The sequence below is a fragment of the Candidatus Accumulibacter sp. ACC005 genome (assembly GCF_907163215.1).
Classification (GTDB): domain Bacteria; phylum Pseudomonadota; class Gammaproteobacteria; order Burkholderiales; family Rhodocyclaceae; genus Accumulibacter; species Accumulibacter regalis.
In genome coordinates, this window is the sequence record NZ_CAJQUB010000018.1 from 57672 (window position 1) to 115342 (window position 57671).

24 protein-coding genes and 1 pseudogene (1 of these 25 only partly in view) are annotated in these 57671 nt (G+C 64.5%); 14 read left to right on the forward strand and 11 right to left on the reverse strand.

The window, feature by feature from the left end; translation table 11 throughout:
- Window positions 1-16674 carry the 5' end (the start) of a CARDB domain-containing protein gene (locus QZ613_RS20465; protein ID WP_291983797.1) on the reverse strand. The gene continues 19617 nt to the left of window position 1, outside the view, so 16674 of the gene's 36291 nt are visible here — the first part of the coding sequence; its start codon is at window positions 16672-16674; the stop codon falls past the left edge of the window.
- A 222-nt stretch (window positions 16675-16896) separates the two neighbouring features.
- Between QZ613_RS20465 and QZ613_RS20470 the strand changes: the two genes are divergently transcribed.
- The 3 genes from QZ613_RS20470 to QZ613_RS20480 all read left to right on the forward strand — a co-directional run bounded on the left by QZ613_RS20470 (window position 16897) and on the right by QZ613_RS20480 (window position 18970).
- Entirely contained in the window at window positions 16897-17388 is a 492-nt protein-coding gene (locus QZ613_RS20470; RefSeq protein ID WP_291983799.1) for a helix-turn-helix domain-containing protein, read from the forward strand.
- A gap of 245 nt (window positions 17389-17633) precedes the next feature.
- On the forward strand, window positions 17634-18161 hold the full coding sequence (locus QZ613_RS20475) for a hemerythrin family protein (RefSeq protein ID WP_291866132.1): 528 nt from the start codon (window positions 17634-17636) through the stop codon (window positions 18159-18161).
- A 203-nt stretch (window positions 18162-18364) separates the two neighbouring features.
- Window positions 18365-18970: a MarC family protein gene (locus QZ613_RS20480; protein WP_043564824.1), complete on the forward strand. Its 606-nt coding sequence runs from the start codon at window positions 18365-18367 to the stop codon at window positions 18968-18970.
- Between the two features lie 659 nt (window positions 18971-19629).
- Here QZ613_RS20480 and QZ613_RS20485 read toward each other — a convergent pair.
- The 4 genes from QZ613_RS20485 to QZ613_RS20500 form a co-directional block, all read right to left on the reverse strand.
- On the reverse strand, window positions 19630-22995 hold the full coding sequence (locus tag QZ613_RS20485; protein ID WP_291983801.1) for an insecticidal toxin protein: 3366 nt from the start codon (window positions 22993-22995) through the stop codon (window positions 19630-19632).
- Between the two features lie 259 nt (window positions 22996-23254).
- Window positions 23255-31420 carry a neuraminidase-like domain-containing protein gene (locus QZ613_RS20490; RefSeq protein ID WP_291983803.1) on the reverse strand — a complete coding sequence of 2722 codons (8166 nt, stop codon included), beginning with the start codon at window positions 31418-31420 and terminating at the stop codon, window positions 23255-23257.
- A gap of 235 nt (window positions 31421-31655) precedes the next feature.
- Complete coding sequence (locus QZ613_RS20495) at window positions 31656-32795, reverse strand: NUDIX domain-containing protein (protein WP_291921266.1); 1140 nt, start codon at window positions 32793-32795, stop codon at window positions 31656-31658.
- 13 nt (window positions 32796-32808) lie between these two features.
- Window positions 32809-40989 carry a SpvB/TcaC N-terminal domain-containing protein gene (locus QZ613_RS20500; protein WP_291983806.1) on the reverse strand — a complete coding sequence of 2727 codons (8181 nt, stop codon included), beginning with the start codon at window positions 40987-40989 and terminating at the stop codon, window positions 32809-32811.
- 353 nt (window positions 40990-41342) lie between these two features.
- Here QZ613_RS20500 and QZ613_RS20505 point away from each other — a divergent pair, with 353 nt between their 5' ends.
- On the forward strand, window positions 41343-42287 hold the full coding sequence (locus QZ613_RS20505) for a helix-turn-helix transcriptional regulator (RefSeq protein ID WP_291866116.1): 945 nt from the start codon (window positions 41343-41345) through the stop codon (window positions 42285-42287).
- Between the two features lie 407 nt (window positions 42288-42694).
- Here QZ613_RS20505 and QZ613_RS20510 read toward each other — a convergent pair whose 3' ends face one another.
- Entirely contained in the window at window positions 42695-43348 is a 654-nt protein-coding gene (locus tag QZ613_RS20510) for a hypothetical protein (RefSeq protein ID WP_291983808.1), read from the reverse strand.
- A gap of 260 nt (window positions 43349-43608) precedes the next feature.
- Between QZ613_RS20510 and ssb the strand changes: the two genes are divergently transcribed.
- The 5 genes from ssb to QZ613_RS20535 all read left to right on the forward strand — a co-directional run bounded on the left by ssb (window position 43609) and on the right by QZ613_RS20535 (window position 47277).
- The gene (ssb, locus tag QZ613_RS20515) at window positions 43609-44058 is read left to right on the forward strand and encodes a single-stranded DNA-binding protein (RefSeq protein ID WP_291983810.1); all 450 of its coding nucleotides are present in this window, start codon (window positions 43609-43611) and stop codon (window positions 44056-44058) included.
- Between the two features lie 83 nt (window positions 44059-44141).
- Complete coding sequence (locus tag QZ613_RS20520) at window positions 44142-44390, forward strand: hypothetical protein (protein WP_291983812.1); 249 nt, start codon at window positions 44142-44144, stop codon at window positions 44388-44390.
- 546 nt (window positions 44391-44936) lie between these two features.
- The gene (locus QZ613_RS20525) at window positions 44937-45770 is read left to right on the forward strand and encodes a PD-(D/E)XK nuclease-like domain-containing protein (RefSeq protein WP_291983814.1); all 834 of its coding nucleotides are present in this window, start codon (window positions 44937-44939) and stop codon (window positions 45768-45770) included.
- Between the two features lie 94 nt (window positions 45771-45864).
- Entirely contained in the window at window positions 45865-46926 is a 1062-nt protein-coding gene (locus tag QZ613_RS20530; protein ID WP_291983816.1) for a recombinase RecT, read from the forward strand.
- Between the two features lie 132 nt (window positions 46927-47058).
- On the forward strand, window positions 47059-47277 hold the full coding sequence (locus tag QZ613_RS20535) for a hypothetical protein (RefSeq protein ID WP_291983818.1): 219 nt from the start codon (window positions 47059-47061) through the stop codon (window positions 47275-47277).
- Window positions 47278-47991: 714 nt separating this feature from the next.
- Here the strand turns inward: QZ613_RS20535 and QZ613_RS20540 are convergent.
- The 3 genes from QZ613_RS20540 to QZ613_RS20550 form a co-directional block, all read right to left on the reverse strand.
- Entirely contained in the window at window positions 47992-49089 is a 1098-nt protein-coding gene (locus QZ613_RS20540; protein ID WP_043569006.1) for an ISAs1 family transposase, read from the reverse strand.
- A 470-nt stretch (window positions 49090-49559) separates the two neighbouring features.
- Window positions 49560-49916, reverse strand: a complete 357-nt coding sequence (locus QZ613_RS20545; RefSeq protein WP_291983820.1) for a hypothetical protein — start codon at window positions 49914-49916, stop codon at window positions 49560-49562.
- A complete protein-coding gene (locus QZ613_RS20550) occupies window positions 49913-50152 on the reverse strand; it encodes a hypothetical protein (RefSeq protein ID WP_043569004.1) in 240 nt (79 codons plus the stop codon). Before QZ613_RS20550 ends, QZ613_RS20545 begins: the two co-directional genes overlap by 4 nt.
- A gap of 507 nt (window positions 50153-50659) precedes the next feature.
- Here QZ613_RS20550 and QZ613_RS20555 point away from each other — a divergent pair.
- Window positions 50660-51757 (forward strand): ISAs1 family transposase, encoded by a 1098-nt coding sequence (locus tag QZ613_RS20555; RefSeq protein WP_043569002.1) that lies wholly within the window; start codon window positions 50660-50662, stop codon window positions 51755-51757.
- A 610-nt stretch (window positions 51758-52367) separates the two neighbouring features.
- Here the strand turns inward: QZ613_RS20555 and QZ613_RS20560 are convergent.
- Complete coding sequence (locus QZ613_RS20560) at window positions 52368-53018, reverse strand: IS110 family transposase (protein WP_291983888.1); 651 nt, start codon at window positions 53016-53018, stop codon at window positions 52368-52370.
- A 22-nt stretch (window positions 53019-53040) separates the two neighbouring features.
- Between QZ613_RS20560 and QZ613_RS20565 the strand changes: the two genes are divergently transcribed.
- The 4 genes from QZ613_RS20565 to QZ613_RS20580 are packed head-to-tail and all read left to right on the forward strand — an operon-like array spanning window position 53041 to window position 56401.
- Window positions 53041-53460 (forward strand): hypothetical protein, encoded by a 420-nt coding sequence (locus tag QZ613_RS20565; RefSeq protein ID WP_291982361.1) that lies wholly within the window; start codon window positions 53041-53043, stop codon window positions 53458-53460.
- Window positions 53457-53804, forward strand: a complete 348-nt coding sequence (gene tnpB, locus QZ613_RS20570; protein ID WP_291982363.1) for an IS66 family insertion sequence element accessory protein TnpB — start codon at window positions 53457-53459, stop codon at window positions 53802-53804. The genes QZ613_RS20565 and tnpB overlap by 4 nt, the downstream gene beginning before the upstream one ends.
- A gap of 39 nt (window positions 53805-53843) precedes the next feature.
- The gene (locus tag QZ613_RS20575) at window positions 53844-54722 is read left to right on the forward strand and encodes a DUF4338 domain-containing protein (protein ID WP_291982365.1); all 879 of its coding nucleotides are present in this window, start codon (window positions 53844-53846) and stop codon (window positions 54720-54722) included.
- Entirely contained in the window at window positions 54719-56401 is a 1683-nt protein-coding gene (locus tag QZ613_RS20580; protein ID WP_291982368.1) for an IS66 family transposase, read from the forward strand. The genes QZ613_RS20575 and QZ613_RS20580 overlap by 4 nt, the downstream gene beginning before the upstream one ends.
- Window positions 56402-56529: 128 nt before the next feature.
- Here the strand turns inward: QZ613_RS20580 and QZ613_RS20585 are convergent.
- A pseudogene (locus QZ613_RS20585) lies at window positions 56530-57170 on the reverse strand (IS110 family transposase); the annotation flags it as partial.
- Between the last annotated feature and the right edge of the window lie 501 nt (window positions 57171-57671).

Here is a 57671-nt window from a genome sequence, read left to right on the forward strand (position 1 = left end):
TGGCTGCGCGGCTGCCAGGGCGTTGTTCCGCTCGCCGCCGAACTCGCGCAGCCGGCCGAACTCGCCACCGCCCCAGGCGCGCGCCGGGTCGCTGATCACGAAGACGTACCAGGGGCCGTGCATCTGCTGTGGCGCGCTCACGACCAGGTTGGCAGCGTAGCTGCCGCCGGCGGCGAGGCCACCGGAATGCTCGACGTAGCCGAGATAGTGGTCCTCGTCGATGTCCAGGAAGCGGTCGCGGGAGAGGTAAATGAGGTCGTACCAGCGGCCCTGGTCGGCGGGCGTGTCGCCGCCGACATTGACGACCCGGTAGCCGACGTTGAAGTCCTGACCGGCGATGACCGTCTGCGCAGCGACCACCTCGGCGAGCTGCAGGTCGGGTGGCGTGGCCAGGGTGATCGACAGCGTTGTCGACGCGAGGTTGTTGCCTTCGTCAGCGAATTCGCGAATCGTTCCGCCCGGGTCGCCGAAGCGACCCAGCGGCAGCAGGTCATCGCGGATGCTGCTCGTTTCCGTCGAGTATGGGTTGGCGAAAATCGCCGTGTCGGTGTTGACCAGCAGGTAGAAGTCGCCGTTGATCGATTCCGGCAGCGTGGTGGTGATCGACGCGCGATAGGATTCGCCAGGACGCAGGGTCGGCGCCAGGCCGTTGCCCTGCAGCTGCACGGCGTAGGTCTGCAGGGCGAGGTCGCCGTAATCGAGCGAAGCATCGCGCGACAGGTAGACGCCGTCGACCCAGCTGCTGCGGCGCGTTTCGCGGCTGCCGCGATTGCTCACCGTCCAGCTGATCGTCAGCGCTTGTCCGGAGAGGATTTCGCCTTCTCCTTCGGCCCGCCCAATGACGATGTCGTCGATCTGCAGATCGGGCTCGCGATAGGCGATGGCGAGGGTGCCGCGGCCGACATTGTTGTCGTTGCGCCGGCCCTCGAAGACGCTGCCCGGCTTACCGTTCACTCCGGAATACCAGGCCATGCTGCCGGCGAGTGAGCCTCCCGCCGACAACTCCGCTCGCGCCCTGCGCATGCCCGGGTTGGCAAGGTCGCTTTCGGCGTCGGTGATCACGTAGAGGTAATACTGCCCGTCGGCACCGGCCGGCAGGCGCAGTCTTGCCGTCCCGGTATAGCTGGCGCCGGCGGCGAGACCGCCAACGTTGGCGTGCACGACGCTGCCCAGCGCGATCGCCCGTTCGGCGATGAACGACGGGTCGCGGCTGAGGTAGAGGGTGTCCGCCCAGCTGCGCGTTCCCGACCATACCGCCGCACCGGCGTTGGTGACGGTCCACGTCACGGTCGTTTCTTCGCCCGAGAGGTGGAGGGCATCGCTTGCGTCGTCCGCACTGTCAGGCAGCGCGCGCACGTCGCTGACGCGCAGGTCTGCGGCCGAGGCGTCGAGTTGCGAAGCGCTGGCGCGGGCGTTGTTGCTTTCGTCCGCCTCGGCGATGTGGCTGCCGCTGTCGGTACGCACGATCAGGAAGCGCCCATTTATCCACGGTGCCAGCTGCAGCGTCTGGCTGACGCTGTAGCGTTCGCCGAAGCCCAGGCTTCTCGTCTGGCCAATATCGGCGAGGTGCCAGACCTCGCTTGCCGCGTTCCAGTCGGCGTTGTCGGCCAGGTAGACCGAATCGGTCCAGCTGCCGCTGAAGGCGTCGCCGCGGTTGTCGACGCTGTAGCTGAAGCGATAGCTTTCGCCGACGGTCACCGCTGGCGGCGCGACGACCTCGCTGACGCGCAGATCCGGCGGCGCGCTTCCCAGCACGCTGATCGGTCGCGCGTGGTAGTTGTTGTTGTCGACCTGTGTCGGGTCGTCGGCGTTGATGTGGGTGGCCAGCGTGTCTTCGAGAATGACGTCGTAGGTGTCGCTCCACACGCTCAGGAAGTATTCGCCGGAAGGCAGTGCGTCGGGGATGGTGACGCGGACATCGCCAAGGTAGCTCTCGCCGACGCCGAGATGTCCGACGTGGCTGAACGAGCCAAGCAGGATGTCGCCCTTGTGGGCGCCGGGGCGGCGTTTGTCACGTGCCAGCCAGACGCTGTCGGTCCAGCTGTCGAGCGCCGCCGATTCGCCGCGCGTCGTCGCGCTGCCAAGGTTGCTGACCTGGTAGCGGACTTCGATGCCGGCGCCGTGCACCGCCTGGCTCGGGGCGACGACGTCGCTGGTGACCAGGTCGCCAAAGGGCACGGCGTCGACCGTGAAGCGTGTGGCGTAGGCGTTGTTGCTGTCGTTCGGATATTCGTCGATCCGGAAGTTGCCGTCGGCGACGACGATCAGATAGGCGTCGCCGCGCAGGCGGATCGGGATGTCGAGCAGTGCGGCTTCGCTGCTGTAGCTTTCGCCGGGCGCCAGCGCCCCGGCGTTGGCCACTTCGCCGAGCAGGCGGTCGTCGCCGCTGAGCGTGCCGTCGTCGGACAGATAGACCTTGTCGCTCCAGCGGCCGTTGGCCGGCGCCGCACCGAGGTTGCTGATCGTGAAGCGGATGGCGGTCGTCGTTCCGGCGCTGACATGTTCGGGAACGATGACGCTGGCGACGCGCAGGTCGGCGCGCGCGTTGCGCCCCACGGCGGTCGTTTCGGCGGCGAGCAGGGCGTTGTTCCGGCCTGCTGCGCCGTGTTCGTAGATCTGCTCGCCGCTTTCACCGAGCCTGGCGTTGGTGCGCACCTCGAGCCGGTAGAGACCTTCGATCCGCGTCGGCAGGCGCAGCTGCTCGCTGCGCGTATAGCGCGTTCCGGCGGCCAGCGTGCCGTCGTGGCTGAAGCTTCCGAGCGCGATCGCGCCGGCCATGCCGTCCACAGCGCCAGACTGGCCCGTGGCGCTGGCCGGCAGCAGCCAGACGCTGTCGATCCACACGCCATTGGCGTCGGCGTCGCCCTGGTTGACGACGTTCCATGAGACGTCGATCAGCGCGCCTTCCTGGGCGCTCGCCGGGCCGACGACGCTGTCGACGCGCAGGTCGGGCGAGCGCGACAGTTCGACCGCCAGCGCGGGCGAACGGCCGCTGTTGTTGTCGGTGAAGACGAATTCGAAGGGGCCGCCGGTACGCACGTTGAGGTAGTGTGTGCCGCTGATGCCTTCGGGAAGCCTGACCTCGACGCTGCGCGCGTAGCGCGCGCCGACGGCGAGCTGGCCGAAGTGACGGGCCTGGCCCAACTGCGCGACGAGATCGCGGCCGTCGGCGTTGCGGCTGAGCCAGACCTGATCCGACCATTCGGCGCTGTCGGTGCTTCCGATGCCGTTGTTCACCACCTCCCAGCTCAGCGTCAGCGACCGCCCGCTGGCCGCGAGGCCGGCGGTGGCGAGCGAAACGACCTGCAGGTCGGCGTAGGCGACCGGCATGACGTCGACCGGGTGCGCGAGCAGGGCGACATTGTTCGCCTCGACGTGGTTCTCGAAGACTTCGTCGTGCGCGTCGCTGACGACGAAGAGGCGGAAGCGGCCGCTGCTGCGCGCGGCGAGTTGAATGCTTTCGCTGCGCGTGTACGACTCGCCCGCGGCCAGCGCGCCGTCGTGGCGGTATTCGCCGATGAGCAGGTCGTCGGCGTTGCCCAGGACGTCGTCGCCGGAAAGCACGATGCGGTCGTTCCAGCTGCTCGTGCCGCCGGCGCCGGTGCCCCGGTTGCTGACCGTCCACGCCACGCTCAGGGTCGCCGGGTCGGCGATCAGCGTCTGCGGCGCGCTGACTTCGCTCACCGCCAGATCGGCGTACGGTGAAAGCTCGACACGCAGCGGCGCGTGCGTGCGGTTGTTGCTGCGCTCGCCGTCGCCGATGGCGTCGCCCGCGTCGCTGATGACGATCAGGTCGTGGGCGCCGGAAAAATCGAGCGGCACGACGACATCGACTGCCATGTCGTAGCTTGCGCCGGTCTCCAGCGGGCCGAGATGGACGATCTCGGCGAGTCTGTGGAGCGGGGCCGAGGCATCCGCCGCGGCGAGGAAGAGCTGGTCGGTCCAGCTGCCGAGGGCGACGCCGCCATCGTTGCGCACCCGCCATTCGACGTGCAGCGGCGTACCCGACGCGACCTGCGTCGCGGCGTCGAGAAGGCTGACCGCGAGATCGACGCGGGCGACGCGCAGCGTGTCGTCGGCGCGCGCCAGGTTGTTGTTCTCGCCGCCGCGCTCGTAGACGCTGTCGTCGCTGTCGGCCTTCACCAGCCAGCGCCATTGGCCATCGGGCAGCGACGCCGGCAGCGTGAAGCTGGCGCTGCGCGCGGCACGGCTGCCGGCAGCCAGGACGCCCGTGTTGAGGACGCTGGCCATTTCGCGCAGCGCGCCGCTGCTGTCTTCGACGAAGATGCGATCGCGCCAGGCGCCGCTGGTCGGCGCCGCACCGACGTTGCTCAGCGTGTAGCTGACGCTGGCCACGTCTCCCGGGCGCAGGGCGCTCGGTCCCAGGACGTCGCTGATTGTCAGATCGGGCGTCGGCGTCAGGCTGATGCGCACGGCGGCGGCGCTGGCGGCCGTGTTGTTGCTGCTCCGCCCGCCCTCGTTGACACTGCCGTCGGCGTTGCTTTCGACGATAACGAAGTAATCGCCTTCGAGGTCGCGCGGCAGGTTCAGCGTCGCCTGGCCGCGATAGCCCTGGCCTGCTGCGAGCGCGCCGCTGTGCACCAGCGAGCCGGCGACGATGTCGTCGCTGCTCACGCGGGCGTCGGTCGAGAGGACGATGCGGTCGTTCCACTGTCCGCCGTTGGTCGTCGCGTTGCCGAGGTTGACGACCTCCCAGGCGATCGACAGACCTTCGCCGCTGCGCGCGTCGGCCGGTGCGTCGACGACGCGCACGCTCAGGTCGGCGGACGGCGCGGGCTGGACGTGCAAGGCTGCCGAATCGCGGTTGTTGCTGCGGTTGCGTTCGGCCAGGCGAGCGTCGGCATCGCTGACGACGATGACGAAGTAGCCGCCACTGGCTACGCGCGGCAGCGTCACGGCGACCTCGCCGAGATAGCTCTCGCCGGGCGCCAGCGTGCCGGCATGGGCAACGGTCGCCACGACGATGTCGCTGGCGTCGATCTGGGTGTCGGACGAGAGCAGCACGCGATCGTGCCACAGCGCCAGGTCGCTGCTCGCGTTGCCGTCGTTGCGTACGCTCCAGCGGATGTCGGCGCTTCCGCCGCTGACGGCCAGGGCGGGCGCCGTGAGCTCGACCAGGCTCAGGTCGGCGGCCGGGAGGTGCAGCTGGAACGCCACGCTGGCGCTGTTGTCGGCGCGCGTATCGGGTTCCAGGATCTCCTCGCCGGCGTCGCTGCGCAGGGCGAGGAAAACTGGCCCCTGGGCGATGAAAGGCAAGGTCATCGTCGCGCTGGCCAGGTAGCTCTCGCCGCTGCCCAGGCCACCGCTGTGCCGGAGGCTGCCGACGACGATGTCGTCGCCATTGCCGATGACGCTGTCGCGGCTGATGACGAGCTGGTCGTTCCAGGCGCCATCGAGGTCGACTGTGCCGTGGTTGACCACCTGCCAGTCGACGCTGATCCGTTCGCCGGCGATTCCCGTTGCCGGCGCCGCGAAGGACTCGACCTGCAGGTCGGCGTAGGCGGTGCGCGCCGCGAGCAGCTGCACGCTGGCGCTGTTGTTGCCTTCGGCGTCGTCCAGCGGCGCTGCGGCATTGGTTTCGAAAAGCACACCGAGACCGCTGCGATCCTGGTCGACGCTGACGCGAACTTCGAGAGTGCCTGCCGCGCGCGATCCGTCGGGAAGACGGAAGCTGAAACTTCGCTGGCGATACTCGCCGGGGGCGATCGCACCGTTGGTCTGGCCGGCCGTGGCGGCGAGCGGATCGTAGACGATGCTGCTGTCGAGCAGTATCTGTGAGCTGTCGAGGTTGGTGACCACGATGCGCTCGGCGAATGCACTGGCGGTCGAGCTCTGGCCGGTGTTCCAGTCCTCCCAGCGGATGCTTGTCATGCCGCCGGCCTGAAGGTCGGGGTTGTCGGCGCGCAGGTTGCGGATTTCCAGATCGGAGCCGACGAGGTGGATCAGTTCGCCCTCTCCGACGCGCCGGACATCCTCGCCGCCGCCGCCCTGATTGGCCGTGGCGACGACACGCAGCGAGAAGCGTCCGGCGGCGCTGTTGCCGCTCGGCCAGATCAGGCTCGCGCTGCGCTGGCGGCTGGCATCGACTGCCAGTGGCGCAGCGCCGGACGGATCGTCGAGGACGACGCTGGCGACCAGTTCGCGGGTGGTCAGGTTGCGCAACTCCAGGCGTTCGCTCCAGCCCGGCTCGGCGGCCTGATTGCCGCGGTTGACGGTCTCCCAGCTCACCCTGACGGCGGCGCCGGGGTCGACAACGGTGCCGGGATCGAAGGCGAGATTCTCGATGTGAAGTTCGCTGGACGGCGCCCGGACGACATCGATGTCGATGGCCAGGGCGTTGTTGCGCTCGTTGCTGCCGCCAACGCCACCTTCTCGAATGACATTGTCGGCGTCGGCGATCACCGTTATCCGCAGGCGGCCGAGCGCGCTGGCATCCGCGGGCAAGGTGAGGCTGTGGTGGCGGCTGCGCGAGTCGCCGGCGGCGATTGCCCGGTTGGCGGCTTCGCTCGCCGCGTCGGGGACGTAGAGGTCGGCGACGATGACGCCGCTGTCGAGATTGCGAACGACGATGCGCTCGCGCCAGTCGCCCGTGGTGGCTTCGCTGCCACGGTTCTCGAGCAGCCACTCGAGGTCAATGGTCTGTCCGCTGCGCAGCTCGCCTGGCGGGTCCACCGTGATGCGGCTGACGCTGAGGTCGGCGGCCGGTCGGCTCCGGAAATCATCGTGAGTCTCGGCGGCGGTCTGCGGCACCAGGCCGAGGCGGAAGGAAACCGGCGCGCTAGCGGCCCCGCTAGGGCCATCGATCAGCAGCGTATAGCTGCCGGTGATCAGAAGCACGGGCGTTTCCTGGTCGACGCCGTGCAGGCTGTGTCGGTAGATGATCTGTCCCGACGCGCTGTCGATGTGGTCGAGGGCGACGTTGTCGACGCCCATCGCCGTGCGCTCGAAGACCGTTCGCCCGAGGGGGTCGAGAAGCTTCCATTGCGCGACGGCGCGAGCGACTCCAGAGGTCGACGTGGCGCTGGCGGAGTCGAGGACGTCAAGAAAATAGCGCTCGCCGGCACGCGCCGAAAAACGGAAGCCTTGCCTGCCCTCCGCTGGCGCAGTGCCGATCGTCGTTGGCGTGTCGCGTGCGAGCGGCAGGCTGTCGTCGAGGGCCAGCACGCGGAAGCGGCCACTTTCCGGCGCACTGCCGAAGTTGCGGATGAGCAGGGTGTAGTCGCCGGCGGCGAGCTGCCCGGAATGATAGATGGCGTGGTTGATGGTATTTGCATCGGTGTCGCTGGCCGGCTCGCTCATCCGCCGCGAGAAGAGCAGGACGCCGCGCGAATCCACGAGTTGCCACCACAGGCTGGCGCCACTGCCCAGGCTGTCGAAGGCGAGGACGCTGGGCTGATCGAGGTGCAGCGCGTAGGGCGTGCTGCCGTTGCCGGCGAGTGTGGCCACCAGGGTGGTGCCAAGAGTGGTGTCAAAAGCGGTGTCAAAAGCGGTGTCAAAAGCGGTGCCAAGGGTGGGCGCCGGCACGCCGCCGTCCTCGCCGGGTGCATTCGTTTCGCCGAGCACGAAGCGCAGTGGCCTGGCGGTCAGCCCGGGCGACGGGTTGCGCAGTTCGAGAATGTAGCTTCCCGCGGCGGGCAGCCTGATGGCCTGCGGCGTCGTCGCCGATGCGTCGGCGCTGTACAGGCGCCAGCCCGCCGCACTGCGAACTTCGACATGGGTCGCGAAGTCTGCGCTCAGCGGGGTCAGCCAGAGCGTCGCGGCGCTGCTGGTGGTGAAGCGGTAGGCCAGGGCGCGGCCGGCTTCGAGCGTCGCCGCGACGACGCTGTTCAGGGCCAGCTCCTGCTCCCGCTCCCGCCCGCGATCCTCTTCGCTCGAGAGAGTGAAGTCGTAGTGCCGGCCTGCTTCATGATCGCTGCTGTCATCGTCGCGGAGCAGGAAGTAGGTGCCGCTGCGGGGGAGGGGGTCGACGCTGCCAGCGCCTTGTCCACGTGCCAATTCCCGGCCGAACTCGTCGAGCAGCCACCAGCGATCGCTGTCGCCGGAATCCTGCGCGAGCGTCAACGGTTCGCCGGCGTCGGCGACAAAGCTGAAGATTGCCGCCTGGCCGGGAAGTCGCTCGCCGGTGTTCCGGACGCCCATGCTCAAGGGCTGCGCCTGCGCCAGATCGAGCAGCCGGAAAGCGAAGGTGTCGGCATCCTCGACATCGGCATCCGCCGTAAAGGCAAGCTGATAGCTTCCTGCCGGCAATTCGACGATCGGCAGCGGATCGTCGGGATTGGCCTCGCTGCTCAGCGTTCCCTGGGCGATCGACTGCCCGGCGCGGGAAATCCGCCAGCCGAAAGCTTGGCTATCGTTGTCGGCAAGGGCCGGGTCGAGCAGCACGCGTGTCGCCGTTGGCACGCTGAAGCGATAGGCAGCGCTGGCGGTGGCGGCGAAGGCTTCGCCGCCGACCCGTTCGCCAAGCGCGATCGCCTGCACGGTTTTCAGCGCGAAGCGGTAGTTCGCCTGGCCGCCAGCCGCCGACCGCGGATCGCTGTCCCAGACGAGGAAATAGCGACCGCTCCCGGCGAGCACGCCAGTCGTCGTCGCCTCGTCGAGATAGCCGGTTGCGACCTGGGCGCCGCTGCTCGCGAGCAGGCGCCACCTGCCGTAGAGGCCGCCGAGGTCGGAGGGCTGGTATTCGACCTGCGTCCCGGCGGCAAGATCGACGGCGTAGATCGCCGCTTCGCCGCCCTGCAGGCGGCCCGAGACGGCCGTGTTGACCGCCAGCACTGGCGCTGCGGCGAGGTCCAGCAGGCGCAGAGCGTAGGCCGTCGTGGCTCCCGCTGCCGCCGCCATCGCCTGCACTTCGATGCGGTAATCGCCGGCGGCAAGCTCGAACGGGTCGAGGGGAAAGCCTGGCGTGAGCCCGTTGAGTGTTCGCAGCAGCGTGTTTCCCTGGTAGAAGAGAACCCGCAGCGGCGAGTCGGCGCTGAGCAGGTCGAGGAACAGCTGCTTTCTCTCCGCCAGTCGGAAGCGATAGCCATACTGCGCGTCGCCCGTACCGTTTGCAGTCAACTCGCCGCTGATTCGGCTGCCGAGCGCGATGGGCGCGAGTTGCCGTTCGACCGTAACGTTCGAGTGGCCAGTGACGTCGGCCCGCCGGACGAGGTACCAGGAGCCATCCTGCGCCGGCAGCAAGCGCAGCACGGCGTCGTCGGACAGCGCCAGTGCCTGGGAGAAATCGGGGCGGTGAAGCGACCACTCGCTGCCGTTTTCGGCCTGCAGGCGATACTCGTCACCCGCCGTGAGATCGACCCGATAGATGCGCTCGCCCGAGGCGCCAAAGCGGCTGACGTCGCCAACCGCGCTTCCGCCAGCGACCTGGCTGGCGTTGGCGCTGCCATCGACGCGAAAGGCGAAGCTGCCGCCCGGGCCGTCGTCGCGCGACACCTCGAGCGTGTAGTCGCCGGCGGCGAGCGACAGGGCTTCGCTGCTGGCCTGCCACGCCTTCCAGTCGCCATGGTCACCGGTAAGGAAGCCGGCAGCGTCGCGCAGGACCCAGTGCGCCTGCCAGGCCTCTTCGGCGTCGGTCGTGCGACCCTCGATCAGCGCCAGTCCCGCCTGGTCGAGCGTGAAACGATAGGCCTTGCCGGCGGCGCCGGTCGCGGTCAGCGTGTCGCTGATCTCGACAGCCAGCGCCACCGGGCGGCTGGCGGGCAAGGTTTGCGCATCGCCCGTGTGCCGCGTGGCCACCAGCGTGTAGTCCGCCGCCTCGGCGAGGGAGCTGCCGCCGAAGACGACCAGCGTATAGAAACCGGACTCGTCGAGCGTCTGCTGCAAGGCGCCGTCGCTGACCCAGGCGTCGGCGACGTGGCGACCGAAAGGATCGAACACGACGATGCTGGCATCGTAGAGGCGCTGGCGGTCGAATTCGTTGGCGCCGCTCGCCGCGATGGTGACGGTCTCGCCGGCATGCGCCTGCAGGCGATAGACCTGCGTCTGCTGCCCGCCTGGAGCGACGGTGTCGTCGATTGGCTGCCCGGGAGCGAGGATCCGCTGGCCGATGCGCGTCATGTTCAGCAGGCGGAAATTGAAGTCTGTGGTGAAGTCCGGCGTGAAGTCGGACCCTGCGCTGCCGTCGCCTGGTCGCCCGCTTGCGCTGAGCTTGAGGGTGTAGTCGCCGGGGGCGAGGTCGAGCTGGTCGGAGTACAGGCTGCCCAGGTAGTCGCTGGCCAGATGTTCCCCGTCGGCGGCGAGGATTTCGTAGCCGACGTTCCAGACTTCCGACAAGGCTTCGACCAGGATGCGGCTGCGCCCGGTCAGGGAAAAGACGTAGTCTGCCGTGTAGTGGCGCAAAGGCCCCAGACTGGCTGCGCGGACTTCGTCCACTTGCAGCGTCGGCGGGGCCGAGGAGACGACGCTGAGCGGCGTGCTCAGCGTTCCGTTGCCGGCAAGCGCCGGCTGTCGCTTCAATTCGAGGGTGTATGAGCCGCGGTTGCCGGGCAGGTCGATCGACGTGCCGACGCCGTTTCCCTGCGCTACCGGCGTGAGCTGCGCGTCGAAGAGCAGCCAGCTGATTTCCTCCGTCTGCTCGCCGCTCGCGTCGCCGATGTTCAGGCGCGTGCCTGCTCCCGGAAAGCTGGTATCCAGCCGGTAGACCCTGGCCTGTTCGCCGACGGCAAAGCTGGCCAGCGTTTCGCCCATCGCCAGTGGTGGTGCAGCATCGAAATCGACCAGATGCACGCTGAAGGCGCCGCCGCCGTTTGCCTGGACGGCGAGCTCGTAGCTGCCGGCATCCAGCCACACCAGGTAGGGAGAGCGCGCTTCACGATCGTCGGTGCCGGCCTGTGCCGGTCCAAGGGCGAACCAGCCGTCGGCGGCGGGCGGGTCTTCGGCGTCGCGGATTCGCCATTCGACGCCCGCCTCGGAGCCCTGGTCGTGGATCTGGACGTGCCTTCCGACAGGTACTTGCAGCGTGTAGCGGCGGATTGTCTCGTCGCCGGCAAGCCGACCGGCAAGACGATCGCCAGGCCGAACGCCTGTCGGCGACAGGGCGAGGCTGAAGTCAATGCTGCCCGTGGCGCTGGCCGCAGGGCTCCCGGCAGCGCTTCCCGAGAGCGTGACGAGGAAGCGGCCGACCTCGAGGTCGCCAAGGTCGACGATCGCGTTGCGGCCGGCGAAGAGCACAGTGTCGCCGGCCTGTACGCGCCTGCCCGAGGAGTCGTAGATTGCCCATGCGACGGGCGCCGCGTTGGCGGTGGCGATGTGCAGCCGATGATCACCGGCGGTGAGGACGTCGTAGCGGTAGACTCTGGCCTCGCCAGCGTTCGCCAGTTGCCCGGCTGTTCCCATCGGCGAGAGCGCTTCGGCAAGCTCGCTGGCCAGCAGTTGCAGGTTGTAGCGGGCGTCGTCGGCTGTCGCCTCGATGATCAGCTCGTAGTCACCGGCGGCGAGCAGTTCGTTGTCCACGGCTTCGCTGGCGTCGCTCTCGGGCCACCAGTCAGCCGGGCCGGCATCCGTTCCGGCAGCCGCCAGGCACCAGCGGACGTCGCGCGAGCCGGCGTCGTGTATCCAGGCGCGCGTCGGCAGGCTTGCCGCAAGGGGCAGGCTGACCCGGTAGCCGATTCGCTCACCGGCGCGCGTCAGGTCTCCCGCCACGGTCTCACCCGGCTGTGCCCGCAGGAGTGTCGCCTGGCGGGCGCTGAGCAGGTAGTCGAGCGGCGTGACGGCGAGCGGGTCGTTTTCCAGGATCAGGAAGCGCTCGCTGTCGCTGGCCGTGCCGAGTTCCGCCGGGTCGAGCCGCGGCAGCGCGAATTCGCCGAGCACAATGCCATTGGCGTCGTAGGCGGTGAGCACGCCACTGGCGTTGCTGGCACTGGCAACCTCGACCGTCAATGGCCGGCCAGCGTTTGCCGGTGGCACGCGAAAGATCTGTGCGCCGCTGCCGGCGTCGAGCGTCGCGCGTACTTCCTGGTTTGGCGACAGCGTTTCGGCGCTGGCCAGGTCGATCAGCCGGAAGGCGTAGGCGCCGAGATCGGCGGCCGTATCGGCTTTCACGGCGAGAGTGTAGGCGCCGGCATCGAGGGCAAGAAAGGCGTTCCGGTCGCAGACCCCGGAAGCGAGCAGCGCGCCGTCGGCGGCGTGCAGCGTCCAGTGGTTTCGGGAGCCGGCGAGACCGTCGAAGAGGAGGCGGGTCGGCCAGTCGAGCGAGACGCGCCATTGCTCGGCAAGATTGGCGATGCGGGTGCTGCCGCTGGCTTCGCTGCCGACGCTCAGCGTCGCGACCTGCGGGTCGAGCAGCAAGGTTTGTGCGCCAGAGAGTGCCAGCGATTCGGCACGGCCGGCGTCGATCAGGCGGAAGCGGAAGTTTTCGGTGGCGCCGAAGGCCGGGACGAAGCGCAGGCGATAGGCGCCCGCCGCGTCGAGGCGGATAGGCGCGACGAGGGTGTTGCCGCCGAAGCCATGGCTGCGGTGAATGAGCCCGGTCGGTCCCGACAGTTGCCAGGTCAGATTCTCGCTGTCGGTCAGCGCATCGACGAGGAGCGTTGTCGGCGAGTCGATCGAGAACAGGTATTCGCGAACCAGGCCAGGCTGATCGATGGTCGCGGAGACTTCGCTGCCCAGCGGCAACTCCTGGCTGCGCACCAGCAGGCGGCGCAGGACGAACTCATAGTCATCCTGGCCATCCGGGCCATCGCCGTCGCTAGCGTTGCCGTTGTTCATTTCCTGACCGTCGACGACGAAGGTGTAGGCGCCGGCCGGGAGGGTGAACGAATCATGACTTTCCGCCATTCTGCCGCCGACCATCGTCCTGCCGCCGCGGTCAAGGACCCGCCAGTCGCCGTCGCGCGTTGGCGTGGCAGTGGGCGCGAAGACGAACTCGCTTTCCTCGTCGACGAGCAGCGACAGTGCCTGCGCCTCGCCGGTCGGGCCGAGGATCAGCGGGATAAAGCTTTCGCGGGCCAGGAGGGGCAGCGTGGCGGTGTCGAGCAGGCGAAAGCTGAAGCCACCGGTGGCCAGGGCGGGGCTGGAGACCACGAACTCGTAGTTGCCTGCGGGCAGCGCCAGGACACTGGCGTGCGTGCTGGCGAAACTGTTCAACGGCTCTTCGCCAGCAGCATTCACGAGCGGCGTTTCCACGCGAGAATCCACGAGCGGCGTTTCCACGCCGCGGGGCCCACTCAGTCGCCACAGGAAATCACCGGCGGCGGCGCCGTCCGTCTGGCCGGTGTCAATCAGCAGCGAGCTCGGTGCCGTCAGCGTGAAGCCGTAGCTGACCGCTTCTCCCGGTCGTTCGATGCTGCCCAGCGTGCGTTCGTTGAGCGTCAGCGGCGCGGCTCGCGCCGTGGTCAGGGCAAAGGAAAAGGCGATCGGCCGTGGCGCCGAGTCGGGCGGCTGCTGCCCGAAGGTGGGGAAAACCGCCAGCAGATACTCTCCGCTGGTCGGCAATGGGGTCTGTGTGGTGCCGGCGCCGAGGGTGGCGAGCGGGCGGCCGTAGGGGTCCCATAGTTGCCAGGCGACGCGCTGGTTCACGTCGCTCGACAGCGGGGGTTTGGCGACGACAGTGCTCTGGCCGGCAGCGGCGGTGAAGCGATAAAGGCGCGTTTCTCCCGCGGCGATCGTTTCGTTGATGTGGGCGCCGGAGGGCAGGTCGATGGCGGAATCGGCATTCAGCACACGGAAGCGGTATTCCGCTCCCGGCGGGCCGGAGGTGTCCAGGGTCAGCAGATAGTCGCCAGGCGACAGGCGAAGAATCTGCCCCGGGTCGTCGCGCAAGGAAGTCCAGCCGCGTACCGTGCCGAGCGGCCCGGCAAGCATCCAGCGCGGGGACGAAGGACCCGGCGAGTCGATCGGGCTGGACGCACTTGACGCACTCGACGCACTCGACGGACCACTCAGGGCATCAAAGACAAGGGTGCTTGCCTGAGCAAGGGTAAAGCGATATTCGGCGACGCTGCCGACGCCGGCGGTGCTGACGCTGAGCGGGCGGTTGAAGGCCAGGGCAGCGCTGACTTTCGTCTGTCGAGCAAGGGTGAAACCGACGTTCGATGCGCCGTTGGCGCCGTAGTAGCCGTCGTTGAGCAGCGTGTAGCTGCCCGTCGAGGCAATGTCGATGCTCCTCGTGATGGTCTCGCCCGAGGCAGCCGCGACCTGCCGTCCGAAGGGGTCGAACAAACGCCAGACGCCGCCTGCGGAATCCACGGCCTGCAGAACGAGCGTGCTGCCGGCCGTCGCCGCGACACGGTAGCCGATGCTCGATGCCGCTGACGGGCGCATCGTGACCACTCGCTGCCCGAGTTCCAGTTCCGGGAAGGCGGCGCTGTCGAGCAGCCGGAAAGCGTAGGCGCCGTCGGCAAAGACGCTGCCCGTTGCGGCAGCACCCTTGACGGTCAGGGCGTAGTCTCCCGCCGGCAGATCGAGGAGCGGGTTGGCGTTGGCGTCGTCGCTGCGGTACAGCGGGCGGCTGTCGACTTCGTTGCCGCGCGGACCCTGCAGGGACCAGACGGCGCTGCTCGCGCCACCCTGCGTGTCGAACACCAGCTGGCTATCGGCGGCGAGCGTGAAGCGATAGGTCCGGCTGGCGTCGGCGGTAGGCAGGAGTCCGGCGAGCATCGTTCCGAGGGCAAGTTCCTCGCCGGCGGGCGAAGCGGCCGGGGCCAGGTGGCCGACGCGTTGGAGCCGGAAGTGATAGTCACGCGGCGTTGGCGCATCGGCGCGTCGTTCAAGCAGCAGGGTGTAGGCGCCGGCGCTGCTCAGCAGTCGGGCGTCGGAAGCGTTTCCGGCAGCGGCCAGGGCGGCGGGCGCGGCGACGTCGCGGCCGAAGCGATCAATCAGTCGCCAGGCAACTTCCTCGCTGCTGCTGCCATTGATGGCCTCGAGCGCGACCTGGTCGCCTGCGCTGGCCAGGAAGCGATACGCCTGCGTTCGGTTCGCCGCGCGCAGGACGCCGTCGGTGGCGGCTTCCAGCGACAGCGTCGGCGCGGTGGCCAGATCCAGGAGGCGGAACGAGAAGTCGCCGGTGGCGGCGCCAGTGCCGCGCACGGTCAATCGATGCGTGCCGGCGGGCAGCGTCAGGATGCCGAGATGACTGGCTTGGCTGGTCGGGCTGGCCTGGCTGGCCTGGCTGGGGCCCTCGCCGTGGTCGACATTGTCGAAACGCCGCTCGGAGACCTCGCTGCCGCGCGGTCCCGCCAGCGACCAGACGATATCCGGCCGCTGACTGAGCGCCTCGAACGCCACCTGCGTTGGGCTGGCGAGATCGAAAGTGTAGACCGTCGACTGGCCGGCACTGGCGACGCTTCCGGCGACGGCGTCGCCCAGAGTCAGCGTTCGCGCCAGGTCGGGGACCGCGTTCAGCGAAAATTCGTAAGCAAGAACGGCTTCCGCCGCGTTGCTGTCGGCGCCATCGACGAGCAGCCAGTAGTCGCCGCTCGTGGCCACGGTAAATGGCCGCGCCAGGGCGACAGGATTCGTTGCGCCGCTGAAGTCTCCGCTGGCGACGCGCACGCCCCAGGGATCGATCAGCCGCCAGTCAAGCGAACCGCCGGAGAGCGAGCGCGGCTCGAGGAAGAGCTTGTCGCCGGCGCCCAGCGCCACCCTGTAGAGCTGCGACGCAGTCGCCCGGTCGAGCTCGCCGGTGCTTGTGGCGCCCGTGACGAGATTCCGGGCCGACTCGGCAGCGAGCAGCCGGAACGCGAAACTGCCGCTGGCGGCGCCGTCGAGGTCGACCGACAGCGTATAGCTTCCCGGCGGCAGGAGCAGCTTTTCGACGCCGTCGAAGAGCGTGCCTTGCGCGGCGGCGCGGCGCGCGACGTGCTGACCCGCCGGCCCGCTCAGCGACCAGGCGAAGGCGGCGTTGCCCAGGCGGTCGAAAACGACCGGCGTCGTGGCCGCCAGATCAAAGGTGAAGTGGGCGATTTTTCCCGGCTGGTCGATCGTGGCGATCTGCGTTTCGCCGAGGCGCAGCGGCGAGTGGCTGTCGACGACCTGTTGCAGGGTGAATCCGTAGGCCAGCGCCGCCTGATTGGCGATGTCGCCTTCGAGCAAGAGGAGGTACTCGCCGCTGCGCTCGACGGTGAACCGCTGGCGATCCTGTCGGGCATCGAAGCTGTTGCCTTCCTGGCGGCCAAAAGGGTCGAGCAGTCGCGCGGAAAGCGCGCCGGAAGCGGGCGCTGCCGCCTTGAAGAAGTAGCTGTCGCCGGCGCTGGCGCGGAAGCGGTAGAGCGCGCTCTGGTTACCGACCTCGAGGACGCCGCTGACCGGCGTGTCGGGCGCCATTGCGCTTGCCGAAGCGGCGTCGATCACGCGCAGGGCGTAGGCGCCGAGCGCATCCTGCGTGCCATCGATGCTCAGCCGATAGCTGCCCGGCGCCAGGTCGTACGCCGGTGGGGCGGTGTTTGGCGATTCGGTGGCGCTGAACGACCTGCGCGCGACCAGGCCGCCGGGGCCGTCCAGTCGCCAGGTCAGGTCGCTGCGATTGCTCAGGCTGTCGAGGACGACACGGATTGGCTCGTCTACGCTGAACTGGTAGTGATCCTGCTCGCCGGGGGCGTCGATGCTGCCGGCAAGGGTCAAGACGCCGGCGCCGCTGTCGCCGTCGAGAAGAACACGCGCTTCGAGGGCCTCGAAATGGAGCCTGGTTTCCGGAATCCTGCCCGCAGACTTGCGCATGTTCGTTCCCCCCTCGCATTGCAACCCTCAATGCCAACGGACAAGAAACCGACGTTTCTCAGCGATCGCCAGCGGTCACCGGGTGGCCACCCGTACCCGCAGGTCTGCCTGAAGCGGAGCTTTTCTGCTATGCTGTGCAACCCAATTTTTAGCAAGATGTTGCGAGATGTCAATAGTTTCTTGCGTTGCCTGCTTCCCCTCTGTTCTTTTTGCGAGCCATCAATGACTGGAACTCCGGCCCCTGCTGGCGCCACGGCGATGGCAACGGCAAGCGAGCGCAGCGTCGATCAACGGTCGTTGGCCGACGTCGAATCGGGTGCGCTCGCCGCGCGCTTGAAAGCGATCATCGGTGACGAGTCGGTGTCTTCGTTTGCGCGCCGCTGCGGCATGGCCGAGTCGGTACTGAGGACTTACCTCCGCGACGGACGAATGCCCCCGCTGGACAAGGCCCTGGCCATTGCCGCGGCGGCGGGCGTCAGCGTCGACTGGCTGGCCACCGGGTGCGGCGCGCATGCGCTCGCGCAGGCCCGCGCTGCCTACGCGCCGAGCGCGGAAGATGTCGTCGCGGCCGATGCGCCAGTGGTCGACGCCGCTGTCCTCGAAGGCGTTGTCAAAGCGGTCCTGCAGGGGCAGGGCAGGCAGGCTTCGCCCGAACACCTTGCCGGCGTGATCGTCGATCTCTATCAACGCGCGCTGAAGCGTGACGTGGGCTGACCAGGCCGGCTGCGAAATCGCTTCGTGCTGAGTCGAGACACGGCGCAAGCGACGCGCTTTGCCGCCGCTTCCCGGTCGGCCTGCGCTTGCTTTTTGCGCCGCTTTCGCCGAAGTGAGACTTTTGAATCCTTTTGCCCGTACCGGGTCGTATAGGATCGGCAACAAATCCCCCTGCCCGGGCGCGGCGCTCGACCTCAACGGCAAAAACAAGGAGCTACTTCGCTGAATCATAAGAGAAGAGACACATGGGTCTGAGTTCACGTGCCCTGTTCGACGGCCGCCTGTCTGGCGTTCACGGCTTGACCAATTTTTCGCTCAAGCAGCGGGTCGCCTGGGATGGCCGTCTCAATATCGGCGAGGCGCAAATCGACGCCCAGCACGAGGCTATCTTTGCCCTGGTGGTAAGAGCTTCGGACGCCTGGCGCAAGCACGGCGACGTCGAGCAGCTGACGCTGATGACGGGAGAGCTTCATCAGGCGCTCGAGGAACATTTCAGCTACGAGGAGGGGGTGCTGGCGGGGCTTGGCTACGACGATCTCGCCGAGCACCGTGCCGAGCACCAGGTGATGCGCGACGAGTTGCAGCTCATCCGCGCCCGGGTGGAGCAGATGGATCCGGCAGGCGATAACGCCGAACCGGGATTTCTTCTTCTGAACTACATCCTCAGCGCGACCGTTGGCCACATCCTGCACAGTGACATGGACTATTGCGCCCTGGCCCGTGCGACTGCGTCACATCGCGGTTCGGCCGCCGCCGCTTCAGTGTTTTCTTGAGCCTGTCGTGGCGCGGCCAATGGCGGGCGGGTGCGGGCGATGACCAGCCGGCGGCGAAGGAATGTCCAGAGCTGGTATCCTGCGCAGCAGCGCGGCGCCTTCACTTCCGTCTTTCCCCTGGCCTGTCGATTGCCGTGGCTTTTTTCCGAAGCCAGAGGTCTTGCGCTCCCGCGCTCAAGCGTGCGCCATGAAGCCGTGAATCGATGAACTACACCTTCGCCTCGGCGACCATCCTGCTCATCCTGATCACCGATCCGGTCGGCAATATCCCGATTTTCGCCAATGCGCTGCGCTCGGTTCCACCCGAGCGTCGCGCCTGGGTGATTCTGCGCGAGGTGCTGATTGCCTTTGTCCTGCTGCTGACGTTCATGTTCGTCGGCGACGGTTTTCTGCGCCTGATGAACCTCAGCGAGCTGTCGCTGCAGATTGGCGGTGGCGTGATCCTGTTCCTGATCGCGCTGCGCATGATTTTCCCGCAGCCGGGAGTCGCCGACGCGCCTGACGCGCTGGGCGAGCCGCTGATCGTGCCGCTGGCCGTTCCGGCCATCGCCGGGCCTTCGGCACTGGCGACGGTGCTGCTGCTGGTTTCGCAGGCGCCCGAGCGGCGCCTGGAGTGGATCGGCGCCCTGTGCATCACGATGGCCGTGTCGGCCGTTGTCCTCGTGCTCGCCGAGCGCATCCAGCGCGTTGCCGGCGAGCGCTTCGTGGTCGCCCTGGAACGGCTGATGGGGCTGGTGCTGGTCGCCGTGGCGATCGAAATGATGTTGCGGGGAATCAGGACCTTCGTCGTGCAGCTCGCCAGCGGCTGAGCTCGGGGCCGGCGCATCATTCCCAGTCAATTAGCAACCAAAACATAAGTTGAGGATATTAAGGAGAACACCTGGGTCTGACGTCGGACGACTGCAATAACAGTACCCGCATTGAACCAAAGTTCGGCGCCGGCCTTCAGCCGAATGCGACGAAGGCAGGTGCTCCGTGATCGCTTTGACGACTCGTTGGAACGTTTGTCTTGTACAGCGGAGTTGTGTCATCGGGGACGGAGGGTCGATGTGACCCAGCAAGACAGGCGCCATATGACGAGGCTGACGCCACAGGCGAGATGGCTGCCCTTGCCGGGCCAAGGCAGGAGTCGACAAACACGCATCCGGGAGGAATAGATGCGCCGTCCCCGCCCGTTGTTTCCCGACGGGCTCTCCGACGAAAGCGTGGCAGGGCTGGGTGCGTGACTTTACCCGCTGCCGTCGCCTGTGGAAGCAGGCAGTGCGTGCAGCTTCGCGGTTACCAGCCGCGGCAGGAATCTGTACAAACCCCCCCCCAAGCGCCTTGGAAAACGCCACCCTCCGAGCAGCACGAGCGCTTTCGTCCCACACGCTGCCGGCGGCGCCCGGTCTACCGGCAACAGCGTGCGATTCGGCCATCGCTTGCGCCTCGAGAAGTTCGGGCTGCGGAGTCCGGGTCAGTTCCGGACCTAAGACCATCGCACGGCAACCCATAGATCAAGCAGGGCCTTGTCGCTGAACGCGAGCATGAGTTCGCCCGTTGCGCTACCCGGCAGCTCGTTGTCGGCCACAGCCCCCGATACCAGCAGATCACCGGCCGCACCCTGGAGCGGAAACGCCACATTCGTGTCCGCAGCGTCCACCAGGCGTGCCTTGAGCGGCGCGTTTGGCGCGTCGCCACTTCGACGTGCCCAAATGTGCATTGCCTTCATGGGGCCCAAGCGGGCTTTGCTCCAAAGCGGAAAGTGTTGTTTCTGCAGTTCAAAGCTGATCTGGAATTGGTGATTGGCTCCGGCCGGTGCCCCGAGGAACTTTGCCCACACCGCAGGGAACTCCTCGCGCAGCGAGAATAGTCGCAGCGAGCCGAAGGCCGTGCCGGCATCAATACGCGTCTTCAGCGCCGCCATCGCGGCATCACGCAACGGCATGCCGCCTTCGCGCGCCGTCAGGCGCAAATGCAGAATGACATCGGCAATTGCGGCGTAATCGAAGGCCTGCGGATCGCTCTTGCGCGGGTCGGCCGGCAGTCTCAATTGCCACGTGCTGATGGCGCCGCTGTACTCGAAGGGCAGGTAGCGCTCGTCGCGCAGGTTGGTTTCGAATAATCCGCTATCGTTCTGTGCCGAGCTGGTGACGATGGATTGCACGCTACCGAAGTGATCGCTGAAGCGGGCGTCGTCGTTATCGGCTCGCTCGTAGCCATCGCCCAACAAGGACGAGATGCGGGTGGAACTGCGCAGCAGCGTCAGCGTGCAGGCCACACTGGCGTAGGGGCCGCTTACGCAGGGAATGCTCAGCGAGACCGACTTCAGGCGCCGGAAGTAGTGACCCGGCCCGTCAAGATCGAACAGTGACTCGGGCAACTGGAAGGTGCACGAGCCCGTGCTGCGCAGATCGACCAGCGCGCGTGGGTCAGCTTGCAGCAGGCTCACATGCTTGGTCAGCTCGTACTCGCGCTGGTTCTGCTCGTGATAGGCCATCTCCATGCGCTTGATGTCCAGTAGCAGGCGCTCGCCGGCCAGGAGGCCCTCCCTGCCAGCCTGGTAGTCAAACTTCAAGTAACTCAGGCCGGGTTGTCCCAGCTCGTGCTGAAGCGCTCTCTCGGCCTTGCGCGCGACGTCGAAGGCAAACTGGAAGGCGCGTGCGTGCAATCCCGTGAGCTCACGCTTCATCCAGGCATACAAGGTCTTGTTGGTCTTCTTGCCATCGCTGAGCACACCCTCGCCATTGAGGAAACGTTCGATTTCAGCTGCATGCTCCTTCTGCTGGCGGTGGTTGCGCAGCTCCATGTTGGCAACGGCCTCGCGGATCTGTGCAGCGCGGATCTGCTTGAAGACCTGATTGATCTCGCCGACGGCGAGGTTGCTCTGGAATGCCCATTCGCGTTCGCGTCGTGCGAAAGCGTCGATACGGCCGGCCCTTCTCGCTTCGAAGTTGAGCCGATCAGCAACCGCACGGGCCGCGGCAGCTGTCGCTCCAACTGCGTCTCCCACCTCCTTGCCACCATATTGAACGGTGGCGCCCATGCCCATGGGTTGTACGTGCACGTTGAATTCCGGTACGAAGTGAGCCACTGAGCTAATGACGTTCAAAATGTTTGCAATATCGCTTGACAGCTGCGCACCTTCCAGAAGAAGGGACTCTCTTACCTCATGAGAGCTTAGGATTTTTCCGCCATTAAGCGCCTGTGCGACCTGTGCAAACGCATCGCTCGCGATGTCTACCTTGATCGGGCGCGCTGATAGTGCCGGCTCAGTTGCAGCCAGCCGCATCTTCTCCAAGCTGTCTAGATCCAACTCCTCCAGTACCGGCAACGACTTCGTGATGTCCTCCGCCTTTGCACCCAGCTGCTGCGCGTAGTAGCTGTAGCGCTGCACGGCCAACGCCAGTGATTGCAGGAGGCCCTCCTTCGCCTTGACCGCTTCCTGCCACTGTCCATAGCGCACCTGCTCGACCATCTCCATCAGCACCTTCTCGTGCCGAGCGCGCAACAGGGCAAGAGCCTCGCCTTCTTCCTTTTCCATCGCCGAGAGCTGACCGGCGCCTATTGCCGTGACCTGCTGCGCCAGTTCCGTTGCCTTCTGCAGCAGCAAGGCGCAACGCACGAGCGGCAGCGGCTGGTTCAAACCGTTGACGATGGCCCCCACGTCCAGTCCAGACGCTGCAGCACGGGCCAGCAAGGCGGGGTCCACCGGGGGTTCGAACAATGGAAGCTGACGGAACACCCCTTGCAGATTGAGGCTGTTGCGGATCTTGAACAGCCGGTCTGCGACCGTGTCCCAGTAGCCCAGTAGCTTGTCGTTGCGCGGCACGCAGAAGTACAACGACTGTCCCATGCTGCGCAGCGAGGCCAGTGCCTGGCCGCTGGTGGCCGGCGGCGCAGCCATCGTCGGAAGCAGGTCGAATGGCAATTCCGGCTCCAGATCGCGCAGGACCGAACCGAACAGCTGGAGATCGCCGCGCAGGTTGTTGTAGGTCTGCGGCTTCACCCTGCCTTTGCGCGGCACGGCTTGCGGACGGGGGCCCAGGATGTTGGCGGCCAACACATACAGCATCATCGCCTCGTCGATGGCCTCGCCCTTGTCCTGGCGGAACAGTGAGTCACCCCAAGCGATCAGGTTGTCCAGGTAGGCCATCACCGTCTTGACCATGTAGGCCTGCTGGCGCTGCCGCGCCACCGCATGGGGTCGGAACGGCGCGTTCATCCAGTCCTCGATGCTGCGTCGCGTGGCGTCCGCAATGGTCACATCACCATTCGCCCCCTTGGCGAGGTTGACCAGCAGCTGTTCGACCGAGTGGGTTTCCAGGCTCAGGAACGGCAATACCTTCCAGAAGCGCTCGGGGGCAGGGCCGTCGCTGCTGTCGGTGGGGTCGAACAGCAGGTGAAGCCAGCGCTGTGCCTCGGCGAAGCGCCCGTTCTTGCTGAGGTGCAAGGCCAGGGTCAGCGGCACATGGAAGAAGAGTTCCCAGTTGTAGACCGAGTAGGCGCTGTGCGGGCTGAAGTCCAGATCCTTCGCCGGGTGCGGTGTCTTGACTTTCCCTGATGGCTGGTACAGGGTCTTGAAGAAGTCATCGAACAGCGCCGGGCGCGGCGCGCCGTCGATGAGCTTTGCATCGGTGTCGGCCGTGAGCTCCGTGAGTTGTCCGCTGGGCGTGCGTAGCCGCGCCAGTTTCTGCAGGGTCACGACGGTATTGGGCGCCAGCGCGGGCTTGACGATCGTTCCGTCGCTCAGCTTCAACAGGTGGCGGCCGGCAAAGCGCAATACGGCATTGCTCGGCTGCACCGTCAAGGTGTTCTCGGGCAGCAGGTAGGCGAGCTTGCCGGCCAGTTCCACGCGCACGACGAACTCGGTGTCCAGGGCCTGCAACCCTGACGTTCCCTGGCGCAGCAGGCGTTGCATCATGGCCTGCACGTAGGGGTGCTGGTGCAGAAAGAAGCTGTACGAGAGCTCGCGACTGCGGCGGAAGTAATGGCGCGTCTCGCGTGTTTCGACGACGCGGGATTTCACGTGCGCAAACTCCGACTGGGCCTGGCCGTGGAATACGCCGTACTGGAGGACGCTGTAAGGGTTCATGACTGTGCTCTCCGTAGATTCAACGCATGCCGGGAATTGCAAACGATCCGGGGCCGGAGCCCCCTCGCATCCCCTGATGCGACAAGGTGTCGCGAAGTTGGGTATTCAGCCCGCTCTTACCCAGCATCACCACTTGTGTCTTGTCCAGCGTCGGTTGCGACTGCGCAAGTTCGGTCTCGCTCGCAACCATGATCTCGCCTTGGTTGGTGCCGGTCTCGCTGGCTGGGTGCATTGGGACAATCTCGCTGAACGCAGGCAAGTTCCCTCCGTCGACACCGCGATCCACGAGTGTCAGGCCCAGTTGCCCCGTGTTGCCCAGCAACGTGTCCTGATCGAACGTGAGCAGCACCTTCGGGTTCACCAACCAGTCCAAGCCCGGTGCCGGGTCACCCTGGGTCTTGGGCATCACGAAGGTCTCTTCCTCGACCGGTGGTATCGGTAACGGCCACTTCTTCCGGAATTGCGGAATGATCTTCAGCTTGTCGTAGGGGTCAAGTTCGACGATGCCCTTGTCGTCGGTCACGGTGGTGCGCGTAACCCAGGTCTCCACGTCCTCCAACAGGGTCTCGCGAACGTCCGGCTGGACGAAGAAGGTGTGCCTGTTGTCCTGATAGAAGAAGGGTTGGATCAGTGCGGCGAGTTCAGTCAAGCCACTATCCAGCGCAGCCTTGGCGGCTACCGGGTCGGAGGCCAACTTTACCGCATCCAAGGATATGCCCAGCGCGGCCAAGGCGTTGTTGCAGGTGAGCACGGTGTTGGCCGGCACCTTTTGCAGGATTGGCTCGGTGGGAGTATCCGCTGCCTTCGTGGTGTCGGTGCTCTTCTGCTTCGTGTATTGCACGTTGAGCGCGCCCGCCGCGCCCGCGTGGCGGGTGGCTTGTACGATGTTGGCGCTGACGATGACGTGCGGTGGGGGGCTGCCGAGGGCGCCCGGCTCCGGCGCCGCGTTGCGCCCGGCCAGGTAGAAGGCGTCGTCGAAACCACTCAGGTGAACGAAAACACCGCCTTCCACTCCATCGTTGAACTCCTTGCTGACGTGTATGAAGGCGTCGCGCGGCTGAAACGTCGCTGGCTTCTTCTTCGAGGTCACGGGCGCCGAGCCCCCCGACTCGGCAGTGGTCCAGGCGCCGGACTGGTACTGCGCCCAATGCAGTTGTAACTCGACCACCTTGTTCGCGCTCAGACCGCCAAGGCCAGTCATCAAGTCGCCGAGGTTGGCTTCGGCGATGGTGGCATCGGCGGTCGTGGCGTCCATCGAAGCTCCCGGGTCGGCCTTATCCAGGAAGGTCACCCAGAACAGGAACAGCCGTTCGCGCCAGACCACCGGCGCCAGGTGGTCGCCCTGGATGGTCACGGCCACCGGCTCCCAGGTTGTCCAGCTGCCGTTACGGCAGCGGCGATAGAAGTACTCGTGTGGCTGGCCGTAGGTGCGGCCAAAGACATGTAACACACGCTGTGACGCATCGGCGTGGTCTTCCAGGTGCATGGCCACCATGTCCAGCCGTGCGATCTTGTCGAGCTGGCGCAGGTAAGCCAAAAAGGCGTCCTCGACGAGGTCGCTGGCCACATCGCCTTGTAGCAAAGCACCTTCGAGCGCCTCGAACAGGGGCGTCTTGTCATCGCGGAACTCGGGCTCGAGCACGTTCTCCGGAAACAGCCAGAGCTTGCGATTGCCGGCCCAGACCGGATTGCGCCGCATCCATTCCCAACGCTTGGCATCGAGCACCGCGGGGGGCACCTGCGGCTCCAGGTTGAGGAAGCAGCGCTGAACGAACAGCTGCACCGACGCGATGGCCAGGCGCACGCGCGATGTCTGCACCACGGGCTCCATGCCAGCGTCGACGAGGAAGTGTTCGTACAACTGCTCCAGGCGTTCGTAGCCCAGCTTGTGCAGCGCATGTGCCACCAGAGCATCGCGCTGGCGTTGGCGCAGGCGGTCGAAGATGGGTTGTGCGACTCGGGGCCAGTTCAGTTCGCCGGCGCTGGCCTTGATCGCGTCTTTCACGCCGCGGGCGATCTCCGCACGACGTGACTCCGCTACCCCTGGCTTGAGCAAGTCCTGGCACGACGCCAAGGTGGCAACGGCAACGCCGAAGCGGTCAACCAGGCGTAGCGCATCGCACAGGCGCCGCACCGCGGGGTCCGCGGCGAACGCAGGTGCAGCCCACAAGGACTCGGCTGTCGCCCGCACGGTGGCCTCACTGCGGCCGGTCAACCGGGCCAGGCGTGGGTAGACCTCGCTGGTCAGCTTGTCGGCACTGCCCAGCGAATTGGCCTCGAACACGGCAATCAGGTCATTCCCGGGCAGACCCAGATCGCGCTTGAGTCGGCTGAACTCCAGCAGGCGCCGCAGGCCGGCAAAACGTTGTACGGCCGCCGTGGTTTCAGCAGCGCCGTCGCTCACCTCGCGGGTGGGCCAGGTGCTGAAGTTCAGCTGACCGAAATCTGCGGCGTGTGTGCTGACGTGGCGCAGTTCCACCTCGTCGAGGCCAAGGGTTCGCATCAGCATCAGCGTCTTGTCGAGCAGTGCTGACGCGTGCGCCGCGCTCCGAAGATCGTCCGCAGCACGCAAGGTCAGCCGCGACAGCGTGCCTTTGGGAAGATTCTCGCCCTGCACCAGCAGCCGCGCCTGGCCACCGCCCAGCGCTGCCAGGCGCCATTCGAAGCGGTAGGGAACTCCCGCTTTGAGTTCGATGAACTGTTGCAGCACCGCACCGTCGGCTGCCGCGGTGCCGGCGAGCAAGACGGCATCGGTGCGGTGCGGAAAGCGCAACTCGGCCGTGGCGTTTGCCTTGTCCAATTCGACGTAGAAGCGCCAGGCACCGCTGGCCGGAACCTCCAGGCTGCCCTCGATGATCAGCGCCGTGGTTCCGGCAGCTGCGGCCGGCACGGCGGCCGTATCCGCCTGCTTGGTAGGCTGGCTGCCGAGCGCCTGGCCGTTGGCCGCGAAGTAGCGCACCGTCAGCCCCTGCCTGGCCAGGGCGGCCAGGGGGTCGAGCAGTGGGCTCGCGGTGTTTAACACCGCCTTGTCGGTCAGCAGGCTTGCGACCGCCGCAGTGTCGGCGCCGGTGCGCGCCACCATCGTCTGCACGATGAATTGCCGCACGAGGCGCTGCTGTAGATAGGGCAGGAACGCCTGCACCAGTCGCGCGCGGCGGGCCATGAGTTGGACGTCGGCAGCTTTGGCGTCGTTGGCCGGCAAGGGCGCGAAGAGCGTCTCGAAGTCCGCGTCGTCAAGGAATCCGGACGCCGGCACGGCGCCAGGAGCAGACTTGCGCAGGTGCCGGTTGTAGAAATCGAGCGCCTGTTGCTGTACCTGTTCCAGCAGTCTCTTCAACAGGGGCGACTGCACGTGCGCAGTACCTGCCGCCGGCAGTGGATACCGGTTCAGCAGGGATGCTTTTTGGGCGTCAAGCAAAACACCTCGGAATCGCAGGTACTGCACGTTGCGCACGCCATCGTGCCTCGTCTCGACGATGCCCTCGGCACCAGCCAGCGAACTGGTCACGAGGGGGTTTTCGCCAGCGCCCGGCGTATCGGTGGCCAGGTACGTGACGTTGCCATTGAGCATCGCCACGAAGGTGTTGGCCACCTCAGGTGCCAACACCAGGCCGAGTTTGGACAGCAGCACTTCTCCGCTGATGTCCCCAGGGTCGGCCGGCACGGCGTGTTCCGCCCGGATGGCTTGCACACCATCAGCCAGCCCTTTCAGCAACACCAGCAATTCGCCATCGTCATCGCGAAGGAGTTTGCTACTGTCCAGGCGGTGACGTATCAGGGCGTCGATGTCTCGCGCCTCAAGCCCGGCTACCCGCAGCAGGTCGACCAGCTCCACAAACGCCAGCGTCTGCGAGAACGGGTTGTCCTCGGCCAGCGTCGCCAGCGGGTCGGCATGCAATGCCTTGAACGGGTCGAGCCCACTCAGCTTGCGCAGGAGCAGCAGGTCGGCCATGCCTAGCTTCAGTGCCTTGGCCAGCAGTGCGTGCCGGTACAGTAGCGAGACGTTGGGCAGCGTCAGCATTGCCTGTGGCGGTGCGCCCGCGGCGCCGCCGGCGCGAAGCTGCATACCGGCATCGTGCAGCACCTGTTCGATGTCGGTCGCCGTCAGGCCCATGGCCCCTTGCAGCGTGACCATGTGGTCGACCAGCGGCACGTTCAACGCGCTCAGGTATTCCCCCAGCGCGTTCTCGAACGCCGCCGGGGCTCTCGCTGCGCCGCGGCCGAGGAAGAGATGCGCATACGGTGGCTTGCTGCCGGTGGTGGAGATATCCGACCAGAGGGTCAACAGCTTCAAGCGCCCGTCGACGCCAAGCTTCAGCCGCTCCTCCAGCGCCTTCAAATGCGCCAGATGCACCAGTGCACTGGCCAAGGGCTTCTTCTGGAGATTCGCATCCAGGGCGTCGAAGGGAGCGTTCCTGGGTGCCAGCATCTGCAAGGCACGATCGGTCTCTTCAATCGACCATCCCAGGCGCCGCCACAACCGCACGAACAGGTTGATGCGTACCAGTTCGATCGGCGCGACGCTGCTCCCGTCGGCATGCTGCAGGGTGGTCAGGTCGAAGTTGCAACCGGCGTCGGGGTCGGCCAATACCAACACCCTGCTGAAGTCAATGGCCAGGACCTTGGCCTTCAATGCCGCGAGGTTGCTGCGCGCCTCGGCAGCAAAATCGCTCAGCCGCTGCTCGAAAGACGCGATGTCGTCGAGTTTTTGCTGTTGCGCCGCGGTTGGCGCGGCCGGTGTGGGTGTCAGCGCCTCACTGTCGACCTTGTAGCGATAGGCATCGCCGACGCTCAGGCGCGCCCGATACAGCAAGATGAGCTTGCTCAGTCCCGGATTGACAAACCCGCTCAATACCACCTGTGTAATCTCGCTGTAGCTCAGACCCAGCCTGCGCGCCAGGGTCTTGGCCGAGCGCAGCATGACCGGCGCATCGAGCACGAGCAGGTCCCCGGCGACCGGTGGAGCGGTCCAGGCCTTGGCGAAAATCAGCTTGGTCCGGCCTACACCACCGGAGCCCGCGGCCTTGATGGCGGTGAGTGTGTTGACTTCGCCTGCAGCGGCATTGGCGCTGACGTCAAAGTAGCCGCAGGACATGCCCGGCGCGAGGCCCAAAACATCGACGTCTGCCAGACTCGCCGACGTTTCGGGGCCATTAATCGGCGACTGGATGGCAGCGCGCAATGCAGGCCACCCATAGAGATCGTGCCAGGCGTCATTGAGCAACGGAGCAGCGCGCGTGAACAACGCCGCCTCAGCAGGCGAGATTCCCAGCGATTCGACGAAGATCTCGGCCCGGCCGACTCCGCCGTTGACCCACAGGTCATCCTGGCGGCGCAGCGTCTGCAGCACCTCGTGCAGCGGCGCATCCGCGTACGCGCAGAACTGGCGCACCATCTCCAGCGACCGGTCGAAGGGCAGCGCCAGCGGATAGGTCGCCTGGCGCAAGGCATCGTAGGCGGCAGCAATCACGTTCTGCGGTTCGGCCAGCAGATCGGTCGTGTTGGCGTCGCCCGTATCGCGCGCCGCCGCAGCGGCAAGTTGCCCATGCGCCGCGTGGTACTCAAGGATCTCGTTGACGAGGTCGATGTAGGGCAGTGCGGTATGGGTGTTCTCGCAAGTCAGCGCAAGGTGCGGCAGGTCGGGGCGACGCTGCACCAGCACGTCGTAGGGCTTCATCGCTTCCCCGCTGGCAAGAGTGTGCGGATAGTTGCCCCCATGGGTCAGCTTCCACAGGGACTGCGTGTTTGCCCAGGTCTGAGCGTCGATGTCGACGTACTGCAGAAGGTCCACCAAGTAGGCAGCCGGACTCAGTACCGATTGGCAGTCCTGGCACTCGCAGTAGTCCATGGAGCCGAACAGCGACTCGATCGTCGGCACGCGACGGATCAGGCTGGCGCGATCCACATCAGCGATGGGAAGCGGGTTCGGAATCACCGCCGTGCCCCCTCCACCGGCGGCACTCTGTGCAGCGCCGAATAGACTGTAGACCACGCTGCTGACCTGTACAGCCTGCTCGTAAACCTTGCGCGCAATGCCATCGGCGGGTTCGTCCTGGAAAATCTCGTGGTACTTCGCGTTGAAGGTCTTCTCGAAGTGTCCTTGCATCAAGCCGGTCACGTCATGGGCGGACCGGACGCCCATCTTCATCAGCGTGACCTGTGCTTCGTCGCTGGGCGAGATCGAGTAGGTGGCGTGCAGTACCTTGAGATTGTTCGCCGGTGCGGCGTGCAACTCGGCCTCCGTGAAGCCCTGCTGCTCGAGAAAGGTGGACACCGGCGTCTGCCCCAAGCGATAGCCGTTGGCCGCAGCGCGCTCCAGCAGTTTCACCGTTTCATCGTGCGCATCGGCAAGCGCAAAGCGGGCGTCGCTGGACAAGCGCGCCGTCAATACCTGCGTGGGATAAGCGCGGTGCACCTTGCGCGCCATGTCCGCGGCAAATGCGTTGGCCCTCGCCAGAACGTCGGCCCCTTCGTAGGCCAACGGGATCAGCGCCGCCAGTGTCTTCAGCCCGGCCTCGTCCGGGTTGGCGCGGTCTTGCTGTGCAATGCCGGCTTCGTCAAACAACTCGTCGGCCCAAGCCGCGGCCGTGTACAGCCCTCTTGAGGCCAGGGCCGCCAGGTCTTTCAGCTCCATCTTCATCAAGCGATTGGTCATTGCGGCACCGTTGCCGGCCAGGAAGGCCAGCTTGCCGTGCAGTTGCAGCGCCTCTACCTGGGCATCGGCGAATCCGGCCGCCGACGCTTTCTTCCACAAGCCGTCAGCGTCGCCGCTGTGCGCGAAGAACAGATCGGCAAACTTCTTCTGCTCGGCTTCGCTCAAGCCCGTGCTGGCCAGCAGCTCGGCATAGCTCGATTGCGATCCCGGTGCCGCATCGGCCAGGTTGGTCTTGGCGGCAAAGGCCGCGAAGAGCTTGGCCTGTGCGGCGATCGTGTCGTCATTCAGGTCGATGACACCCGACTCACGCGCCTTCTTGATGCCCGGCTCGACGAGTTCGAACTTGACCGCGGCCAGTAGTCTCTTGTCAGCGGGCAGGCCCACGCGCAGCAGACCGTACAGTGCTTCGGCAGACATGCCGACCTCACCCGCGGCAGCCAGCCGTTGCGCCCAGCAGTTCAAGGCCAGCAGCCGTGCGTCCCAGCCAGTGCTGCGCGCCAGCAGGGTGATGTCCTGGCGATCGGCGCTCTCCTGCGCGTCTGCCAGTTTCTCGATGGCCCCTATGTCGGCAGCCACGTCGGCGCTCATGCGCTGGTACTCGCTTGCAGGCTTCACACCATCGGCCGGCGCAATGAGCTCAAGCCGCTGGCGCTGTTCGGCACTGAGTGCAGCGAGTGGCTTGGTCAGCGCCACCTCGCTGTTGTCGGCCTGCAACAGGCGTACTTCGAGATTGGCCGAGGCGGCTTGCGCGGGATAGGCCAGCGCATAGCGCCCGTCGGCCGCAGACACCGCCTCCGTCAACTTCGCATCGTTGCCGCCAAAAGCGAGGCGATACAGGCGCAAGGAGACACCCGGAGCAGGCTGGCGGGAAGGCCAGCGCACGATACCTGCAATCTGTTGCTGCGCGGCCGGCGGTTCCGGTGCCTCGGGCAGGCGCAGTTCCAGCGTCTCCAGCGGCGTGGCCCGTCGGATCACCGGGGAGCTGGTCAGCGCCTGGCCGTCGCGACTCTCCACGCTTACCTTCAAATCGACCGCTGGAACACCCGGCAGCAACTCGTAGCGGATCGTGAATCGGCCGTCACTGTCGGTGCTGTCCTGGCCAAGGCGGATAGCGGCCGCGCCGTCATCGTGAAAGGCCCGGACGACAAGGCCCGCAAGCCCGCCCGTCGCACCACCCGCCGCGGCGGGCTTCACCACTCCGGCCACGATGCGCGTCGTATCTGATGGCTTTCCGCCGAACAAGCCCCATCCACCCAGCAACTCGTTCAAAGCTTTGGCGGTACCCTCGTCCACCTCTCCATTACCCTGCAGGTGATTCAGTTCCTGAAACTGTCTCAACACCTTCTGGGTAAGGTCACTGAATTTGCCCGCTGCACGCTCACGCCGAAGTGCAGCGACGGCCTTGTCGCGCGCTGCGGCATCGTTGGCCAGCAGAACTCCGCGAGACAGGCACTCGAGCAAGGCATCTTGCAGGTCCGCCACGGCCTCGCCGTCAGCGCCTGGTGCCAAAGGAAATCTGATGGGGTTCATCGACAATCCTCCTTACGTGAGTCGCGAGTCGCTGCCTACCCGAATTGCTGCGATGCGCTGGTGGTTCTGGCTTCAGAAGGTGATGCAAGGCTTCGACAGAATGCTTTCGTTCGTCCCAGCTCGCGGGGGTGACCAGCGAGACCTTCCTGCGCAACCCGAACGGGTGACTCGAAAGGCATTCGGGCTGGCCATTGTCGCCGTCGCCACAATGGCGCCGAGGTTGTTGAAACTCATCTCATGGACGCGTGCTGCGTGCTTGCCGCCAGCTCAGTTCTGCAGCCTGAAGCAGTTCGCGGGTTTCGACGTGACTGGCCTTTGCCACGGCTTCAGCCACAGCCAGCCAGAGGTGCTCGCGATCCCTGTGCTGGCGCAGCCCCTTTCCGACGGCACGCATCAGAAAGAAGCGCACCCTGACCACGGCGCTGTTGGCCACGTAGGACACGTCGCGAAGGTCATCGGAGATGCGAGCCCAGACGCCGGTTTCCTCATGCACCTCTCGAATGGCGGCCTCGCGGTCAGACTCGCCTTCTTCGATATGGCCCTTGGGCAGTACCCATTGCGATGGATCGTTGGTGGCTTCCACCAGCAGATACTCGGCGGTCTCGCCTCGCGTGCGGAACACCACGCCGCCGGCGTGGGTCGAGCCGCTCGCTGCAGGAACTGCCTTGTCTAAGGCGAGCTTGCTGTCCCTGGCCGTGAGTGTGATGACGAACCAATAGGCCTGATTGGTGGCCTTGTAGCGTTGCTCCATGTAGCGCCACAGCGCCAGTAGAAGGAGCACCAGCACGACAGGGATGCCGGCGAGCGGCCAGTGGTATTGCCAGGGCCAGGCGGCGAGCAGGAGCAGCAACACGACGGTGAAGCAGCGGAAGAACTTGGCATCGGCCTCGAAGCGCTGGACGACGGCCAGGCTCGCCGGGCTCGCGGCATTCAGCCACGCCTTGCTCCACTGGAAGGTATTGATGGCATCCTCGGCGTGCAGGGCGCCGAGGGCCTGCTGCTTGATCTTGCCGGCGCGGTCAACGGCGAGGTTGCGCTCGCGCTTGAACACCAGCCAGATCAGGGTGCGGGCGAGCCAGGGCAGCAGGCGGCCACGGCGGGCGAGCATGGTGATCTGGTTGTTCAGCGTATAGCGCCGCGCCCAGTCGTAGCACTCGTCCAGCCAGGAACCGAGCAGGAAGACCAGGTGGCCGAAGAGGTAGCTCGCGAACAGGAAGGCAGCCCAGGCTTCCGCATCGGCGAGCTTCGAATATCGTTCCCCCAGCACGACCGGGCCCGTCTCACCCATCAGCAGATAGGTGAGCAGCGCACCCGGCAACAGGATGGAGAAGAAGTCCATCAGGCCGATGAAGAATTTTTCTGGGTCGAAGTTCATATCGCTTCTTCGGTCAGATCCAGTCCCCAGGCCGCGTGTTTACCACGACCGGGGCCACTTTACCCGGCACGAAATCCCCCTTCCAATCCCAGTAGCCATACTTCTCGTTGCGCTTTTCCACTTCGCCCCGCATCTCGAAGAACCCGAGACCCTTCGTCGTGCCTGCCATCGGGCCGCTGATGTATGTCTTTGTGTAATCGTTAAAGATCAGACCGTACTTGATTTCGATGAAGTACTCGCCCCCTGCGTCATCGAGCACGGCCCGTCCGATCCGCTCGTATCCCTGTTCGGCGATGTGCTGCTCACGGGCCATCTTCATTGCATCGAGCATGACCATGGCTCCGCCCGCGGCATTTAGCGTCGTGCCTGCGCCCTTAGGCAGACGCAAGCCGCGGGTACCCGGCGCAAGCTCCTCCGCCGTGAGGCCCGAGGCCGCCTTGAAGCCGGGCTTGTTTGGGACCCTACCGCCACCGAGCTTCATGTCGGCGGTGGACTCGAAGACAGCGGAACCTTTCTGTCCCTTGAGTGCTTCATAGTTCGCTGGTGGTATTGGCTCCTTGGCAATCGCAAGGTCTGTAGTACGCGCACCAGCAGGCTCTCCGCCTGGGTTTTTCCCGACAGAAATGACCCGTCCCTTGTTGAACCCGACCTCCGGGACAAGCTTCTGACTAGCAGTTCCAAAGTGTGGGACGTCCTTGGAACCAGCCGCTGCAGCCGACGAGCGGGCAGTTACATTTTCCTTTAGAGCCTGACCAGCCACCACCCCCTGTTTGGTGGCGTACTTCAGTCGGAGCTTCTTCGCGGTCTTCGAATTACCCGCTAACCTGTCTAGCTGGTTTCCAGTTGGAGGTGGAAGCTCTTTGCCACCTGTCGTGGCTCTGACGTCCCCTGTTTCGAGCTTCTTCCCTGCCTCGAATGCCGCCTCTCTTGCCTCGAACTGCGCAACGTCCTTAGGCGAGTTTGCCGGTGGCTTCTCGCCCTCAAGGCCGCTGGGATCGAACAAGACCGTCGGTCGACAAGTTGCATAGACGAACAGATTCGGACCGTCTTTCAGGCCGGATGGGTCGCTGCAAGACCATCTTCCGAGCCATGGAATGTAGTACCGCGCGCCGTTGTGGATAAACGCGCTCTCCTCATCCCGCTCCCTGCCCGTATATCGATACCGCTTGACCGTCTCGGTCTGGCTGCGCACCGCCTGATAGGTCGAGCTGCCGTAGGGAGAATACTCCTCGTAGGAAATGATCTGCGCTTGCTCATCCAGCTCCAGGCTGGCCGAGCCGAGATGGTTGCCGAACTGGTAGCGGATCAGTCGGCGCGGTGCTTGGTCATTTCCCACCGAGTCGAGCGTACGCGTCTCCACCAAGGCGATGCGCTGCTTGTCGTCCATCACGTGCAGCGTCTCGCGCTCCAGCGTGGCGGTGTCGGGGCCGATGGCACCGCCGTGCTTGCGGAAGATCTCGAAGCCGCCGAGATAGATGCGTTCTTCGCTAAGGCCCTGCGCTTTTTCGCAGACCTTGCGGATGCGTTGGCCTGCTGCGTCATAGACGTAGAAGGTACGCTCGCCGTGGTGGTCATCGCCGTCAAAATCTTCGGCGTTCACGCGCTGGCGCCGTGTCAGGCGCATTTGATCCTTGTAGTCCCATTGCATCTCTGCCAGTTGTGGCATACGCAGCATGTTGCCGTGCGTGTCGTGGGCGTAGACCTCGTCCGGCTGGGTTCCGACGGTAGTGCCGCTCAGGCGGTTGCTGAACTTGCCGGGCTCAGTCAGGCTGGCTTCGCCGTAGTTGTAGCGGCGTGTCCAGCCCGCATGCGCTGGGTCGCTGCCGCGATGCTGCATCTGCAGGAAGTTGCCGACCGCATCGTAGACGTAGCGCTCAATGTAGGTGCCCATCGCGGCAGCATCATTTGCCGCGAAGCGACCCGCCGGGTTGGCACTCAGGATGCCGGTGCGGCCGGCGTCGTTGTACGAATGGGGAATCGGTGCGCCGCCTTGCCCCTGGTGCTCGCGACCACTGGCCTGGATCAGCCGGTAGAGCGCGTCGTAGGTGTAGTCGTTGCTCGGCTCGACGCGCTGGTTGCGGAAGTAGACGGTCTGCTGCGCGTCGTCCTGGATGTGGGTGATGTTGCCGGCGGGGTCGTAGGTGTAGTGCAGGTTTTGCACCTGGCGGCCCGGCCAGCCGCCGACGGGGGGCTGCGGGTCGTCGCCGGGGAAGGCGGCCGCGTTGCGCCGGGTGAGAAGCTGGGTGAGCCGGAAGGTGAGCGGGTCGTAGCTGTAGCGGGTGCTGGCGCCGTTCTTGTAGTCGATGCGCTGGCGCTGGCCCTTGGCGTCATAGTCGATGTTGGTGACGCCGACCGGCGACGGCGCTACCGTATTGGGGTCAAGCAACGCTGCGGGTTCGGCGGCGCGCTCCAGCCACAGGTCCACCCGCTCCAGCAAGTTGGCCTCGTTGAAAACCGGCTGGATGACGTTGATCTTGTCGGGGTGCTGGGCCCGGGTCAGGTTGCTGTGCGGGGCGACGGACTGGGTGGGGCGGTTGAGCGCGTCGTAGCGGGTGCTGCCCTCGAAGAACTCGGCGTCGAGTTGCGGCTCCGCTGGCAGCAGCCAGTCGGGAATCGCTTTGTAGTTGCTGACCAAACGGCGCGTACTACGCAGCAGGTTGCCCTTGAAGTCGTAAGCTTCGGTGGGGCTGTCGTTGGTGTCGAGCCGGGCGTTGGTGGCGACGCCAGCGGAGTCGAAGTGGCGATAGATGCGGGTGCGCAGGTTCAGCGCTTCGGCGTTGACCAGGGCTTCGCCGTACTCGATCTTGTCGACCAGGATGTCACGGTTCAGCGTGCGCGGGTCGGAGGCCGCCTCACCGTTGGCGATGGTGCCGCGCACGGTCTGCTCTATTGGACGGCGCAGCGTGTCGTAGGTGGTGATGAAGTGGTGACCGCGGCTGTCCCAGGCGCGGATGGGCTTGCCGGCCACGTCGTTCAACATCCAGCGCGCGCCGGCTTCCATGCTGATCTGGTGGATGCGGTTGCCGAGCATGTCGTAGGCGTAGCGCATGACGATGCGCTGCTCGAGTTCACCTGCCCGCACGTGGCCAGTCGGTAGCCTTCGCTCGTCGAGAACGGCGCGCTGGTTGCCTTCGATGTCCAGCTCGACGCGGGTGGCGAAGCTCTCTTCGCTGCCGTCGAGGTCGTGGCCCGCGCAGACGACGCGGTTGCGCGCGACGGTCAGGAAGGGGCGACCGAGCGCGTCGAAGTGCGCGGTGGTTGGCGTATCGGCATGCGCTTCGGCGCGCAGGGCGGCGTTCCGCTCGTCCTGTCCGAGGGCAGGACCGATGCGCTGGGCATGCCATGGGCTCCAGGTTGCCGGCTGCCTTCTGAAGTACTCGGCAACGGTGCCGCCGATGTCGGGGTCGGTACGCGGGTCGCCAGTCTGCGGCGGCCTTGGATCGCCCGGCTGGGCGAGGCGCGGCGCGCAGGTGTCGTTGACGTCGTAGGTGGTCTGCTGCCAGGGGTCGAAGACGACCTTCTCGTACGTGTGGTTCGGGTGCAGCGTGGCGATGACGCGCTCGGCAGGGTCGTAGAACAGCACCGGGCTGACGCCACGGGTGGCGTTGAACTCGACGCCATGTGTGGCGCTGAAGAAGGGCTCGTACTGCCGCACCGGCTTGCCCTTGTTGTTGAAGACGGTCCAGCCGCTGCCGACCCAGCGTGGGTTCGCAACCGGGCCGCCTTCTACCAGAGGCCCGGGCTCGGCCTGGATCTTCTTCTGGATCTCGCGGCCGAAGCCGTCGGAGTAGCTGAAACTGAGCTGGATCTTCAGGCCCTGCGGTGGCAGCGGGGCTCTCGCATGCGTTTCCCGGGCGAGCGTGGCGGCGCAGGGGGGTTGCCACTCCGTCGGGTCGTTCGGGTTGGCCTGCTGCGTGCGGCGAAAACGGTCGAGGTCGTAGACGATGCGCGTGGTGGCGTCCCGCAGCAGCGCCGGGGCACCGGTATGAGGGTCGGCCGCAGCGAAGAAGGCGTCGAGCTGCGCTTGCGTGAGGTCGCTGACGAAGCCGCCGAGCGTGTCGCCCTCCGCCAGCGCGGGGAGTGGCTTGCCCATGACTGCCGTGCCGACCACCATGCCCAACGTGTCGAAGGCGACTTCGGTCTGGTTGCGGTTCGGGTCGCTGACCAGGCGCGGCTGCAGGACGCGGTAGTCGTTGCTGTCCACGGTGACGCGGTTGCCCAGTGCGTCGCGGGTTTCGACCATCAGCAGGTCGTTGGCGTCAAAGTCGACGAAGGCGTTCTGGCCAAAGGGATCGCGGTAGCGGCGCGGCAGAAAGAAGTGCTGCCGCGCCTGTACGAGTTCAACAGCGGCGCTTTCTGCCGAGTTCGTGCTGAAGAAGGTCTGTCCCGAGGAAATCCACCAATGGTCGTCGGGATCACTCGCTGGAAAGCGGCCGTCGGCCTTGAGTGTCTGGCTTTGCAGGTAGCCGCCCCGGTTGCCGGCCTGGCCAGCAAGCACGTCCGTCAGGTTGGGGAGTAATACTTCGGGTGGCTGGCCTGCGTGCGGGCGCTGGAAGACCTGTGCGAGCAATCCGGGGGTGAAAGCGAGCCTGTAGCCTTCGCCAGCAAGCGCGAGCGACTCCATTTCACCGAGCGGCAACAGGCCGCTCAGATTGTCGCGGCGGTAGAGCGTGCGCAACCATTCGATGGGACGACGGCGATGATTGCCGGCGGCGGTGGCCTCGTACGCGACTTGCGGGGCAGTGAACGTGTGCCGCAGGCGTTCGGGAGCAGCCGGGTCGGGCTCGACCAGATCCGACGCCTGGAACCGGCCAGCCGGGCCGGTAGCCGCGTAGCCGGTCAACTCGAAGGTGAGCGCCTCGCAGGGCAGCGGGTTGAAGTGCGTGTCGGGCGTGTCGACGGCGTTGGTGACACGGTTCTCGGTGTAGGTGAGCAGTGGCGTGGTTTGCCTGACTTGATCGGCGGCCTGTAGCCCCGTGAGGCCGGGGTTTGGCACCTGCCGGACCGTCCCCCGATTGTCGACGACACGAATCTGAGTACGGCGCCCGTAGCCGATGGCGGCTTGCTTGAGCATGTTGCCGTAGTCATCGACCTCCAGCGTCAGCGCGTGCTGGATGCGAGGATCCGCCGGGTTACGCTCGTAGTGATAGCTGATCGCCTCGCGCGCATGAGTGAAGAAGACGGCGTGGCGGTTGGCGCCTCGGGGCTGCAAGGCCCGGATGGTGTAATTCTGTTCGGTGACGGTGTAGGGGGCGCGAGCGCGTTCGATCTGTTCAGGCGTGGCGCTCGATCCGGCGTCATCGGCGTAGACCTCCTGGCGCAGCATCGAGCCCTTCAGCGCGCGGCAGGCTTCGCGCTCTTCGTCCAGGCTCAGGCTCGCGGGAAGCGCCGTGTCCGGCAGCAGCAGGGCTCGCGCTTCAGCGTCGGTCAGGCCGGGTTCGCGGAAGTACTCGCCCTGGTCGGTAGCGTTGAGCAGGCCGGCGAAGTAGTCGGAAACGTGATCGCGGCCGAGATAGACACCCGTGTGAAACCAGGTCTTGGTATGGACCGGAGGGACGTGCGATTGAGCATCGATGTTGTCTGCCGGCGCATTGCCGTCGGCCAGGGCCGAGAACTGTTCCGTATCCCACTGCTCGACCATTCCGAAGCCGCGGAATTCGCGTTCCTCGCCGTCGAAATAGCCGTGGTGGTAGGCGTAGCGGGTGACGAAGTGGTTGCGGCTGATGTGGTCGTAGGTTTCGACGCGCTCGACGACGTGCACCGGAAACGGCAGCCGGGTAATCCAGGGTGTGCCGTCGCGCTTGTCCAGCAGGTAGAACCTGGTCGACGGTGCGTAATCGACGCGGGTCTCTGCGCCGAGGTTGTTGATGGTCCTGACCAGCAGGTGCGGCTTGTTGCCGCCCATCAGGTTGACGTAGCGCATCGGTCGCCTTGCATCACCCGGCAAGGGCGAGGACCAGACCAGGCAGGCGGTGCCGTTGCCCAGCAGGTCGGTCGGCACGATGCTCACCAGATCGTCGATGCGCGGGAAGACATTCAAGACCTGTGGTTGACTCCAGCCATTGCCCGACTGGTTGAAGTACAGGCGCACGCCGTCGCGGTGCAGGTAGATGATGTCGGTGGTGCCACTGCCGTCGATGTCGGCCAGGCGGATGCGCCTGTGGTCGAACTGGTCGGGGTTGTCGAACCAGGGCGCGCTGTCCATCATCACCTTGGCGCCGAAGCGGCCGTAGCCGAGGTTGGGCCAGTAGCAGGCCTCGCCATTGCGGATGCGCGCGATGTCGGTCAAGCCGTCGCCGCTCATGTCGGCGAGGTAGATGGACTGGGTGCCATCTGCGAAAACGATGCGGGGACCCTTCTCCTCGTCGAGCGCCTGCGCGACGCGGCGGGCGGGGCCGAAACCTTTTTCGGCCAGCGAGGCATGCCAGACGAAGGCATCGTCCTCGGTGATCAGCACGTCCGCATGGCCGTCGCCGTCCAGATCGACGAACTTGAGGTTCGGGTCGCGCAGGTCTCGATTGAGGCGCGAAGTGAAGGGGCGGAAGTTCTGCCAGCCCTCGGCTTCGTCGTGCTCGTACAGGCCGGGCATGGGGCCGTCCATGACCACCGCGTCGGGCTGGCCGTCGCCTGCGAGGTCCATGAACGCGGCGCCGCCGCTCAGGGCGACGTTGGGCTTGAGGGCGACGGTTTCGAGTGCGGCGAAATTCGCTTTCACCCGCTCGCGGCCGTTAGGCAGCTTGTCCGGGATCGGGCTGAGGTTGCGCTTGTAGTACCAGGCGCCTGCCTGCTCGGAGAGGATGCCGGGGACGCCTTCGCCGTGCAGGTCGGTCCAGCGGTAGGTGCTGCCGTCCAGGCCGATGGGGAGGTTCTCAAGGCCCGCCGCATCGACCTCTTCGACCGTGTCCTGCACGGTGGGCTCGGTGTACTGGAATTCGACGGGTGGTAGGCTGCGCTTGTCGTAGCCGCCGTTGCTGCGGCGATAGCCGGCCTGGGTGACCGCTTGCAGGAAGGTGTAGACCGGATTGCGCACGTCCGCGGGGGCGACTTCATCAGAGTATGTGAAGTCCGTCGAGCGCACCAGGCAGTCGCGTTCCACGCCTGCTTCGCCAGGAAAGTGGTGAAACATCAAGACGCGCTGGCAAAGACGCGTGGTGCGGACTTCGAATCCCGCGCGATAGGAGGAGCACGGGTCTGGCCGATAGTTCCACGTCCCGACATCGTTGGGCTTGGGGGCGGCCGCATCGTGCTCGCCGTAATCGAACACGACCTCGAACATCCACTCCGCGTTATCGAGCTGTGCCTGCGTGAGCCAGCGCGGGCGCTGGCCCGAGTCGTTGAGCAGTGTCGTGCGGTTGCCGTAGTGGATACGCTTGAGGTAGCGGTTGGCCTTGCGGCGGGCATCGTCCCGTAGGCCACGGTTACGCTCGTGAGCATTGTCGAGATGGACGCCTTGCCCGTCTTCCTCGCTGTAGCGGTAGAGGACCGCGTTACCCTTGTCGTCCCGTGTCTCACGGATCAGCCAGGTGAAGATGCGGCTTGCATCAAGAGGGTCGGCGATGCGCGAATTGGCGTCGAACCCATAGAGGGTGAGGATGTTGTCCCTGGAGATCGAGCGCCAATGCACGTCGCTTGGCGAGCCGATCCTGCTCCAGCGCTCGATGCGAGCAAAGAGTCCCTCGATACGCGGACGGTAGCGGCGTACGCTGTAGCCGTCGATCTCGTCTTCGTGAATGAGCAGGTGACCGGACGGGTCGCGAACCCAGAATCCGGCGGGGTCGCGCTGGTGGCCCGTATGACCGGCGACCCAGGCTCCATCCACATCCCGCCGATAGACTGGTACCAAATCCTCGGCACCGGAGAGGATGAAAACATCCGACCCGTTTGCGTCAAGATACTGCGGCAGCCCCTTTTCGGTCTTGCGCGTGATTGACGGCAGCGACAGATTCCAGCCAAAACCAAACGGGCCATTGCCGGCGCCGGAATCGTAGGACAGCGAAAGCCGAGGTCCAAAACCCGAGCGCCCCGGACTTGTGGCGATCGGTACCGACATCGAACCGGTACCGGTAACCGGATTGGCCGCAAACTTCTCGCCGATGCCCTTGATGCCGCCACCGCCTTTGGGCAACTGAAGCGTCGGCGCGGACGATGTTTCGGCCGTGCTTCCCGTTGAGCGCTTTGCGTCTTCGAGCGTCATCCGTCCCCCCTCCAACTACCTACCGCGATTTTGGCTCGGCTACCACCCGTACGGATCAATACGGCATTTCCGAGGTGGTGCGTCCGGTGTTGTTTTCCCGAGCTTGAATGAGTCGATGCAGAAAAGGACGTGCGGATTCGCGGCAAGGTACTGCGCCAACGGAAAGCAGGCGGGCACGAGGCGAAGGGAGCCTGCGCTATCAACACGGCACGCAGCTTATCGCATCGCATACACTGAACACATCATCCAAATGGATGACGGCGGACAACCGCGACCGATTGCACAGGGCCTCGCGGTGCCCCCATCTATAGCGAAGTCACGTATGGCCAAGTTGTTGGCTGGAGGGGCGGGCAATGGACGATCGGCAGGGTATTGTTCGCTTGGCCAACAAGCTTTCGCCGGCCGCTACAGACCGGAAATCTTCACCGCGCACGCTTGATTCGTTGTCAGCTGGCGGTCACTCCAGGGATAGCCGTGACTGGGAGTGCCATCACGCCAAGGATCATCCACTCAGCGGTGGCGCTTCGCGAGCAAGAATCAGCTCGTGCAGGAAGACTCATCCAGACTGCGATTTTTCGGCGAGTGGGGGCAGTCAATGTCCCGAATGTGCATTTCAGGATGACTCGCCTCTGAAACCAGCGCAGGTCGACCGACTCGTCGAATCTCTACTCCAGGATGGTACGACCCGTGGGCTTGTCGAACAGGCCGTGCATGAAGTCTATTCTTGGCATGTCGCGGCCATTCTCCTGCAGGATGACGCACTCGTCGTCGGCTGCGATGATCGAGGGCAATCTTTTCTCAAGAATGCCTGCATTATGAAAGTGGCCAATGGCTATCTGCATTGCAGTGACCCGACATATCAACCGCGGTTCCTTGCCGCTCTTGAGAAAACAGCATGCACAGGCCGGGCTGCGAATCTTCTTCTCTACCCGATCGGGCATCCCGAGCAGCGCTTCAGTATGGCGCTTGTGAAAATTCAGGATCGGAAGGCGACAATTCAGAAGTGCGATAACTCCAGCTGTTCCAACATCCTGTGTGTGCTCTCACCGCTGGACCAGAGAAGGTTTGCCACAGGAAGGCAACTCATGGAATTGTTCGCGCTGTCTGCCGCGGAAGCACGTCTCACCCGCGCCCTCTGCCAAGGGAACTCGCTCGAAGAGTATGCAAGTGATCAGGGATTGAAGCTACCTACCGTGCGGACACAGTTACGATCGGTCCTGGCCAAGACTGGAACCGGGCGCCAAGCTACGCTTATCCGGCTTGTCGCCGGAATCCCCGTTATTCGTGAGAGCGGGTAAGGAGTTCTTTTCGAACCGTCCCGCGTATCGCTGGGCAGATGCTTGCCTTTCCCTGGGCGGGACGACGATGGGGTCATTCCCACTCAATTATCAACAAAAAACATAAGTAACTGATATTAATAACAAAAATAAGGACTGACGTCAGACGATACCAAGAATAATACCAGCACCAAAGGAAGGCTCGAACTGGTGTTCGTCTGTTTGACGATGCGGTTGCATCGTCAATCATCGGGCTGGTCGCACTCCCCAAGTAGCAACCGTTGCGAGTCTTCAACGGACTCCTTTAGTTGGGTTCGGTTCAGCCGACTAGTTGGTTTGGCGGTACTCGTTGAAGTTGTGTGGCGCCGCGCCACCATTCCGGCCGGCACCTTCGGCCTTCCGCAAGGCGGCCATGCGCGAGAGAGATTTTACTCGCCTTCGGGGAGCTTCACCCGAGTGTGGTCCGTCGGAGAATTCTCAGCCCCCGTTTCCGGACCGTTACTCTCAGCCACCGTCTCGCTCGCCGTTTCCTTCCGCCGTGCCGCCAGCACCGCACGCGTAGCGAGCTGCCGGATCTGTCCGGCCAGACGAAGGATTCGCCGCTTCCATTCATAGACCCCGCGCGCGTATTGGCTGTCGCTGATGACGCATGACAGCCAGAGCGCATCCAGGTGGGCCATCATCGCGTCGAACTCACGGATGATCGCCAGGTACTTGATCGAGCGCGGCGAGGTGATCTGCACATCGATGGTCTTGGCGCTGGTGTAGCCGATCGCGGTTTCGATGCCATTGCCCTCGGCAACTTCCTTCAGCCGCAGCGACTCCTTGCGAATCTCCTCCAGGGTCTGGTCGATCTGAGTATCGACCAAGGTATCGACTTCCTGCGCCTGCTCTTCGCTGCCGATGAATCGCAAGACCACGCTCAACGAGAACAGTGCGTTGGCGCACATCTCGTAGCCACGGTCGAAGATCTGCTGCGCGTGCAGCGAATTGAGCAAGGCCTTCTGCGTCAGGAAGGGCCGGCTGTTGTCCTGCCGGACCGATGGAATGTGCGTCGAATCGTTCCTCTGTCGCTGTGCCATCTGTCGTCTCCCGGAGTGTCGATCAAGCCCAGCGTATCGCTTGCACTGCGAGCGCGACCTTCGAAAAGCGCCCAGAAGCGACGCATTTCAAACTCCTGCGACGACCGTAGCGGCAGAGAATTCAGCTATCTCTCGTTCCGTCTATGACGATCGAAGTGAAGGTAGCTGGCCTTCTTCATAAACAGCATTCTCTCCAACCCCCGGCGGGGTAGCCCCGTCAGGATACGGCGGCGTCCCTGCCTTTCTTGTCAGGAGGCCATATGCCCTCGTTGAACAGAGTCACCCTCATCGGCCATCTCGGCGCAGACCCCGAGGTTCGCTACACCCAGAACCGAGAAGCGATCGCCACGATCCGGATCGCGACGACGGAGATCAGCAAGGACAAGTCATCCGGTGAACGCAAGGAAACCACCGAATGGCACCGCGTGATCTTCTTCAACCGTACCGCCGAAGTCGTCGGCGAGTACCTCAGAAAGGGCTCCCCGATCTACGTTGAAGGTCGCATCCAGACCCGCAAGTGGCAGGACGGCGCAGGTCAGGATCGCTACGTCGTCGAGATCATCGGCAGCGAAATGCAGATGCTCGGCGCTCGTCCATCGGCGAAGGACGCCAAAGCATCGGGTTCCGTCCGGCGTCGTGCCGACACGGTTTCGTCTGACCAGGCAAGCAGTTCAGCCGTCGACGAAGTGCCGGCCATGGAGCCGTTCTGAGCAGGTCGTCACGTCTTTTCTCCACCGGGCGGTCGTTCTCCCGGACCGGGAGCCGACCGTCCTCCACCTCAGGAGGTTCGCTCATGGAACGTGTCATTCTCGTCCTCGCCATGCTGGCAGGGCTTCACTTACTTCTGTCGTTTCTCCGTTGCTCAGCACAAGGCCTCAAGAGCTTGTTGAACCGTAGACCTGAAGCGATGGCAGCGTCCGAGCCGGTGAAGGTCACCAGCACCCATTGGCAGCAATACGACCGACCGGCTTACCAGCGCCGGACCGGGATCGACATCGATCCCGCCAAGAGCGGTGAGGCTTCGTTTGAAGTGATCGCCTGAACGCTCATCCCCCTGCGGGGCATCGCCTCCGCATCAGGGGAGGGATGCCCTTTATTTCTTAATGGAGGCATCTCATGGCACTCGTTCTTCTTTCTTGCTGCATCACCGGCTGGATCATCAGCCGTCCGATTGTCCGCGCGCTGGGGCTCTGAACATGCCTTTCGACCCCACACACGATCAAGTCGTGCAATCCAATCCGCTTCTCGTTCGGCTTTTTTCGGCGCTCTCGATGGCGCGTGCTTGCGATCTCCACCAGAGACTCCAGGCAGGGCGCACCGACCCGGAAACGCGCCAGCTGCTCCGACGGGCTCTGGCCCTCTCGAAGCAAGAACAAGCAGCGAACTGAACCACGCCCCGGCTTGCCGGGGCTTTCCCGAGTACGTTTCCTGAGCGCCCTCCGGAAAGCAGGCTTTGATCGAGCGATTCTTCGCCCGAGCAAGTCGCGGTAGCTGGCCGCACGAAACAAACAGCATTTTCATCCACCCAGCCGGGGAGGCCCTCTCCGGAAGGGGTTGGTGACTCCGGCTTTTTTCTTCTGGAGGCACCATGGACGTCAGACATCCTGGCCTGCTGCGCATGCCGGCCAAGCAATACCACGCGGATCAATCGATCGGCCATTCGGGAATCATCAAGCTGCTCAAGAGCCCCGCGCATCTGCGCGAAGCCCTCGATCATCCGTCGCCGCCAACGCCGGCGATGGCGTTTGGGTCCGCGGTTCACACCCACGTCCTCGAACCGGATCGTTTTTCCGAAGAGTTTGCGGTGGTCGAGAAGTTTGATCGCCGCACCAAGGAAGGCAAGGAAGCCGCCGCCCGCTTCGAACAGGAGAATCAGGGCAAAACCCTGATCACTTCTGACGACCTGGCGACATTGACCCGAGTGCGCGCCGCCGTTCACGCGCACGAGGGGGCGGCTCGCCTGTTCACGCAGGGAGAAGCCGAGCTGTCGGCATTCTGGACTGACCCGCTCACCGGGATCCCCTGTCGCTGTCGTCCGGACTGGTTCAACGGGACGGCCGTTGTGGATCTCAAGAGCTGTGTCGATGCCAGCAGCCGCGGCTTTTCTCGCGCCATCGCCAACCTCGGCTACGACATCCAGGCGGCGTTCTACGTCGATGGAATGAAAGCCGTGACCGGCACGGAGCTTCCCTTTCTCTTCGTCGCCGTCGAGAAGGAGGCTCCCCATGCCGTGGCGCTTTACCGGGCTGACCCCGAAATCATCGAGGTCGGTCGCAAAAAGTACCGGGCAGCACTGCAGCTTCTGAAGTGGTGCCAGGATGCCGGAAGCTGGCCGGCTTACCAGCCCGGGGGTGAGATCGAATTGATCTCGCTACCGCGTTGGGCAGCCAACACCGACGCTTTCGAGTTCGACGCCGCCTGATCGGCGGCCATTCTTAGTTTATCAACCCCGGCGGGGAGACCAGTCCCCGCTCCGGGAGGCATGGTGTCTCCGCCATTTGTATTTGGAGGAAACCATGTCTCAAACCTTGCATAACATCCAGAGCGCCCGTCAGGGGAAACCGACCAGCGTGGTGTCGTTTCCAGCGATGCTGGAGCGATTCAAGGGCGAAATCGCCCGTGCGCTGCCCAAGCATCTGAGTCCGGACCGCATGGCGCGGATCGCACTGACTGCGTTTCGGATGAATCCGACGCTGTCTGAAGCGGATCCGCGCAGTGTCTTCGCGGCGGTGATCCAGTCCAGCCAGCTCGGTCTGGAAATCGGTCTGATGGGTGAAGCGTACCTCGTGCCAATGGGTAGCCAGTGCCAATTGATTCTCGGCTATCAGGGGCTTGTGAAACTTGCGCGCAACAGTGGCAGCGTGCAGGACATCTATGCGCACGAAGTGCGGATCAACGACAAGTTCGACATCGTCTTGGGCCTCAACCGTTCCTTGATACACGAGCCGTTGAAGAAGAATGGCTTCCCGGCGTCCGACGACGAGCGCGGAGCGATCGCCGGTTTCTACGCCGTGGCGGTGTTCAATGATGGCTCACGCACCTTCCACGCCTTGTCGAAGGAGCAGGTCGAGTGGGTACGTGACCACTCCCGCGGCTACCAGATGGCGAAGAAGAACCGAAAGGAGAGTCCCTGGGACACGCATTTCGTCCCGATGGGCCTCAAGACGGCCATTCGCCGCCTGTGCAATCTGCTGCCGAAATCGCCGGAGCTGGCCATGGCACTGGCCATGGACGAACTCAACGAACGCGGTAAAACCCAGAATATCGGGATGGCCGAGGCGATCGATGGCTCCTGGGCTCCAATCATCGACGACGAGTCGAGCGACGCGAAGGCCCAAGAGACGAGGGCGGGCGACCAGAAGTCCGGTCGTGAAAGTGGCAAACCGCCGCTCGATGTGCTCCTCACCAGCATCAGCCAGGCAGCATCCGTTGATGACCTCGACGAACGCTACGCCAAAGCTGAAGACGCTGCCGACGACGGCGATCTTGAGCAGTTGCTTCGCGCCTATCGCAGTCGTAAGGCGGCGTTGACCGACACGGCTTCACCGGTCAGTGCGATTGTCGGCGTAGCGAAATGAGCGCCCCGCGAAGAAGTGATCGCGGTGTCTCTATCCATGGCCGATGGCCCGAGGCCACGACAAACGGCGTTGGTCCGTACCGAGCGAGCAGAAACACTTGGCGAAGGCTACCCGTGGTCAGACGATGACCTCGTGATGCTCCACAGGCGCCTGCTGCACAAGTCGCTGCGCGCTCTGTTCGATTCGAGGGTCTGCGCCACCACACGGGTGGAGATTCTCGACTGGCTGCAGTCCTCGAAGGATTGCTCGAACGCCTTCTCGTACCACGCGTGCTGCGCGCTTTCTGGCCTCGATCCCGAAGTGATTCGGGATCGGGTGCTGGAACGCTACCGGCGACGCGATCCCCGATAAACCCCCGGCGGCAACGCCGGGCTTTCCGCAGAGGGTTGACGCAGCCCTTTGCGGAAAGCGGATCCTGGCGTTGGCGCCGGCGGGCCGGTGGAATTCTCCGTGTTGCTGCGAGGCTGTGCGTGCCGAAGGATTGCATTTCGGGACGGACATGGCTCAGGCGAGAGTTCTTGCCTGACACGATCTGACGACAGACCGAGCTGCGGGCGCGCGGTGGACACCAGTAGCCAGGACTCTGCAGCCGATGGTTGCCGCGGGTCGGCAAGAGCTGTTCGAAGGCTGCGACGTAAATTGTGATGCGAACGTCCGCTGTGCCGCGCAAAGAAGACGGGTGTGCGGTCGACTCCAATGACTCCTCTTCGGCCAAAGCAGCCGTTGACACCACATGACGCGGCCGGCAGGTATGGATGCTATACCGGCCGTTGGGAAGAAACTCACGCCGAGCAACCCTGCCACCCGAGCGGCTGGCCGGCGCCGCTGACAGAGACGGAAACGACCAACTGCTGGACGCAGAAGAAGCATCCGCGATAAGAGCCAGGAGAAGTGGAAAAGTGACAACGTTGCCGCTTTGCGATGGGTGCCCGACAACTGTGCGGCCCATCCCCGGTTAGCCAGTGTGGCCTCAAGTTTCAGCGCCTGATCGCCGCCACGTCCGCCACCTCGTGAGCGGGCCTTCTATAAGATTCATGCGCTTGCCAGGGCCTCGGCACTCGGTTGTCATAGTCGGATGAGGCCCATGATCTTCACCCGGAAGTCGTCATCCCAGGCGGCCGCCTTGCGCTTCAGGCGCAAGCTGGTTTTCTTCTGGTCGGTCGTATCCAGCCGAATCAGATTGAGAACGATCTTCTTCAAGAGGGAAAGGTTTTGTGGCGCGTTGTCTTTGCGTACGGTGCTGGCATCCTCGCCGAAGCTGACGTCGAGGACCCAGTGAAGTCGATTCTCCACGGCCCAGTGGCCGCGCACGGCGACGGCAAGCTGTTCGGCGGTCAACGCGCGGGAGCTGATGTAATAGCGCCGTTCGAAGTTCGATTCTTCGTCGCCGACCTTGCGCAAGGAGTCGACCAGACCGATCGTCTTGCACTTGGGCCAGTCGGCGAGATCAACAGTCCCTTTCGCGGGCAGGACAGAGGCGATTTGGCCGACGATCCGACCACGGGACTTATGAACTTGGCGGTGGCGGTCGACGGCTTGCGACTGGTATTGATCAATAAAATCAGTCTCGATCGCTTCCAGCAGCGCCGGTTGGTTGCCTTTGACAGCGAGCAGGTAGTCACCGCCCTGGTCGGTGATCTGCCGGGCGATGTTCCTCTGGCACCCCATGGCGTCAATGGTGATCAGCAAGTCCTTGATCTGCAGTGCCTGGAGCAGTTCCGGGATGGCGGTGATCTCATTACTCTTGGCAGCGACTTTTTCCTGGCCCAGAACGACGCCCAATTCCGTAGCGAAGGCACTGACCATGTGAATGGCGCTCTCACCGCCGCTGCCCGACCCGCGCACCGTCTTGCCATCAACCGCAATGCCGCCATTGAGGGTCCCGACCACTTCAGCGACCCAGCGGCGAAACGCCACCTCGAATTGCTTCGGGTCCAGCGCCCGGAAGATCCTCAGAAACGTCTTCTCGGACGCGACGCCGTTCTTGAGCGGCAAAAACTGACGCAGCCACGCCTCCTTCTTGTACGCCCAATAGGCGATGTCTTCGACGGTGTCACAATCAGAGAGCACGGCGGCCATGGCAATCACCAGAATCTCAACGAAGTCATGCAGCGTCCCATTGCTGGGTTTGCGCGGGTCGTCGACTTCCCTCAAGCAGCACATCAGGGTGGCTCCTTTCGTCACACTCATTTCGGTTGCCCAAAAGACGAGAGTAGACCTGATTCGAGAGGGGTTTACAAGCCTTTGTCATAAGCTCATGAAAGTTAACGATTTTTCTCTTCACCGATGCAGGGAAAAGCGTCATGCTATCCGAGTGCCGAGGCCCTGCATAGAGACCCAAGTGGCACACTGAATACCTGCCAGCAAATTGTAGTACGGAGGATTGATGTGGTCTCGCTCAATTAAAGACGTAAGTTTTTCGTACGATTGCTCTGATATTTCGAATTGGCCGGTTGTGCTTTGCCAGCCGTGATCGTCATTTCGTGTAACGGCCCCATTCCCCCAAAACCCGGTTTTCTCAGGTGCAAAGCCCCATGCACGAGAAACGCCGTCGGAATCCGTAACGACCAAGAACGTATGAGGTAAATGATCTGGGAGAATTGCCATGCGGACCTCAACAAAATAGCCCACTATCAATCCCTCTTGTCAATAACAATTATTACGCGAGGCGATTTGGTCGCACTTAAAAACTGCATATTTATCTTCCCGGGGGCAGATCTTCGAATTACGCTGGCGACGATCGCAGAAAGCTCGTTGTAATCAACTTCAGCGTAAATCCTAACATCAAGAACATTCACGCCTTCATCATAAACAATCATTTTTTTCTGAGAGCAATCAGCACTCGATGCGCAATAGCCGAAGCGGACAAGGTCTTCTTTTATGAATTCAGCGACTTTTTGGCCATTCATATGAGCATAGCCTCCACAGCCATAGCTGAGAGCACTTAGTCCTAGGGCAACACCAAAACACAGAGTACGCTCGTTTGTCACGCTGCATCCCTCGGATAAAAGTCATTGGCACTGCAGACGGCCAGACTGCTGAGTTCCTGCCCTACTTTTTGAGGGAGAAACTCAAACTGCTGGTGTTCCGTCACGATAGCGGCCCCACCGTCTGTAGCTACCGCCTGTGTGAACTTGTCAGCCGCGGTGCTCCATGCGCTGCCGAATCCATTGGATTGGTCGCTAAGAGCCTGGTTAAATTCCGAAACGGCGGTCGCTTCCATCATTTACCCCCTTTAATCACTAGGCAGACTGGCCCAATAACGAGAGCAAGAAACAAAAAGAAAAATAGCCCGACACCAACGAGAGCCAGCGATCCAAGAAGCGCAAGCGCCAGCAGGGCCTCTGCACTCGGATAGCATGATGTTTTGTCATACCGGCTAAGAAGAAATTCGTTAACTTTCATAGGCTTATGACGAGGGCTTGTAAACCCAGGGCCTCGGCACTCGGACAGCATATGCAAAAACATGCCGCAAGCGTCTGATTACAGAGTTATTCTTAGCAACTTCGCCCTCTTTCTTCCGGTGCATCACTTCCCAGAGTATTGGCACAGATTGTCGCAGCCCGATCTGTGGAGCATCGGAACGTCTATCAATTACGTGAAATACCAACATAAACAGGTGGTTGACGTATGCATTCCGAGTGCCGAAGCCCTGCTTGTAAACCCCTTCACAATCAGGTCTACTCTCGTCTTTTGGGCAACCGAAATGAGTGTCACGAAAGGGGCAAACTTGATGAGCTACTTGAGGGAAGTCGACGACCCGCGCAAACCCAGCAATGGGACGCTGCATGACTTTGTGGAGATGCTGGTGATTGCTGTGGCGGCGGCATTGTCGGATTGCGACACGGTCGAGGACATCGCGTACTGGGCGCGAGCAAAGGAGGCGTGGTTGCGCAAGTTTCTCTTGCTGACGAACGGCGTGCCCTCCGAGGAAACCTTTCTTCGCGTCTTTCGAGTTCTGGACCCAAAGCAATTTGAAAGGGCTTTCCGGCGCTGGGTGGGCGGCATTGTCGGCGCCTTGAGCGGCAACATTGCCGTCGATGGCAAGACGGTGCGCGGCTCGGGCAGTGGTAACGAGACCGCGATCCACATGGTCAGCGCCTTCGCCACGGACCTGGGCATCGTTCTCGGCCAGGAAAAGGTGAGCGGCAAGAGTAACGAGATCACCGCCATCCCGGAATTGCTCGAAGCCCTTTACCTCAAGGGCTTCCTGGTCAGCATCGACGCCATGGGCTGCCAGAAAAAGATCGCTGCTCGGATCACGGATCAGGGAGGCGACTACCTGCTGGCGGTCAAAGGCAATCAACCGACGCTGCTGGAGGCCATCGAGACGGCGTTCATCGACCAGCACCAATCCGAAGGTGTCGATCGTCAACACGCGGTCCAAAAGGGTCATGGTCGGATCGTTGGGCAGATCGCCTCGGTCCTGCCTGCGCAAGGCATCGTGCATCTCGCCGATTGGCCCGCGTGCAAGACCATCGGCCGTATCGACTCTCTGCGAAAGGTCGCCGACAAAGAGTCGGAACTGGAGCGGCGCTATTACATCTGCTCGCGTGTCTTGTCCGCCGAACAACTGGCGGCCGCGGCGCGTGCTCACTGGGGCGTGGAAAACCGGCTTCACTGGATCCTCGACGTCAGTTTCGGGGAGGACGGCAGCACCATCCGCAAAGACAACGCGCCCCAGAATCTCTCGCTCCTGAAGAAGATCGTGCTCAACATCATTCGCCTGGACACGACCAACAAGACCAAGGCCAGCTTGCGTTTGAAGCGCAAGGCAGCCGCCTGGGATGATGATCTCCGGATGAACATGCTCGGGCTGTCAAGAAGATGACATCCGAGTGCGGAAGCCCTGATGCGCTTGCCTAGCAGCGTCACTGCGTCAGAACGGGATCTGTCATTATGTTGGAACTGAGCTCGGATGGAGGATGTGCCCCGGGTGCGTGATGGGTGCAGGCGAACCGGCATCGGTTGGCGGGATCGGTACCAAAGGCTATACCGGCGCCGAGGGCCTCCGCCGCCTGGTCAGCGACACCTCTGCCATTCCGTGACGGATGTGCGGATGCCGTCGTGACGAGAAAGGGCAAGCGAAAACCTCCCCTCCACTTTACTCTACCGGATGACAAATCTGTTCGTTTCGCGCGAGGTCGGTGGGCACGGTAGTTGACGGTGATCAATATCCTTAGCTCTTTCGTCGATTAGGATTCGGCGGTCGCATGCGAAGTGCGTAGGTACAGGTTTGCTTATCGGATGCTCCCAATGGTGTGAGGCGGGAGCAGGCTTCCGGTTAAAGGCCGTACGGCTTTGCGCAGAGCAACGACAAGGATCCATAGGTGGCGAAAGAACCCTTGCTGAGTATTCGGGCCATTTTAATGTGAAAGAAGCCCGTTGGAAGACGCACGAAGCCCTGACCGCCTGGGGTCATGCGAATGGGTTGTCGTGAATCAGGCGGCTGCGGGGATGAAGCCGAAGCGAGTCAGAGCCTTGATCCAGCGAGAAGCGTTGCGCTGCACGGAAAGCTGCTCATAGTTGGTGGCGGAATCCCGGTAGTGTTCGCCACGTTTGAGCATGAAGAAGATGGTGCGCAACATTTTGTGAGCCAGCGCGACGATGGCGCGTTTGTAGCCGCGGCGAATGATCAGCGACTGGAACTTGGACTGGAACGCTGATTTGGTCCGACTGGCCGCGTGAGCGAACTCACAGAGAAGTCGGCGAACGTAGAGATTGCCCTTGCGCACGCGCCCCGACTTGCGTTTTCCCGCCGACTCGTTGTTGCCCGGACAAACGCCGACCCAGGAAGCGAGCCGGTCTGGGGAACCAAAGGCACTCATGTCGCTGCCGATCTCGACCAACAGCATGGCGGCGCCGATCACGTCGACGCCCGGCAGCGTTTGCAGGAGTGCCAGCGCATTCATCTCACTTGCCAGCTCGCCGAGCAGGTGAGCGTCGAAGCGGGCGATGCCCGCTTCGAGTCCCTCGATATGCCGCAACAGTTCGTCGAGAACGAACACATGACTCCCGGTCAATTCGCCGTGTCCTTTCGGCAACGCTGCATGAAATCGCCGAGGCGGTCTGGTAGCGTGGTAGGCCCGTATTCACTGATCCAGAGGCCTCCCGATGGCGCCGTCCCTACCCTTGTCCGACCCCCAACTGGCCGACACCGCGGCCACCCTCGCTGAATGGCGGAAGACCCGCCCGCGCAGTCCGCGTATCCCGGAAGACCTCTGGTCGCGAGCGATCGAACTCGCCGAGCGGTACGGCATCGCCAAGGTCGCCGTTGCCCTGAAACTCGACTACACCAGCCTGAAGCGCCGGCTGGCCAGCACAGTCACAGCCAAGCGACCCGCCGCCGGCGTGCGCTCATCGGCGCCCTCGGCGGAGTTCGTCGAACTCGACTTTGGCCTGCCGCTTGCCCCGTCGCCGTGCGTCCTGGTTCTCTCTGACCGGCACGGCCGGGCGCTGCGCATCGAACTGCCGCGTGCGGCCAACAGCGACATCGCCGAGGTCGCGCGCAGCCTGTGGCAGACAAGCTCGTGATCGCGCTGAGCCCGCGCCTGCGCGTCTGGGTCGCCGCCGAGCCGGCCGACTTTCGCTGCGGCATCGACGGCCTGGCCCAGCGCGTGCGCCAGGTCCTGGCCGAAGACCCCTTCAGCGGTGCCCTGTTCGTCTTTCGCAACCGCCGGCACACGGCGGTCAAACTCCTGGTCTATGACGGTCAAGGTTTCTGGCTGTGTCAGAAGCGCCTCTCGCAGGGCCGCTTCCGGTTCTGGCCCCGGGACTCGCCGGGACAGGTGCTCGCCCCGCACGCCCTGGCGGTGCTGCTCTCGGGAGGCAATTACGCGGCGGCCGGGGGGATGCCGCCCTGGCGGGTACTCGCCTGACGCTTGCGTTCCACGCCCGGAGCCGGTATAACGGTCGGCGTGTCCACGATCCTTTGCTACCGCGGCCGCACGGTCACTACCGGCGACCTCGACACCATCCGCGCCCTGCTCAAGGCGCATCCCGACGCCAGCCGCCGGGCCTTCTCGCAACGCCTGTGCGAACACTGGGACTGGCGTCAGCCCAATGGCGCGCTGCGCGACATGGTCTGCCGCAGCCTGCTGCTCGCCCTGCACCGGGCCGAGCACATCTGCCTGCCAGAAGTCCGCCACCGCCCACCGAACAACGCCATTGTCCGCCGCCGGCCGCCGCCGGTGGCCGTGGACCGCTCGCCGCTGGAACAGCCTCTTCGCGCCTTGCGCCCCGTCGAACTGGTGGCGGTCCGCCGCACGCCACTGGAAGGACTCTTCGATCACCTGATCGCCGAGGCGCATTACCTCGGCCCGATGCAGGGTGTCGGCGAGCAGCTCAAGTACCTGGCGTTCAGCCAAGGGCGACCGCTCGCCTGTCTGGGCTTCACCTCGGCGCCCCGCCACCTCGCTCCGCGTGACGGCTTCATCGGTTGGTCGCCGGCCGTGCGCCGGGCGCATGTCCACGAGATCGCCTACCAGAGCCGCTTCCTGATCCTGCCCTGGGTGCGTGTCCCGCATCTGGCCTCGCACCTCCTGGGCCGAGTCGCGCGCCGGATTGGCGCCGACTGGCAGACGCTCTATGGCCATCCGGTGCATTATCTGGAGACCTTTGTCGATCCCGAGCGCTACGCGGGGACCTGTTACCGGGCGGCCAACTGGCAGGAACTGGGCCTGACCACCGGTCGCGGCAAGGACGACCTGAGCCATCGCCCCAATCGTTCCCGCAAGCAAGTCCTCGCTTACCCGCTGCACGCGGACTTCCGTCGCCGCCTCGGGGCTCTGGCATGACCCGGCGCCGGCAGAAACCGCCCCGGCGGATCCAGGTCCCGATTCAGGAGCTCAACGCCATTGTCGAGCGCACCCGCGACGGCGCCTTGCCCGAGGCCGAGCAGGCCACCCTCAAGGCGGCGGTGGACACCCTCGCGCGGGTGACCGCCGAGCTTGAGTCGACGCAGACCACGCTGGCACGGGTGCAGCGGATCGTCTTCGGCTCGCCGAGCGAGCGCACCGCTGCGGTTCTCGGGGAAGAGAAGACGGGCGAGCGTCCGCCGGCAGCGGCCGGCGAAACGGCCCCCGCTGGTGCGGCGACAGGCACGGCCGATCCGGACCCGCGACGCGAGAGGAAGAAGCGCCCCGGGCACGGTCGCAACGGGGCCGAGGACTATCCCCGCGCGCCACGCATCGCGGTCGCCCATGCGCGCTTGAAGCACGGCGATCCCTGCCCCGAGCCGGGTTGTGAGGGTCGCTTGTACGGGCAACGACGAGCGCCGGCGCTGCTGGTTCGCGTGACCGGGGTGGCGCCCCTGGCGGCGCAGGTCTATGAACTGGAACGGTTGCGCTGCGGACTCTGTGGCACGGTGTTCACAGCCGAGCCACCGGCAGGTGTCGGCGAGGCGAAATACGACGAGACCGCCGCGGCGATGATCGCGCTCCTGAAGTACGGCTGCGGTTTGCCGTTCCACCGCATCGCGCGGCTCGAGAAGGCGCTGGCCATTCCGTTGCCGGCGGCGACCCAGTGGGAGGTCGTGCAGCAAGCGGCGGCCCGCCTGACGCCGGCCTTTGCGGAACTGGCCGAGCAGGCGGCCGAGGGGTCGGTGCTCTACAACGACGATACGACGATGCGTATTCTCAACTTCACCCAGGAGGCGCGCACCGAGGCGCTGCCGCCGGGCGCCCGCGCGGATCGCACCGGGGTGTTCACTTCCGGGCTGGTCGCCGAGACGGCACACGGTCCGATCGCGTTGTTCAAGACCGGGCCCTGCCATGCCGGCGAACACCTCGCCGAGGTGCTCGACCGCCGTGAGGCGCCGGATCCGCCGATCCAGATGTCCGATGGTTTGTCTCGCAACAAGCCGGGCGATCATCCGACCCTGGCCGCTTCGTGTCTTCCGCATGCGCGACGCAAGTACGTCGACGTGGCCAATGCCTTTCCCGACGAAGTCGCCTTCGTCCTCACGACGCTACGCGAGGTCTTCCGCACCGACCAGCAGGCGCGGCGGAAAGGTCTTTCGCCGCCGGAGCGCCTGCGCCTGCACCAGCAGGAGAGCGCCCCGCGCCTGCAGGCGCTCGAGGACTGGATGGCCCGGCAGTTCGCGGAACACACCGTGGAGCCTCACTCGGGGCTCGGGCAGGCAATCTCGTACATGCAGAATCACTGGCAGAAGCTGACGCTCTTCCTGCGCGTGGCGGGCGCCCCGATCGACAACAATGTTTGCGAGAGAATCCTCAAGAAGGCGATCCTGCATCGGAAGAATGCGTTGTTCTATCGGACCTTGAATGGGGCGCGGGTCGGCGATCTGTTCATGAGCCTGATTCATACCGCGGAACTGCACCAGATCGAGCCGTTCGACTACCTCGTCACTCTACAGCGCCATGTGGCGACCGTTGCGCTCGATCCGTCGGCGTGGATGCCTTGGAACTATACCGAGGCGCTGGCCCACGCCGAGGCTGAAGCGGCGCCGGACTGAGTCGCCGAGCGGCAGGGTTCCGCCGCTCTTCTTGCTCGCCCGAGCATCCTCCAGAAGCTAGATTGCCCCCGCGCTCGGGCGGCGTGCGCGCGGTTGCGGGGGGGCGTTGCAGCGTTGCCGAAAGCACACAATTCGCCTTGCAGGGCATCATGCAACTCCTCACGGCTGGCCTTGAGACGTCTGCTGGCGAGCTTGAGCACCTCTTCGGGAGGCTGGCCGGCGAGGAGGCATTTGATCATCGCCCGTGCCGACTGCCCATGGATGTCGCTGACCACCACGCCCAGGCGGATGCCAGCATCGGTAAGCACTTTGTGCATGCGGTTCTTCTCGGACGAGAGCAGGCCGACCAGCTTTTGCCGCTGCCGCGCAATCAGACGCAGTTCGCGCAGTTTGGCCGGTGGTACGAAAGACCCGCGCAGCAAACCGGCTCGCGCCAGGGTGGCCAGCCACTGGGCATCACCAACATCGGTCTTGCGCCCGGGCACCTGCTTGACGTGGCGGGCATTGACCACCGTCGCCCGGATACCCGCCGCCTCGAGCGCTGCGTACGGACTCTTCCAGTAGATGCCGGTGCTTTCCATGACCACTTCGTCAGGATCAAGCGCGGCCGCCCACGCTGCCAGCGCCTGTCGGTCGCGTTTGAAGGCACCGAATGGCCGTTGTTCGATTCGTTTTTCGCCGCCCGATTCCTCGGTGATCGCGCATGCCGTGATCTGGGCTTGATGGATGCGAGTCCAATGACCCGCCGGTGGATCGGAACCAGTTCCATACCGTCTCCTTTCGCAATAAACTCCAAGGCGGGAGACGGTGGGTGCCAGAACCGAAGTTGCCTGAAGGCGACAGGTCGCCAACGGCCCTCTTAATGTGTGCGCTCGATGGCAGCAATCCGGGGTACGAGTCGGTTCAGCGGGTCACGTTAGCTTGCGGGTTCAAGCCGCCAAAACTTTGCGCGACCTCTACCCACCGTTTCCCAACCCGCATCTTCTTTCATGATCCGGGGCGGCTGCAACTGCAATGACCGTTAGTAACAACCGAGGTCAATGTTCCATGTGCGATGAATGTCGTCGGCAAGTGTTCCTCCCAGAGGAAGGTCGTTATCCAGAGCGGTTACGGCCGACTTCGTCGGCTATGTGTAAAGGAACCTGTTGCGATGTTTGAACTCACCCCGGTTTGCGCGGTTACGCTGACCTCGATTACGTTCCAGCGCGGCGACTACAGCGCAAGAAAACCTGTTGGAATGTTGGAGTGTTGGACTGATGCCGGATGCGTG

What these genes read in the sequence shown, in the direction of transcription:
- QZ613_RS20470 (WP_291983799.1), top strand. Translation starts at nt 16,897, where the DNA reads ATGACTGGAACTCCGGCCCCTGCTGGCGCCACGGCGATGGCAACGGCA.
- QZ613_RS20475 (WP_291866132.1), top strand. Translation starts at nt 17,634, where the DNA reads ATGGGTCTGAGTTCACGTGCCCTGTTCGACGGCCGCCTGTCTGGCGTT.
- QZ613_RS20480 (WP_043564824.1), top strand. Translation starts at nt 18,365, where the DNA reads ATGAACTACACCTTCGCCTCGGCGACCATCCTGCTCATCCTGATCACC.
- QZ613_RS20490 (WP_291983803.1), bottom strand. Translation starts at nt 31,420, where the DNA reads ATGAACCCCATCAGATTTCCTTTGGCACCAGGCGCTGACGGCGAGGCC.
- QZ613_RS20495 (WP_291921266.1), bottom strand. Translation starts at nt 32,795, where the DNA reads ATGAACTTCGACCCAGAAAAATTCTTCATCGGCCTGATGGACTTCTTC.
- QZ613_RS20500 (WP_291983806.1), bottom strand. Translation starts at nt 40,989, where the DNA reads ATGACGCTCGAAGACGCAAAGCGCTCAACGGGAAGCACGGCCGAAACA.
- QZ613_RS20505 (WP_291866116.1), top strand. Translation starts at nt 41,343, where the DNA reads ATGGACGATCGGCAGGGTATTGTTCGCTTGGCCAACAAGCTTTCGCCG.
- QZ613_RS20510 (WP_291983808.1), bottom strand. Translation starts at nt 43,348, where the DNA reads ATGGCACAGCGACAGAGGAACGATTCGACGCACATTCCATCGGTCCGG.
- ssb (WP_291983810.1), top strand. Translation starts at nt 43,609, where the DNA reads ATGCCCTCGTTGAACAGAGTCACCCTCATCGGCCATCTCGGCGCAGAC.
- QZ613_RS20520 (WP_291983812.1), top strand. Translation starts at nt 44,142, where the DNA reads ATGGAACGTGTCATTCTCGTCCTCGCCATGCTGGCAGGGCTTCACTTA.
- QZ613_RS20525 (WP_291983814.1), top strand. Translation starts at nt 44,937, where the DNA reads ATGGACGTCAGACATCCTGGCCTGCTGCGCATGCCGGCCAAGCAATAC.
- QZ613_RS20530 (WP_291983816.1), top strand. Translation starts at nt 45,865, where the DNA reads ATGTCTCAAACCTTGCATAACATCCAGAGCGCCCGTCAGGGGAAACCG.
- QZ613_RS20540 (WP_043569006.1), bottom strand. Translation starts at nt 49,089, where the DNA reads ATGTGCTGCTTGAGGGAAGTCGACGACCCGCGCAAACCCAGCAATGGG.
- QZ613_RS20550 (WP_043569004.1), bottom strand. Translation starts at nt 50,152, where the DNA reads ATGATGGAAGCGACCGCCGTTTCGGAATTTAACCAGGCTCTTAGCGAC.
- QZ613_RS20555 (WP_043569002.1), top strand. Translation starts at nt 50,660, where the DNA reads ATGAGCTACTTGAGGGAAGTCGACGACCCGCGCAAACCCAGCAATGGG.
- QZ613_RS20565 (WP_291982361.1), top strand. Translation starts at nt 53,041, where the DNA reads ATGGCGCCGTCCCTACCCTTGTCCGACCCCCAACTGGCCGACACCGCG.
- QZ613_RS20580 (WP_291982368.1), top strand. Translation starts at nt 54,719, where the DNA reads ATGACCCGGCGCCGGCAGAAACCGCCCCGGCGGATCCAGGTCCCGATT.